This window comes from Pseudoalteromonas sp. TB41, from assembly GCF_000497975.1.
Classification (GTDB): domain Bacteria; phylum Pseudomonadota; class Gammaproteobacteria; order Enterobacterales; family Alteromonadaceae; genus Pseudoalteromonas; species Pseudoalteromonas tetraodonis.
Genome location: NZ_AUTH01000072.1, coordinates 1 through 57,671 on the forward strand (window position 1 = coordinate 1; position 57,671 = coordinate 57,671).

At 40.9% G+C, this 57,671-nt stretch carries 46 protein-coding genes and 5 tRNA genes (1 of these 51 running past the window's edge); 35 read left to right on the forward strand and 16 right to left on the reverse strand.

Annotated features, from left to right (window positions below):
• Positions 1-111 precede the first annotated feature (111 nt).
• The gene (locus L641_RS0109630) at positions 112-870 is read left to right on the forward strand and encodes a sulfite exporter TauE/SafE family protein (RefSeq protein ID WP_024601781.1); all 759 of its coding nucleotides are present in this window, start codon (positions 112-114) and stop codon (positions 868-870) included.
• Here L641_RS0109630 and L641_RS0109635 read toward each other — a convergent pair.
• The gene (locus tag L641_RS0109635; protein WP_024601782.1) at positions 863-1,498 is read right to left on the reverse strand and encodes an NAD(P)-binding oxidoreductase; all 636 of its coding nucleotides are present in this window, start codon (positions 1,496-1,498) and stop codon (positions 863-865) included. The genes L641_RS0109630 and L641_RS0109635 overlap by 8 nt on opposite strands.
• A gap of 291 nt (positions 1,499-1,789) precedes the next feature.
• Positions 1,790-3,799 carry a bifunctional tRNA (5-methylaminomethyl-2-thiouridine)(34)-methyltransferase MnmD/FAD-dependent 5-carboxymethylaminomethyl-2-thiouridine(34) oxidoreductase MnmC gene (gene mnmC / locus L641_RS0109645; RefSeq protein WP_024601783.1) on the reverse strand — a complete coding sequence of 670 codons (2,010 nt, stop codon included), beginning with the start codon at positions 3,797-3,799 and terminating at the stop codon, positions 1,790-1,792.
• 179 nt (positions 3,800-3,978) lie between these two features.
• Between mnmC and fabB the strand changes: the two genes are divergently transcribed.
• The 10 genes from fabB to purF all read left to right on the forward strand — a co-directional run bounded on the left by fabB (position 3,979) and on the right by purF (position 18,703).
• Positions 3,979-5,190, forward strand: coding sequence for a beta-ketoacyl-ACP synthase I (gene fabB, locus L641_RS0109650; RefSeq protein ID WP_013465470.1), 1,212 nt, complete (start codon positions 3,979-3,981; stop codon positions 5,188-5,190).
• 108 nt (positions 5,191-5,298) lie between these two features.
• Positions 5,299-6,420 (forward strand): 4-phosphoerythronate dehydrogenase, encoded by a 1,122-nt coding sequence (locus L641_RS0109655; RefSeq protein ID WP_024601784.1) that lies wholly within the window; start codon positions 5,299-5,301, stop codon positions 6,418-6,420.
• A gap of 45 nt (positions 6,421-6,465) precedes the next feature.
• Entirely contained in the window at positions 6,466-7,482 is a 1,017-nt protein-coding gene (locus L641_RS0109660) for an aspartate-semialdehyde dehydrogenase (protein WP_013465468.1), read from the forward strand.
• Positions 7,483-7,817: 335 nt separating this feature from the next.
• Positions 7,818-12,422, forward strand: a complete 4,605-nt coding sequence (locus tag L641_RS0109665; protein ID WP_024601785.1) for a FimV/HubP family polar landmark protein — start codon at positions 7,818-7,820, stop codon at positions 12,420-12,422.
• A gap of 166 nt (positions 12,423-12,588) precedes the next feature.
• Positions 12,589-13,383: a tRNA pseudouridine(38-40) synthase TruA gene (gene truA / locus L641_RS0109670; protein WP_016899264.1), complete on the forward strand. Its 795-nt coding sequence runs from the start codon at positions 12,589-12,591 to the stop codon at positions 13,381-13,383.
• A gap of 176 nt (positions 13,384-13,559) precedes the next feature.
• The gene (gene accD, locus L641_RS0109675; protein WP_013465465.1) at positions 13,560-14,435 is read left to right on the forward strand and encodes an acetyl-CoA carboxylase, carboxyltransferase subunit beta; all 876 of its coding nucleotides are present in this window, start codon (positions 13,560-13,562) and stop codon (positions 14,433-14,435) included.
• A gap of 25 nt (positions 14,436-14,460) precedes the next feature.
• Entirely contained in the window at positions 14,461-15,726 is a 1,266-nt protein-coding gene (gene folC, locus L641_RS0109680; RefSeq protein WP_016899265.1) for a bifunctional tetrahydrofolate synthase/dihydrofolate synthase, read from the forward strand.
• A gap of 11 nt (positions 15,727-15,737) precedes the next feature.
• Positions 15,738-16,361 (forward strand): SPOR domain-containing protein, encoded by a 624-nt coding sequence (locus L641_RS0109685; RefSeq protein WP_024601786.1) that lies wholly within the window; start codon positions 15,738-15,740, stop codon positions 16,359-16,361.
• A 302-nt stretch (positions 16,362-16,663) separates the two neighbouring features.
• Complete coding sequence (locus tag L641_RS0109690) at positions 16,664-17,158, forward strand: CvpA family protein (RefSeq protein ID WP_024601787.1); 495 nt, start codon at positions 16,664-16,666, stop codon at positions 17,156-17,158.
• A gap of 18 nt (positions 17,159-17,176) precedes the next feature.
• Positions 17,177-18,703, forward strand: a complete 1,527-nt coding sequence (purF, locus tag L641_RS0109695; protein WP_013465461.1) for an amidophosphoribosyltransferase — start codon at positions 17,177-17,179, stop codon at positions 18,701-18,703.
• Between the two features lie 87 nt (positions 18,704-18,790).
• Here purF and L641_RS0109700 read toward each other — a convergent pair whose 3' ends face one another.
• On the reverse strand, positions 18,791-19,390 hold the full coding sequence (locus L641_RS0109700; protein ID WP_008111059.1) for a Yip1 family protein: 600 nt from the start codon (positions 19,388-19,390) through the stop codon (positions 18,791-18,793).
• A gap of 199 nt (positions 19,391-19,589) precedes the next feature.
• On the opposite strand from L641_RS0109700, the gene miaE reads away from it, so the two are divergent.
• The 3 genes from miaE (at position 19,590) to L641_RS0109715 (ending at position 24,714) form a co-directional block, all read left to right on the forward strand.
• Positions 19,590-20,360 carry a tRNA isopentenyl-2-thiomethyl-A-37 hydroxylase MiaE gene (gene miaE / locus L641_RS0109705; protein ID WP_024601788.1) on the forward strand — a complete coding sequence of 257 codons (771 nt, stop codon included), beginning with the start codon at positions 19,590-19,592 and terminating at the stop codon, positions 20,358-20,360.
• A 195-nt stretch (positions 20,361-20,555) separates the two neighbouring features.
• Positions 20,556-22,784 carry an EAL domain-containing protein gene (locus L641_RS0109710; protein WP_024601789.1) on the forward strand — a complete coding sequence of 743 codons (2,229 nt, stop codon included), beginning with the start codon at positions 20,556-20,558 and terminating at the stop codon, positions 22,782-22,784.
• Positions 22,777-24,714, forward strand: coding sequence for a HAMP domain-containing sensor histidine kinase (locus tag L641_RS0109715; protein ID WP_024601790.1), 1,938 nt, complete (start codon positions 22,777-22,779; stop codon positions 24,712-24,714). The genes L641_RS0109710 and L641_RS0109715 overlap by 8 nt, the downstream gene beginning before the upstream one ends.
• 19 nt (positions 24,715-24,733) lie before the next feature.
• Here L641_RS0109715 and L641_RS0109720 read toward each other — a convergent pair whose 3' ends face one another.
• A complete protein-coding gene (locus L641_RS0109720) occupies positions 24,734-25,468 on the reverse strand; it encodes a UDP-2,3-diacylglucosamine diphosphatase (RefSeq protein ID WP_024601791.1) in 735 nt (244 codons plus the stop codon).
• 67 nt (positions 25,469-25,535) lie between these two features.
• Positions 25,536-26,027 carry a peptidylprolyl isomerase gene (locus tag L641_RS0109725; protein WP_013465455.1) on the reverse strand — a complete coding sequence of 164 codons (492 nt, stop codon included), beginning with the start codon at positions 26,025-26,027 and terminating at the stop codon, positions 25,536-25,538.
• A 144-nt stretch (positions 26,028-26,171) separates the two neighbouring features.
• Here L641_RS0109725 and cysS point away from each other — a divergent pair, with 144 nt between their 5' ends.
• Together cysS and L641_RS0109735 are read left to right on the forward strand one after the other, a co-directional pair.
• A complete protein-coding gene (gene cysS / locus L641_RS0109730; RefSeq protein WP_013465454.1) occupies positions 26,172-27,551 on the forward strand; it encodes a cysteine--tRNA ligase in 1,380 nt (459 codons plus the stop codon).
• Between the two features lie 188 nt (positions 27,552-27,739).
• A complete protein-coding gene (locus tag L641_RS0109735) occupies positions 27,740-28,636 on the forward strand; it encodes an EamA family transporter (RefSeq protein WP_024601792.1) in 897 nt (298 codons plus the stop codon).
• Positions 28,637-28,667: 31 nt separating this feature from the next.
• On the opposite strand, the gene folD is transcribed toward L641_RS0109735, so the two are convergent.
• Positions 28,668-29,522 (reverse strand): bifunctional methylenetetrahydrofolate dehydrogenase/methenyltetrahydrofolate cyclohydrolase FolD, encoded by an 855-nt coding sequence (gene folD, locus L641_RS0109740; protein WP_013465452.1) that lies wholly within the window; start codon positions 29,520-29,522, stop codon positions 28,668-28,670.
• Positions 29,523-29,869: 347 nt separating this feature from the next.
• Between folD and L641_RS0109750 the strand changes: the two genes are divergently transcribed.
• The 11 genes from L641_RS0109750 to ppiD all read left to right on the forward strand — a co-directional run bounded on the left by L641_RS0109750 (position 29,870) and on the right by ppiD (position 39,322).
• Positions 29,870-29,946, forward strand: a tRNA-Pro gene (locus L641_RS0109750).
• Positions 29,947-30,001: 55 nt separating this feature from the next.
• Positions 30,002-30,078, forward strand: a tRNA-Arg gene (locus L641_RS0109755).
• Between the two features lie 24 nt (positions 30,079-30,102).
• Positions 30,103-30,178, forward strand: a tRNA-His gene (locus L641_RS0109760).
• A gap of 17 nt (positions 30,179-30,195) precedes the next feature.
• Positions 30,196-30,272 (forward strand) — tRNA-Pro (locus tag L641_RS0109765).
• Between the two features lie 54 nt (positions 30,273-30,326).
• Positions 30,327-30,403, forward strand: a tRNA-Pro gene (locus L641_RS0109770).
• Between the two features lie 354 nt (positions 30,404-30,757).
• Positions 30,758-32,062, forward strand: a complete 1,305-nt coding sequence (gene tig, locus L641_RS0109775) for a trigger factor (RefSeq protein ID WP_024601794.1) — start codon at positions 30,758-30,760, stop codon at positions 32,060-32,062.
• Between the two features lie 159 nt (positions 32,063-32,221).
• Entirely contained in the window at positions 32,222-32,839 is a 618-nt protein-coding gene (clpP, locus tag L641_RS0109780) for an ATP-dependent Clp endopeptidase proteolytic subunit ClpP (protein WP_013465450.1), read from the forward strand.
• A 131-nt stretch (positions 32,840-32,970) separates the two neighbouring features.
• A complete protein-coding gene (clpX, locus tag L641_RS0109785; RefSeq protein WP_013465449.1) occupies positions 32,971-34,254 on the forward strand; it encodes an ATP-dependent protease ATP-binding subunit ClpX in 1,284 nt (427 codons plus the stop codon).
• A 149-nt stretch (positions 34,255-34,403) separates the two neighbouring features.
• Complete coding sequence (gene lon, locus L641_RS0109790) at positions 34,404-36,764, forward strand: endopeptidase La (protein WP_013465448.1); 2,361 nt, start codon at positions 34,404-34,406, stop codon at positions 36,762-36,764.
• Positions 36,765-36,890: 126 nt separating this feature from the next.
• Positions 36,891-37,247 carry an HU family DNA-binding protein gene (locus tag L641_RS0109795; RefSeq protein WP_255314649.1) on the forward strand — a complete coding sequence of 119 codons (357 nt, stop codon included), beginning with the start codon at positions 36,891-36,893 and terminating at the stop codon, positions 37,245-37,247.
• 173 nt (positions 37,248-37,420) lie between these two features.
• A complete protein-coding gene (gene ppiD / locus L641_RS0109800) occupies positions 37,421-39,322 on the forward strand; it encodes a peptidylprolyl isomerase (protein ID WP_024601795.1) in 1,902 nt (633 codons plus the stop codon).
• Positions 39,323-39,373: 51 nt separating this feature from the next.
• Here the strand turns inward: ppiD and L641_RS0109805 are convergent, their stop codons facing one another.
• Genes L641_RS0109805 through pspF form a run of 6 tightly spaced genes read right to left on the reverse strand, consistent with a single transcriptional unit; the run spans position 39,374 to position 45,725 of the window.
• The gene (locus L641_RS0109805) at positions 39,374-40,135 is read right to left on the reverse strand and encodes an ATP-binding cassette domain-containing protein (protein WP_024601796.1); all 762 of its coding nucleotides are present in this window, start codon (positions 40,133-40,135) and stop codon (positions 39,374-39,376) included.
• Positions 40,135-41,127 (reverse strand): oligopeptide/dipeptide ABC transporter ATP-binding protein, encoded by a 993-nt coding sequence (locus tag L641_RS0109810; RefSeq protein WP_024601797.1) that lies wholly within the window; start codon positions 41,125-41,127, stop codon positions 40,135-40,137. Before L641_RS0109810 ends, L641_RS0109805 begins: the two co-directional genes overlap by 1 nt.
• A complete protein-coding gene (locus L641_RS0109815) occupies positions 41,128-42,021 on the reverse strand; it encodes an ABC transporter permease subunit (RefSeq protein WP_013465445.1) in 894 nt (297 codons plus the stop codon). It abuts the gene before it with no gap.
• Positions 42,008-43,042: an ABC transporter permease subunit gene (locus tag L641_RS0109820; RefSeq protein WP_008111022.1), complete on the reverse strand. Its 1,035-nt coding sequence runs from the start codon at positions 43,040-43,042 to the stop codon at positions 42,008-42,010. Before L641_RS0109820 ends, L641_RS0109815 begins: the two co-directional genes overlap by 14 nt.
• Complete coding sequence (locus L641_RS0109825; protein WP_024601798.1) at positions 43,042-44,649, reverse strand: ABC transporter substrate-binding protein; 1,608 nt, start codon at positions 44,647-44,649, stop codon at positions 43,042-43,044. Before L641_RS0109825 ends, L641_RS0109820 begins: the two co-directional genes overlap by 1 nt.
• A 14-nt stretch (positions 44,650-44,663) precedes the next feature.
• A complete protein-coding gene (pspF, locus tag L641_RS0109830; protein WP_024601799.1) occupies positions 44,664-45,725 on the reverse strand; it encodes a phage shock protein operon transcriptional activator in 1,062 nt (353 codons plus the stop codon).
• Positions 45,726-45,911: 186 nt separating this feature from the next.
• Between pspF and pspA the strand changes: the two genes are divergently transcribed.
• From pspA to L641_RS0109870, 8 genes are all read left to right on the forward strand, one after another.
• Positions 45,912-46,571, forward strand: coding sequence for a phage shock protein PspA (pspA, locus tag L641_RS0109835; RefSeq protein WP_016899278.1), 660 nt, complete (start codon positions 45,912-45,914; stop codon positions 46,569-46,571).
• 66 nt (positions 46,572-46,637) lie between these two features.
• Entirely contained in the window at positions 46,638-46,871 is a 234-nt protein-coding gene (pspB, locus tag L641_RS0109840) for an envelope stress response membrane protein PspB (protein ID WP_008111014.1), read from the forward strand.
• Positions 46,868-47,266 carry an envelope stress response membrane protein PspC gene (pspC, locus tag L641_RS0109845; RefSeq protein WP_013465440.1) on the forward strand — a complete coding sequence of 133 codons (399 nt, stop codon included), beginning with the start codon at positions 46,868-46,870 and terminating at the stop codon, positions 47,264-47,266. Before pspB ends, pspC begins: the two co-directional genes overlap by 4 nt.
• 63 nt (positions 47,267-47,329) lie before the next feature.
• Complete coding sequence (locus L641_RS0109850) at positions 47,330-48,748, forward strand: YcjX family protein (RefSeq protein ID WP_024601800.1); 1,419 nt, start codon at positions 47,330-47,332, stop codon at positions 48,746-48,748.
• A complete protein-coding gene (locus L641_RS0109855; protein ID WP_024601801.1) occupies positions 48,745-49,773 on the forward strand; it encodes a TIGR01620 family protein in 1,029 nt (342 codons plus the stop codon). Before L641_RS0109850 ends, L641_RS0109855 begins: the two co-directional genes overlap by 4 nt.
• A gap of 135 nt (positions 49,774-49,908) precedes the next feature.
• Positions 49,909-51,090: a methionine gamma-lyase gene (gene megL, locus L641_RS0109860; protein ID WP_024601802.1), complete on the forward strand. Its 1,182-nt coding sequence runs from the start codon at positions 49,909-49,911 to the stop codon at positions 51,088-51,090.
• Positions 51,091-51,328: 238 nt separating this feature from the next.
• Positions 51,329-52,126: a phenylalanine 4-monooxygenase gene (gene phhA / locus L641_RS0109865; RefSeq protein ID WP_013465436.1), complete on the forward strand. Its 798-nt coding sequence runs from the start codon at positions 51,329-51,331 to the stop codon at positions 52,124-52,126.
• Between the two features lie 38 nt (positions 52,127-52,164).
• On the forward strand, positions 52,165-52,509 hold the full coding sequence (locus L641_RS0109870; RefSeq protein WP_013465435.1) for a 4a-hydroxytetrahydrobiopterin dehydratase: 345 nt from the start codon (positions 52,165-52,167) through the stop codon (positions 52,507-52,509).
• Positions 52,510-52,590: 81 nt separating this feature from the next.
• Here L641_RS0109870 and L641_RS0109875 read toward each other — a convergent pair whose 3' ends face one another.
• The 4 genes from L641_RS0109875 to glnD form a co-directional block, all read right to left on the reverse strand.
• On the reverse strand, positions 52,591-54,621 hold the full coding sequence (locus tag L641_RS0109875) for a BCCT family transporter (RefSeq protein ID WP_008467536.1): 2,031 nt from the start codon (positions 54,619-54,621) through the stop codon (positions 52,591-52,593).
• A gap of 230 nt (positions 54,622-54,851) precedes the next feature.
• Positions 54,852-55,868 carry a tetratricopeptide repeat protein gene (locus tag L641_RS0109880; RefSeq protein ID WP_024601803.1) on the reverse strand — a complete coding sequence of 339 codons (1,017 nt, stop codon included), beginning with the start codon at positions 55,866-55,868 and terminating at the stop codon, positions 54,852-54,854.
• A 275-nt stretch (positions 55,869-56,143) separates the two neighbouring features.
• Positions 56,144-56,971, reverse strand: a complete 828-nt coding sequence (gene dapD / locus L641_RS0109885; protein ID WP_008467531.1) for a 2,3,4,5-tetrahydropyridine-2,6-dicarboxylate N-succinyltransferase — start codon at positions 56,969-56,971, stop codon at positions 56,144-56,146.
• Positions 56,972-56,980: 9 nt separating this feature from the next.
• Positions 56,981-57,671: the final stretch of a [protein-PII] uridylyltransferase gene (gene glnD / locus L641_RS0109890; RefSeq protein WP_016899280.1), read on the reverse strand. 1,928 nt of this gene lie beyond the right edge of the window; the window shows 691 of its 2,619 coding nt (coding positions 1,929-2,619); its start codon lies beyond the right edge, outside the window; it ends in the stop codon at positions 56,981-56,983.

Sequence of the window (57,671 nt, forward strand, 5' to 3'; positions counted from 1 at the left end):
CCGCTGACCGCTGACCGCTGACCGCTGACCGCTGACCCTACAACTAATAGACTAGTCGCTTACTTACCTATTTTTTGTATCATGAGCCAATGATTAACTGCGAGCTTTGATATGGATATTTTTACAGCTGAACACATTTCCCCTTTAATTTCGCTTTTACTGGTTTTACTGGCGGGGGTTACTTCGTTTGTATCGGCGGCTTTTGGTGCGGGCGGCGGGTTAATGCTGTTGGTGGTAATGGCGTCGGTTATGCCTATGGCGGTGGTGGTGCCGGTTCATGGTTTAGTGCAGTTGGGCTCTAATGCCAATCGGTTGTTGTTAAGTATTGCCCATCTTGATAAGCCGATGTTGTTGTATTTTACTCTGGGTGGGTTAATTGGTGCTGGGCTATCAATCCAAGTAGTAAGCGATATTAACCTTGATAGCATGAAGCTGTTTGTGGCTTTATTTGTGATTTATTTACTGTGGGGAACAATCCCTGAATTTAATAAAGACTCACGATTAGGGCGTTTAATAGCGGGTGTAATTACGGCATTTATTTCTACTTTTGTGGGAGCAAGTGGGCCTCTGGTGGCGAGTTATTTACACATTAATCATTACGATAAGCTTAAATTTACCGCGACTTTTTCAAGTATTATGACCTTGCAGCATAGCTTAAAAGCCGTCGTTTATACGGGGCTTGGTTTTAGTTTTTGGCAATGGTTGCCGTTAACACTGGCGATGATTTTAAGCGGAGCCATTGGCACCTGGTTAGGGATTCGTTTACTTAAGCGGCTCTCTGTGGCGCGTTTTAGGGCTGTTTTTAAAGTGATTTTAACTCTGCTTGCCATGCAGCTTGCATGGCAAGGGGTGAGTGTAATGCTTACTTAATAGCGGCTTTTATTGGTTTATCGCCATCAAATAACTCAAAAATACGATTGCTATTAAATGAGTTTGTAGCAACGTGAAGCAATGCGTTGGCTACATTTTCGCGGCTAATTTTAGCCTTTGACTGATCGCTAGGGCGCTCTGTTGTTACTTCCAAAGAGGCACTTTCGTCAGTTAATGTTCCTGGGCGGACAATTGTATAATTGAGTCCACTGTGAATTAAATGCTCATCGGCCATATGTTTTGCTACAAGATAAGGCTTTAAGTCACTATCTATCGCATCAGGATCGTCTGCGCCAATAGAGCTGACCATAATAAAGTGTTTTACACCGTGCTCTTTAGAATAAGTTGCTGCTTTTGTCGCTGCCCACAAATCAATAAGTACGGTTTTATCTGTGCCTGTACTTCCACCTGAACCTGCTGCAAAGATAACTTGGTCGCAGCCATTAATGGCACTTGAAAAGTCACCTTCTAAATCCTGTTCAACAATACTTAAAAATGGGCTATCTAAATCACACAGTTTGCTTTTGTCTCTTACAAGTGCAACAACATTTTGCTCATTTTCTAAAAGTAGTTTGGTAGCCATTTTACCAATTTGACCACTTGCGCCAATAATTAAAGTCTTACTCATAATTAATTCCTTCTCAATATAGTGTAAAGATTGTTCGTACAAACAGACCTTGGGGTAGGAAATTATTTTTAAAGAGTAAATGGGATTTAAACGAGCTTATTTAAAAAAAACATATTAGTTAAAAGTTATTACTTAACTGAGTATTAAAATTAGCTATTTTTTAAGGCGTTTTTTAGAACTTTTTACTCGATCATTATACTTACTTCGGTTACAAAGCTACGGTGGTATAAGCCAATACGTACACTGCGTTCTTGGTAATTACGGTAAAGGGCTTTGTAGGTATTATTACCTTTAAATTTTATTGCGAATAAGGTCACGAACAATAAAGCGGCCTGGGTGAATAGCTTGGCTTACGCGTTCGCTTAGTGGGCGAGGTTCATTGTTTAAACTACTAATTAGGTGCTCGGCAGATAGCGGTGCACTGCATAATGCTCGCGCGCCAAAGCCGGTAAAAATATGCAGGCCCTGTTGTGGTTTTTTTAATGCTTGGTATTGATAGCGCTTACCCAAACGTAAATTAGCAAATGCATGTGTATAGTCAGTTTGCTCCACCCATTCACCGGCCATAGGTAAGTGATCAATAAAACTACAGCGAACAGCGGCTTTAGCAGAGCTAATATCGCCTAAGCTGGTGGCAAATTCAGTGTTGTTATAAAAGCTCAGCAGTTGCTCGCGGTTGGTTTGATTATCTTGCTCGGTCACTTCACGGCTTTTACTGTTTTTTTCAAAGGTGGCGCCCATACAATGGTGATCTAAATAAGCGGGGGTGAAATACCCCTTGTGACACAACACGGTTTTTAGCTTACGTGATTGCGTGCTTGCTTGAACATGTGACACCTGTCCGCGTACGCCAACAATAGGGAGCGTTTTAGTTTGCGCAAATGCATCGCTGTGTTCACCGGCGCAAATAATCACATCGCTAAAGGGGCCAAATGTTTGTTTTTGCGTGGTTAAGTACCAGCCATCGGGTTGTTTGTTAAGTTGCTCAATGTGGCAATTAAATAGGCTCTCAAACTCATTTAATTGCTGTGCGGCATCTAACATAGCACTGACTAACTGGGGGGGATTAACCCAGCCGCCTTGTTCAAAAAACACCCCTGAGTAACCTGTTTTAACCCCAGCAATAGCATCACCCTCATCAGCAGTCACATTTCGCATAAGCTGCTCTGGCCACAGTTGTTTATCAGCGAGATTTTGATGACGCTCTGCCAATGGTTTTTTTACTGCATGTTGCAGCACACCACACCACTGGTGATCAAATAAAAAGCCATTGTTGAGTAATTGATTGTAAAGCCGCTTTGCGTATAAAAAACTATGGGCAAATAGTTCACTGTGTGGCGAATTTTTTGCTTGTAAATGCGGATATATCGCCCCTTGTACATTGTGAGATGCCCCCATGGCCGGTTGTTTATCTTGGCAAAATAAGTGGCTTGGTATACCGCGTTTCGCGAGGCTATAAAGAATACAACTGCTGGCTATACCACCGCCAATAACAGCCACATTGGTAAGGGGAGAGAAGTGATGCTCAAAATAGGCGGGGGCTGATTGTTTTAAATTAGCCTGAACGAGTGTGCCAACTAGCATCTCTCGTTTTCGGCCAAAGCCTTTAGCTTTTTGCATGCTAAAGCCCGCTTCAATTAAACCACGACGAACAAAGCCCGCAGCGGTAAACGTGGCTAATGTCGCGTTGCATCTGGAAATATCAACCATGGCGTTAAATACACTTTGCTGCCACATATCAGGATTTTTACTCGGTGCAAAACCATCTAAAAACCATGCGTCAACAAGTCCACTTTGTGGGTAGCTCATGCTATTAATACATTCCAGCACATCACCAAAGTAGAGGTCGAGCACCACAAGGCCATTGGCAAATTCAAGGCGATGACAACCGGTTAAATTAATCGGGTAGTGGGAGACGAGTTGGGCGCTTAAATGACTTAAACTAGGCCAAGCTTGCAAGGCTTGTTTTAAATCATTTACGCTAAGTGGATATTTTTCAAAAGAAATAAAATGCAGTCGTTGCACGTTATTAGACTGTTGACTTTGAACTTGTGGGCATTGCAGGTGGTCATAAAACTGCTGCCATGCATTTAAAAAATTAAGCCCTGTACCAAAACCGGTTTCGGCTATAACAAAGTGCTCACGGTCATGATTTTGTAACCGTGACTCTATATTGTTTTGTTGATAAAACACATAATGCGATTCAGCGAGGCCGTCGTCATTAGAAAAATAAACATCATCAAAGTCATTAGCAACCGGTGTCCCTAAATCATTAAAGTGTATGTGGGCGTTTTTTATCATGACCAATTCAATTTTATAGATAATTTTTTAATTATTTTACGTGTTTTCTTTGAAATAGTCTGGCGTTATTTATAAGCTGTAGGTTCAGAGTACAAGTGTACGCTAGAAAGCTGACCACTTAGGTGATTAAATTCGCGTAAAATAGAACACAATTAAGTATTAAGCTAAGGGAATTACCCATGAGAAGAGCCGTAATAACAGGCATCGGTGTTGTATCAAGCATCGGCAATAATAAAGAAGAAGTATTAGAGTCACTAAGAGCGGGTAAAAGCGGTATTGCTTTTAACCAAGAATTTGCTGATTACAAATTGCGCAGCAATGTATCAGGTAAAATTGATATTGATGTTAAAGAGCATGTTGACCGCAAAGCAATGCGCTTTATGGGTGATGCAGCGGCTTATTCTTATATCTCAATGGCACAAGCGATTGAAGATGCGGGCCTTAGCGACGAACAAGTATCAAACGAGCGCACTGGTTTATTAGTGGGTTCTGGCGGCGGTTCATCAAAATGGCAAGTAGAAGCGGCCGATATCCTTCGCGAAAAAGGCGTTAAGCGCGTTGGCCCTTACATGGTGCCACGTACTATGGCGAGCACCACCTCGGCTTGTTTAGCAACGCCATTTAAAATTAAAGGCGTTAACTATTCAATTAGCTCTGCGTGTGCAACCTCTGCGCATTGTATTGGCCATGCCGTTGAGCAGATTCAACTAGGCAAGCAAGACGTTATTTTTGCAGGTGGGGGTGAAGAACTTCACTGGACGCTAGCGATGGAATTTGACGCTATGGGCGCGCTTTCGACTAAATATAACGACACACCTGAAAAAGCATCACGTACATACGATGCTAACCGTGATGGTTTTGTGATTTCAGCCGGTGGCGGTATTGTGGTTGTTGAAGAGCTAGAACACGCACTTGCACGTGGCGCGCACATTTATGCTGAAATTACCGGTTACGGCGCAACCTCAGATGGTTACGATATGGTTGCACCATCAGGTGAGGGCGCAGTACGTTGTATGCGCCAAGCAATGCAAAACGTTGATAGCATTGATTACTTGAATACCCATGGTACGTCAACACCCGTAGGCGATGTGAAAGAGCTGGGCGCTATTCAAGAAGTATTTGGTGGTAACTCGCCAATGATCAGCGCAACTAAAGCAATGACAGGCCATGCACTGGGTGCGGCAGGTGTACACGAAGCCATCTTTTCATTGCTAATGCTTGAGCATGGTTTTGTTGCGCCATCTATCAATATTGATGAGCTTGATGAGCAAGCTGCGGGCTTGAACATTGTAACTGAAGCCAAAGACGTTGAACTAAATACGGTTATGTCTAACAGTTTTGGTTTTGGCGGCACCAATGCCACATTAGTAATGAGCAAATACAAAGGCTAAGTAAACCTTTAACTATTTTAAAGCCGAGCAAAATGCTCGGCTTTTTCGTTTGTGCAAATAGGCGGTTGTTCGTTACAATAGGGTCTCATTTTGCCAAACGGATTCACAATGAAAATTCTTGCCGATCAAAATATGCCTTTAGTTGAGCAATTCTTTAAAGATATGGGTGAGGTTGAACGATTTGATGGCAGGCAATTAACTCCAGAAAAACTCATTGATGTTGATGTATTACTCACTCGTTCAGTCACGCAGGTCAATAGTGAATTATTAGCACAGGCTAATAAGCTAAGCTTTGTAGGTACAGCCACTATTGGTGTGGATCATATTGATACCGATTTGCTCAACGCAAAAAATATTGCTTTTACCAGTGCACCTGGCTGCAATGCGATTGCGGTTGCTGAATATGTGATCAGTAGTTTATTTGCATTAAGTCAAGAAAATGCCAGCCCGTTAAGCGGTAAAACAATCGGTATTGTGGGTGTAGGTAATATTGGCAGTTGCCTCGCGCAAAAATTAAAAGCGCTTAACGTTAATTTACTATTGTGCGACCCAATAAAGTATGAGCAAGGGCTATTAACCGAGCACGTTGAGTTTGATGAGCTATTAACGCAGTCAGATATAGTCACGTTTCATGTGCCGTTAGTAAAAACAGGTACGCATAAAACACTGCATATGCTTGATAAAAAGCGCTTAACTACGCTTAAACCTGGGCTTACTTTAATTAACGCCAGCCGAGGTGATGTGATTGATAATCAAGCATTACTTGAGGTGATGGAAGCCGGCGCTGAGCTCGATTTAGTGTTGGATGTGTGGGAAAACGAACCTAACATTTTAACCGAGTTACTTGAGCATGTTCGCTATGCCAGTGTGCACATTGCCGGACATACTCTTGAGGGTAAAGCTCGGGGTACACAAATGTTGTATCAAAGCTTGTGTGAGCTAAAAGAGGTTAACGCAATAAAATCGCTTGATGATTTTTTACCGCCTCCTGCAATTAAAAAAGTCGCCCTAGGAAGTAGTTTTAGCGAAACAGATATAGCCCGTTTAGTGCACTTAGTTTATGACGTACGCCGTGATGATGGCATTTTACTGCGTCACTTGGCCGATGAAGGCTTTGACAGTTTACGAAAAAATTATCCAACCCGACGTGAATTTAGCACCGTGGTGGTTGAAGGTGATAGCACCGAGCTTGCTGCACTTGCTCAGCTTGGTTTTACTACAGCAAACTAATTTAATTAGCACGGTTGTTTTAATCGTGCTTACAGAGGATGAAATATGTCGCAAAAATATAACGTTGCCGTACTCGGCGCTACAGGCCTTGTCGGTCGTCAAATCATTGAAACTTTGGAAGATCGTAAATTTCCGGTCGATCAGCTGTTTTTATTAGCAAGCAGCCGCAGTGCTGGCGAAGATATAAAGTTTCGTGGTGAGACCATAGAAGTACGTGATGTTGAAGGCTTTGACTTTAGCCAAGCGCATATCGGTTTATTTTCTGCTGGTGGCAGTGTATCTGAAAAATATGCCCCTATCGCCGCAGACGCTGGCTGTATCGTTATTGATAACACATCGCACTTTAGAAATGACTTTGAAGTGCCGCTTATTGTGCCAGAAGTAAATGCATCGAGCTTAGCCGATTTTAGAAATCGTAATATTATTGCCAACCCTAATTGTTCAACCATTCAAATGATGCTTGCGCTTAAACCTATTTATGATGCATACGGCATTGATCGTATTAACGTTTCAACTTACCAAGCGGTGTCGGGAGCGGGTAAAGAGGCAGTTGATGAACTGGCTAAACAAACTGCAAATTTAATGAATGCACGCCCAATGGAAAACGAAATATTTCCTAAGCAAATTGCGTTTAATGTAATACCGCAAATCGATAGCTTTGAAGATAACGGCTATACGCGCGAAGAAATGAAAATGGTAAACGAAACGCATAAAATTTTAGGCGATACAACCATTGCGGTAAACCCGACTTGTGTTCGCGTCCCTGTATTTTTTGGTCATTCTGAGTCAATTAATATTGAAACGCGTATGCCTTATGACTTTGAGCATGTAAAGCAACTATTGAGTGATGCGCCAGGTGTTGAGCTAATTGATGATGCTGGCGACTACCCAACGGCTGTGTCGGATGCCAGTGGTAATGATACTGTTTATATCGGCCGTTTACGTGCTGATATTTCACACCCACATGGATTAAATATGTGGGTAGTAAGTGATAATACCCGTAAAGGGGCTGCAACCAATAGTGTACAAATAGCTGAAGAACTGATTGCTAATTATATGTAATTAGCCTGAAAATAGTGATAATTTCAATAAACGGCAAACCACAGTGGTTTGCCGTTTTTTTATGCTTTAACCGCCATTTTTTTGCCACTTATTAACTGAGAGAGTGTAAACATCTTGATAAACAACATAAAAACATTTTTATCATGATGTTTAAGGTATTTATTTTCAATGCGTTGCGATGGATATTATGGCTTAACTGGTTTATAGTTTGTAACTGGAATAGAGCTTGCAATAAAAATGTGCGTTGGCCACGTGGCTAACAACGGCAAGAATAATCAATGTTTAAGCGCCAATTTTAAAGCGCTGCGTTAACATTTAAACATTAAAGGATCAGCATGCGCGGTTTCGTTTCACTTATTATATTAGCGTCTGCACTGATGGTAACGACTGTTTACTCTCAAGACAGTACCCAATTAAGAGGGCCTAAAGGCGCAGATTACGGCGCGCAGGGTCGCTCTATTGGGCCAATAAAACCAACCGATACACTTTGGCGTATTGCCGTTAAAGTTCGCCCAGATAACTCAGTCAGCATTTATCAAGTTATGCAGGCCTTGTATAACAAAAACCCCAACTCATTTTTAGAACAAAACTTAAATCACATGCAAAGTGGTTCGTATTTAAAAATACCTACTTTGGCAGAAATTAGACGAGTAAACCCGCAATTAGCTAAGCAACGTTCTGAGCAAGACGATGAACTGTGGGAAAAAAAGAAAAATGGCACACTCACTCAAGCAGAGATCAATTCAGCACAAACACAAGTAACCCAAGCCCGCAAAGCAGACGTTGATGAAGCCAAAAAAGAATTACAACAAGAATTAAAAGCGATTAAAACAGATCAAGGTAATAAATTAGTTGAGCTTCAGCAGCAGTTTAAAAGTTCGGTTAGTAACGTAGAAGAGATTTTAGTTGAAAACAACAACCTTAAAAAACAGCTGACAGGTATTTCAAACGAGTTAGAAAACGTTCGTTTACAACTAGGCCAAGATAGTGAAATTCAACAACAGTTAAAAGAATTAATCGTTAAGCAAAACGAGATCATTGCACAGCAAAAATTAAAAGATGCAGAGCAAGAGAATGAATTTAGCTTTGCTGCATTACTCTCGAATCCTTTGGTACTCATTTTATTAATGACCATTCCAGCGTTGTTGATTATTTTTGCTGTAGTTATGTGGCTGCGTAAGCGTGGTAATAACCAAGAGCCTGAGAGTAACGATGATGAATTTATACCACAAGCGCCTGCTTATACTGACCCTCTAGATGAAATGCCAGACCCCACGCTTGACGAAGCGCCTGCTCCCGATCCACTTGATGATTTAAGTGTGCAGTTAGATGAGAACATGGATGACGTATTACTTGATGATGATGTGGAGTTTAATGATGATCTCGATGATGACAGTTTATTAGATCAAGATGAGTTAGAAAGCTTACTTAATGATGATGTTGTTTTTGAAGATGAAAATACTGAGGGTGATGAACTTGATGTTTTCATGCAACAAGATTTTGATAGCCCTGATGAAGATGACACGGGCGATACAATTAATCTTGACGAATCGGATGATATTTTAAGTGCGGATGATTTAGATAGCCTGTTTGATGAAGAAGATGACGATTCATTACCAGATGAACCCCAAGGTGAATCGAATGATGATATGGCTGCACTCAGTGAAGAACTCGCCGAAGAGGGCGAAGACTTCGACATTGATGATTTACTCGATGAAAATAATGAGCAGGCAACTGACACATCAGCAGACGATGACGAATTTGATATTGACGATTTACTCGATGCAGAGCAACCCGCTACTGCACAGAGTGAAGAAACCGATATTGACAGCTTAGTTGATGAAGATGACGAATTTGATATTGACGATTTACTCGATGCAGAGCAACCCGCTGCTGCACAGAGTGAAGAAACTGATATTGACAGTTTAGTTGAAGAAGATGACGAATTTGACATTGATGACTTGCTTGATGCAGAGCAACCCGCTGCTGCAGAGATTGAAGAAACTGATATTGACAGCTTAGTTGATGAAGATGACAAGATTGACATTGATGACTTGCTTGATGCAGAGCAACCCGCTGCTGCAGAGAGTGAAGAAACTGATATTGACAGCTTAGTAGATGAAGATGACGAAGTTAATATTGACGATTTACTTGATGCAGAACAATCGGCTACTGAGGCTCAAAGTGAAGAGCCAGACATCGACAGCTTAGTAGATGAAGATGACGAAGTTAATATTGACGATTTACTTGATGCAGAACAATCGGCTACTGAAGCTCAAAGTGAAGAGCCAGACATCGACAGCCTAGTTGATGAAGACGAAGTAGATATTGACGATGTACTGGATGCGGAGCAACCTGAAAGTGATGTTCATGATTCTGAAATAGATCATGCATTGGCGGACTCAATTGAAGATTTAGCTGACGCGCAAGAAGAGTTAAATAGTGAAGATGTAGAATCTATCGCTTCATCTTTTGCTGAGCCAGAAGTAGAGCCAGAGCCAGGCGTTGAAGCTGAGCCGGAGCTTGAAGAAGAACCTGAACTTGAAGTAGAACCAGAGCTTGAAGCTGAACCTGAACCTGAACTTGAAGTAGAGCCAGAACTTGAAGTAGAACCTGAACTTGAAGTAGAACCAGAGCTTGAAGTAGAGCCTGAGCTTGAAGTAGAACCAGAACTTGAAGCTGAGCCAGAAGTTGCAGCTGAGCCAGAGCTTGAAGAAGAGCCTGAACTTGATGTAGAACCAGAACTTGAAGCTGAGCCAGAAGTTGCAGCTGAGCCGGAGCTTGAAGAAGAACCTGAACTTGAAGTAGAACCAGAACTTGAAGTAGAACCAGAACTTGAAGTAGAACCAGAGCTTGAAGCTGAGCCGGAGCTTCAAGCAGAACTTGAACCTGAGCCTGAGTTTGACGTTGGATCTGAAGGTGATTTCACCGATACATCTTCTACATTACTCGATCAAGAGGATGCCTTAGATGAATTTAACGATGAAAACCTTGAGAGTATTGATGATCTGTTAAGTGAGTTAGAACAACCTACCGACGACTATGTAGAAACACCAGATTGGTCAGTTGATGGTGTAGATGATGAACTTAAAGCAGAATCTGAACTTGAAGTAGAAGCTGAGCCAGAAATTGAAGCTGAGCCAGAAATTGAAGCTGAGACAGAACTTGAAGCAGAGCCAGAACTTGAAGCAGAGCCTGAACTTGAAGTTGAGCCTGAACTTGAAGTAGAACCTGAGCTTGAAGCTGAGACAGAACTTGAAGCAGAGCCTGAACTTGAAGCAGAGCCTGAACTTGAAGCAGAGCCTGAACTTAAAGCAGAGCCTGAGCTTGAAGCAGAGCCTGAGCTTGAAGTAGAACCTGAACTTGAAGCAGAGCCTGAACTTGAAGCAGACCCTGAGCTTGAAGTTGAGCCTGAACTTGAAGCAGAACCAGAGCTTGAAGCAGAACCAGAGCTTGAAGTTGAGCCTGAGCTTGAAGAAGAGCCTGAACTTGAAGTAGAGCCTGAACTTGAAGCAGAGCCTGAGCTTGAAGCAGAGCCTGAGCTTGAAGTAGAGCCTGAACTTGAAGTAGAACCAGAGCTTGAAGCAGAACCAGAGCCTGAGCTTGAAGCAGAGCCTGAGCTTGAAGTAGAACCAGAGCTTGAACAAGATCCTGAGTTTGACGTTGAATCAGAAGATGACTTTACCGATACGTCTTCAACCTTACTCGACCCAGAAGATGCGCTTGACGAGTACGACGGTGAAAACTTTAAAAGCGTTGATGATCTTTTAAGTGAACTTGAGCAAACAAGCGATGCAGATGAACACGTTCCTGATTGGTCACTCGACGATTTAAACGATGAGCTTGATGAAGATGAAATTGATTTAGGTGATGATCCGCTTGCTGGTGATATCCAAAACAATGATTTATCGACAGATGACGATGAGCTATACGAGCCAGAAATAGTTACACCGAGTGAAGAGCTTGAAGAATATCCTGAGTTAGAGCTTGATGATGAGTTGCCTTTATCTGATGAAGAGCATCAATCACTAACACCAGAAGAGCTACAAGGTGATAATTTAGACGGTGATGCAACGGGTATGTCACCAAGTCAAGCAGAGCAAGATCTCGCTAATGCACTATCCGCAGGTAATGATCTCGATAGCTTAGAAGACGATTTTGATGATGAATTATTACTAGACAATGAGTTTTCAGAGTCAAACACTGCGCAAGGTCTAGATAATGAAGTTTCAGAGCCTGAAAAGCTGACTGAACAAATTACAGATGAGCAAAGCGTTAGCACAGACGATGAGTTTGATGATGAACAACTTGATGCTTTAGCTGAATCATCAGAGTTTACTGACGAGCAAACGAACGCTGACCGTGAAGCTGATTTAACGCAAAGCCCAGTATCGCCAGAATCAGACATGATTTCAGATGATGAGCTTGACGATGAGTTCATGGCTGATTTAACACAAACTGATTTTGATGCCTTGCTTAATGAACTAGCAGAGCCTGAAAATGTTGATTTAAGTGACAGCAGTGAGTTTGATGTTGATTTTAATAGCTTACTAAGTGAAGACTTAGCTGACGAAAGCGCATCCTCGTTGCAAGAGCCTATTGAGCAACCTGAGGTTACTGAGCCATTAGCGCAGGATGACTTTGTTGATATTGATGCATTGTTAGAGCAAAGCGATGAAGCTGATTTAGATCACGAACCTTACACAGACGTCGATATGGATGTTGGTTTAGGTGAGTATGATTCACTTCTGGCTGGTGATAACCCTATGGATGTTGATACCCAAAGCGGGGGTTACTCAGCTAAGCTTGATCTTGCACATGCCTATATTGAGATTGATGATGCAGATTCAGCAGTTAAAATCCTGGATGAGATCATTAATAATGGCCCGGATGATGTGCAAGAAGAAGCGCAAAGCTTAAAGGCTAAACTTAAAAATTAATAACCAAGCTCCTGTAAGGTATGGTTGATATGAAAACCCGTTATTAGTGATGCTAATAGCGGGTTTTTTGTATTGCATAGTTAGGAACCTTAGTTCGCTGCTTTTATTGGGACGCCATATAGCATAAAATGCAGCGTCGATTAGCACAGTAGGTAAAGCAGTAATTATGCGAGTAGCACTTGGAGTAGAATACAATGGCGCACGTTACAGTGGTTGGCAGCGTCAATCACACGTAAATAGTGTACAACAAGAAGTAGAAAAAGCGTTGTCGCGCATTTGTAATCATCCAGTTGAAATTGTATGTGCAGGGCGTACCGATGCCGGTGTACATGGCACTGGACAAGTAGTGCATTTTGATACACATGCTGAGCGTGAAATGGTGGCCTTTACATTAGGTATGAACACCTTATTACCCAAAGATATTGCTATTCGTTTTGCACAACCTGTGGCGGAAGACTTTCATGCCCGCTTTAGTGCAACTGCTCGTCGTTATCGTTATGTTATTTACAATTATGCGTTTCGTGGTGCGGTATTAAATGAAGGTGTTACACATTTTCATCACCCACTAGATGAAGTGAAAATGCAGCAGGCGTGTCAATATTTACTAGGTGAGCATGACTTTACCTCGTTTAGAGCGCTGCACTGCCAAGCTAATACGGCAACGCGAACGATTCATCATTTATCGGTACAGCGCCAAGGTGCTTATGTCATTATTGATATTAAAGCCAATGCGTTTTTACACCATATGGTACGTAATATTACGGGTTGTTTAATGGATATTGGCTTACACAAACATGAACCAATTTGGTTAAAAGAGCTGCTAGATGTTAAAGAGCGAGCTAAAGCGAGCGCTACAGCAAAAGCAGCAGGTTTATATTTAGTGGATGTTGATTATCCAGATCATTTTAATATCCCTAGAACGCCGCTAGGACCATTGTTTTTAGCCGACAGTGATATTTGATAAGTAACGAGATGTGTATATTTTGAGGCTAAATTTATACGCTGTTATTCGTATTGCTAACTACTAAGACCAGTTTTTTATACCGTGACAGCGTAATTCATGTTTTAATTGGAAAAATTTGTTTGCATGGTTAACATGTAGACTCGCGACACAGAACAGCATTAAGAGAGTTGCAAATGAGTTGGCTAGAAAAAATCTTACCAAAAACGACTAAATCTTCAGGTCGTAAAGAAATTCCAGAAGGTGTATGGGCTAAATGTACGTCATGTGATTCAATTTTATATAAAGCAGAATTAGAAAAATCACTGAACGTATGCCCTAAATGCGATCATCATATGCGTGTTAGTGGTCGTAAACGTCTTGAACAGTTTTTAGATGAAGGCGATCGTCACGAGTTAGGTGCCCAACATGAACCTAAAGATGTGCTTAAATTTAGAGACTCAAAAAAATACTCAGATCGTATCAATGCAGCTCAAAAGTCAAGCGGTGAAAAAGACGCGCTTGTCGCAATGAAAGGGAACCTAAAAGGCATTCCGGTTGCTGCTGTTGCATTTGAATTCTCATTTATGGGTGGCTCAATGGCGTCGGTAGTGGGTGCTCGTTTTGTTGACGCGGTTGACCAATGTTTAGAGCATAATATGCCGCTGATTTGTTTTTCTGCATCGGGCGGTGCTCGTATGCAAGAAGCCCTTATGTCACTTATGCAAATGGCTAAAACCAGTGCGGCACTGGCTAAAATGACTGAAAAAGGCCTACCGTTTATTTCTGTAATGACAGATCCAACAATGGGTGGTGTATCAGCATCATTGGCAATGCTTGGTGATATTAATGTTGCAGAGCCTAAAGCTTTGATTGGTTTTGCCGGTCCGCGTGTTATTGAACAAACTGTTCGCGAAACGCTACCAGAGGGTTTCCAACGCAGTGAATTCTTGTTAGAACATGGCGCAATCGACATGATTATAGACCGTCGAGAAATGCGCGATACGCTAGCACGTATCTTAGCAAAATTTATGAACTTGCCTTCTACGGAACAAGAGCATAGAGTAGCGTAAATTTCAGCTTTACTGATTACATGCTATGACAAAAACAATTCCTAGCCAATCATCAAGCCTTGATGATTGGCTTTGTTATTTAGAGAGTGTTCATCCTGCTAATATAGAAATGGGTTTAGAACGCGTTGCTCGTGTTGCTAACAACATTGGGCTTTTAACCTCCTCAAGTAAAATCATTCTTATTGCAGGCACCAATGGCAAAGGCACAACAGCACGTTGTTTAGAGTCACTGTTATTAGCCCAAGGTTATCGTGTTGGTACGTATGCTTCTCCGCATTTAATTCGTTACAATGAGCGCGTACGCGTTGATGGCGCAGAGCTTGACGATCAATACCATGTCGATGCGTTTAATTTATTAGAACAAGGTCGTGGTGACACCCCACTGACATATTTTGAATATGGCACCTTAGGCGCGTTAGCAATATTCAAGCGTTTAGAGGTTGATTACGTGCTGTTAGAGGTAGGTTTAGGCGGGCGTTTTGACGCGACCAATATTGTTACCCCCTATGCCAGCATCATCACCACCATCGACTTAGATCATAAAGAATACTTAGGTGACACGCGTGAATTAGTTGCTTATGATAAAGCGGGTATTTTTCGAGAGAGTACTCCTGCAATTATTGGGGACTTAAATATTCCACATACAATGACCGATTATGGTAAAGAAATTAACGCTAATATGGTGTTATCTGGCAGCGACTTTATTTTTAAAGAGCACGCGCAGAGTTTTAGTTGGCAATTTAAAGAGCATAATCTTGAGTTACCTAAACCAGCAATTCCATGCCAAAATGTAGCCACGGCATTAACCGCTCTATCGGTATTAAACTTATTACCGAGCGATGAGGTGATTACTCAGTGTTTAGCGAACTTAGTCGTTGAGGGACGTTTTCAACAACTAAGTGCAGAGCCATTAGTGTATACCGATGTAGCACATAACCCTGAATCAGCTCGCTATTTAGCGACTAAATTAGCAAGCTATAAAGATAAAGGCTTTAAAATTCATGCATTAGCCGCTATGCTTGCTGATAAAGATAAGGTTGGTGTGCTTAAAGAAGTTAGTGATGTAGTAGATGAGTGGTCGTTTGCGAGCTTAGAGGGCCCACGCGGCGATAGCGCTGCTAATTTACATCAGGCACTTTTAAGCATTCCTAATAGTTATTTTAAACAGGGTTATAATAGCGTAGAGGCAGCATTGGATGCTATCTTGCCAAACCAGCCAACTAACACACTATTAATTGTATTTGGTTCATTTTTTACCGTGGCTGGCGCTATTCATTACTTTAAAAAATAGAGAGGATGTCGGTGAACTCAGGTTTTATTAATCGCTTAGTCGGAACAAGTATTGTGGTGATCGCAGCAATTGTGTTTATTCCCAATATACTCGATGGTGAAAAAGTGCACTATAAAGAAGGCTTTAAAGCGATTCCAGAACGCTCTGAGTTCAAGACCATTGATTTGCAAGAATCAATCGATCAAAAAGTGGCAAATGCACAGCCTTTAAAAGAGGATGAAGTTGAAGATATTCAGCCTGATGATGCCGCATTTGAACAGCAAAACAGTGCTGCTCAAACAGACATTACCGACCAGCCTGCAATGGTTGAAGCGGTAATACCTGATACAAACCAAAGCAGTACGGCTGCAATTCAAGAACCTACGCGCCCAGCTAACGAAAACTTAACTAGCATGGCGTATGTTATTCAGTTAGGTAGTTTTTCACATGCAGCCAATGTAAAAGCGCTGCAAGCTAAGCTCAAGGCTAAAGGGTTTAAAACTTTTACTAAACCAGTTAAAACGCCAAATGGGACGTTAACGAAAGTTTTTGTCGGACCATCACTGAATAAACAAGAACTGCAATCTCAACTTCCTGCACTTAAAGAGTTAACCAAACTCAACGGTAAAGTCTCCCAATTTGAAGTGACCAAATAAATTCAATAAAAGGAAGTGTGTTTATCGCGAGATATTACACACTTACCTCGTCTTATTTTATACGTTTAAATAGACCTTTATCGCATTTTTAGCTTCGCTCCTTTACTTATCAATGCCCACACAAAAATAGCAAAATAGATGCGCTATAAACAAAATGTTTGTTGTTTTTATAACGGTGAGACTGCGCTATTTTTAATCTAATAATGGTGTGTGTTTACTCACCTGTAATCTCACGCTTAAACTTGCATCACAAGGAGGTTTAGGTATAGAATGCGCCCAAAATTAGCGACTAATTGGTTCTTATGATCTGGGTTGATTACGCCATTCTTGGCATTATTGCACTCTCTACCATCATCGGTTTAATACGCGGCTTTGTTAAAGAAGCTATGTCATTAGCGGTATGGGCAGGGGCTTTCATCATCTCCAGCTTATTTTATCAATATTTAGCTTCCTTCCTAACATCCATTTCTGAACCCCTTTTAAGAAATGCGGCGGCCATTGCCATATTATTCTTTGCGACGCTATTGTTAGGCGGTTTACTAAACTATATTTTAGGTGAGCTTGTACAGCGAACCGGATTATCCGGCACAGACCGTGTTTTTGGTGTGGTGTTTGGTGCTCTTCGAGGCGTGTTGGTCGTGAGCGCGTTACTCTTCTTTCTTGATGCTTTTACTGGTGCGCCAAGTACGCATTGGTGGGGCAACTCTATTTTGATTCCAGAATTTGGCTTTGTAGTTGAATGGTTCTTTTCGTACCTAGAAAACAACTCGAGCTTTTTAAATTCAGTAAACCGTTAATCGGCGAGGATAAATTACATGTGTGGTATCGTTGGAATAGTCGGAACATCGCCAGTTAATCAGGCGATTTATGATGGCTTAACCGTTTTGCAACACCGTGGCCAAGATGCTGCGGGTATCATAACTATTGAGAACAATACATTTAGCTTGCGCAAAGCAAATGGCCTAGTGAAAGATGTATTTCACACTCGTCATATGAAACGTTTGCAAGGCAATATTGGCATTGGCCATGTGCGTTACCCAACAGCGGGTTCTTCAAGTTCGTCAGAGGCTCAGCCGTTTTATGTAAACTCTCCATTTGGTATAGCGCTTGCGCATAATGGTAACTTAACCAATGCCGAGTCGTTAAAAGAGCAGTTATTTTCAGAGGCACGTCGCCATGTTAATACGACCTCTGATTCTGAAATTTTACTTAACATCATGGCGCATGAGCTAAGTAAATCAGACAAACTAAAATTAGACCCTGAAGATATTTTCACCGCGGTTACTGAAGTTAACAATAAAGTAAGTGGCGGTTATGCCACTATCGCCATGATTATCGGTCATGGTATTGTGGCGTTTCGCGATCCAAACGGTATTCGTCCATTGGTGTTTGGTAAACGTGAATCAGCAAACGGCACTGAATACATGTTTGCCTCAGAAAGCGTAGCATTAAAGCCTGACGGTTTTGAATTTGTTCGTGACGTTGCCCCAGGCGAAGCTATTTATGTCACTGAAAATGGAGAGTTTCACTCTTTAAGCTGTGCAGATAAAGTGTCTTACTCACCGTGTATTTTTGAATTTGTTTATTTTGCGCGACCGGATTCAACCATTGACCGCATGTCAGTGTATGCAGCGCGTGTAAATATGGGGACTAAGTTAGGTGAAAAAGTAGCGCGTGAATGGGCAGACAAAGACATTGATGTGGTTATTCCTATTCCTGAAACCTCGTGTGATATTGCATTAGAAATGGCACGCGTGCTTGACTTACCGTATCGCCAAGGCTTTGTTAAAAATCGTTATATTGGTCGTACGTTTATTATGCCTGGCCAAGAGCTTCGTAAAAAATCAGTTCGCCAAAAACTCAATGCGATTGACCGTGAGTTTAAAGGTAAAAATGTCCTACTTGTTGATGACTCAATTGTACGTGGTACCACCTCAGCACAAATTGTAGAGATGGCACGCGAGTCAGGCGCTAAAAATGTTTACTTTGCATCAGCAGCACCTGAAATACGCTTTCCAAATGTATACGGTATAGATATGCCATCTGCGGCAGAACTTATTGCACACGGCCGTGAAGTAGAAGATATTAACCAAAGCATTAGCTCTGATGGTTTAATCTTTCAATCGTTAAGCGATTTAATTGCTGCCGTTAGCCAAGAAAACCCAGAGATCACTAAGTTTGAAACATCAGTGTTTGACGGACAATACATTACTGGCGACATTGATCAAGATTACTTAAACCGTATAGATAAGCTGCGCAACGATTCAGCTAAAAGCATCCGTGAAAACGCAATGTCATCTGGTTTAGAAATACATAATCAAGATGAAAACGAATCTGATTAATAATGTAATGTTAGCCTGATAGTATTTTAAGGCTAATAAAAAAAGGAGCTTAACAGCTCCTTTTTTGCGTCTATAGAAAAGGAATATTTAAGTAAACATGGGGCTGATAATACCGTTGGTCCATAGCATAGCGGTAAGTGCTAATATAATAACCAGTAAAATTAATCCACAGGTAACAACAGAGCTTGCATAAATAAAGCCGCGCTCTTGCGGAATGTGCATCAAAATTGGCACGCCGGTGTACAGTAAATAAACTGAGTAGGCGAGTGCAACTAATCCAACACACACCACAAACCACAGCTCAGGCCAAAAAGCTGCCAATGCCGACATAAACACCGGTGTAGCGGTATAAGCTGCCAGCTCAATTGTTTGGGTAAAAGTCGGTTTAGCACCAAAAGTAACCGCCATCCAATGGGCTAAATAGGCCAGTGCAAATACACCGCCAATTAAAGCGACATACATGGCTGCGCCAATCATCAGTGCGCTTTCATGGGTCAAAAATACTGGATTACCTGTACCTATACTCCAGCCTAAGTAAACCGATGAGTAGTACCCCATTGCAGAGGGAAATAAAGCGATAAGCAAAATGTGCGATAAGCTATAGGTTAAGCTTTCGTGACGGTTATCAATTGTTTGCCATTCTTCGAGTGGATGGGCGTATAAACCCCATAGGTGATTTAGTATCATTGCGTGCTCTCCATAAAAGGATATATTACTGTTTGGTTATAATTGGTTTGTTTTTATACAGTCCATTTAGTTATGGTTCAGTAAGTATACAAAGTCAAGTTATCCACATGCTTGCAATAAGGGCGAGTGTTTATTTTATTCAGAGTAATATTTCATGTTAAAATGCCATAATCGCAATTTTTAGCAATGAGTAGTCAGCGTGCCACATAGCCAGCTTTTAGAGCCAATTAACAATTTTTTATTATGCAGTACTCCCGATGAGTGGGTTGAACAAGCAATCAAAAAAGAAAACTTACCCATCATATTAATTGATCACTTAATATGTGAATTAAAAGCGGCGCAAAGTGCCATGTTTTTAATTCGTAAGTATGCGGTAGATAAAGACAGCAGTGATGCACTGCTTGAATGGCTTAAACCGTTTGAAACGCTTATTTATAAACGTGAGGGAAATTGGCGTGATTTAGCGGCTAAAAATAAACTCACTAAATCCATTATCCCTAAATCTGACTCGCCTTATGGCCAAGATTTAATTGATAAAATGGTAATGCTGATAAAAGAAGAGCTGCATCATTTCTATCAAGTGCTCGAAATTATGGATGAATACGGTGTTGAATATAAAAGTATAACGCCATGTCGTTATGCCAAAGGCATGCTACGCAATGTTAAAACGTTTGAGCCTGATGCCTTAGTTGATAAGCTTATTGTAGGTGCTTACATAGAAGCTCGCTCGTGTGAACGCTTTGCCAAGCTTGCACCCCATGTAGATAAACGCTTAGGGGATTTTTATATTTCATTGCTGCGCTCTGAGGCACGTCATTACCAAGATTATTTAACCCTTGCTCAAGACATTGCTGATTTTGATATTACCGAGCGGGTAAAAGAATTTGCTGAAATAGAAGCACAGTTAATTTTATCTGATGACGAAGACTTTAAGTTTCACAGTGGAACACCGTTAAGTAAAAGTGCTTAGTATACTTGAGTGCTACAAATGGGTTATGTTGTTGTAGCACATACTTTAGTATCAAAATTATTTTTAAATTAGACACTTCCAAAACTCTCTCCTAATATTTAAGCAAGTCGAATTTTGAGTTATCAACGGTCTATATTGCTTTGTAATTCATTTTAATAAAAGGGCCATACCTTATTTATTATTGGGTGAGAATGTATGCAAGATAAAGAGGGATTATTTGTATTTGCAGCTGAAGAAGAACCAGCAGATACAGATCTGAAAACTTGGAAAATATTAACCGTTGAGGATGATCTTGATTATCAAAACGCGTTAGTTAACAGCTTAAAAGAGCTAAAAGCCAAAGATGGTTATAAATACGAGTTGTTAACAGCAAATTCGGTACCAGAGGCGGCTTTGGCGTTGAGCATGCACCCTGATATTGCACTTATTTTTATAGATGTGGTGATGGAGGAGGATGACTCAGGTCTGCGTTTAGTGAATACTATTCGAGAGGTCATCGGTAACGCAGAAATGCGTATTGTGCTCTTAACAGGGCAACCTGGTTTTGCGCCAGAGAGCGATATCATGAAAATGCTCGATATCGATGAATACTGGAATAAATCAGACCTATCTGCCGAGAAGCTGCAATCAATTGTTAATAGCAACATGCGCACTTGGGAGTATATCTCACAAATTAGGTCAGCCAAGCAAGGTTTACAGTTGGTGCTTGATGCATCTAGAAGTATTAACGGTAAGCACGATATGGCCTCTTTCTCTTATGCTGTGCTTAAAGAAATTAGCAACATTTTAAAAATAACCGAAGGTGGTGGTATTTTTTGTTCGAGTAATTCAGACCCTAGCTCTGAATGTTTAATACTCTCAACCCATGGTTGCTTTAGTGGCATTAAAGGGCAACCTGTGGGACCTAATCTGCCTGCAGAAATGCTGAAAGACTTTAAACAAGCGATTAGAGAGCGTCGTCATATTTTTTCAAAGCACCACAGTGTGTTTTTTTTCGAAACGCCAGATCAGCAGGGCGCTGATTACATAACTATCGTCAAATCAGACAACCCAATTAGTGAGCAAAACGAATATTTACTTAAAGTATTTAGTGAAAATGTGAGCACAGGATTTGCTAATATTTCGTTATTAAATCGCTTAACCGAGCTTGCTTATACCGATGTGTCACTTAACTTGCAAAACCGTAACTGGCTAACCCGTGAAATAAAGAACATGAATGCGCAGGAGCGGCTAAAAACGCGATTGGTCATTTTTGATATTTATCAGTTTGACGAAAAAGCATTCACCTTTGGTCATGAATTTTGTAATAAATTAATGAAGTTAGTTTACCAGAGTATTGTTGATAGCTTTACTAGGTATGACCCCCGCATAGCATTGATTAGTAACAAAGCGTTTGGCATGTTAGTGAGCGTTGACTTTGATATCTCAGATGCAGTTAGTTACTTTCAAAATAAACAAAAATTCGAAATTGAACAAGTTAAGCAATACATTGATGTCCGTATTTTAGAATTAAAATTAAATGTAGCTTTAAACTTAACACCTGAAAAAGTAATCAGCCTTGCAGAGTCGAGCCTGAACTCTTCGCAGCTAAACCAAACTAAGTATATTCAGCATACCGAGGAAAAAACAGATCAAATTACTCGTCGTTATGAGCTGATGGCTGAGCTCAGAACGGCTATAGGTAATAAAAGTTTACAGGTGGCGTTACAACCAAAAATCAGCTTATCAACCTTGAAACCAGCAGGTTTTGAAGCGCTCGCTAGGTGGCAAAGAGCTGATGGCAGCTTTGTACGCCCTGATGAATTTATAGAGTTAGCTGAAACAGCCGGATTAATTAATGAACTAGACCATGTGATTTTCGAAAAAATACTAGAGACTATTAATCAACTTAAAGAGCAAGGCTGCAACTTACCCGTTGCATTTAATGCATCCTCTTATGATTTAGTTGAACCTAGTTACTTTGAGCAAATAAAAACTAAAATTGAAGAGTACAACATTCTGCCTTCCATGCTTGAGCTAGAGGTGACAGAAACGCAAGCCATAAGTAACTATAACTTAATTAAAGAAGCACTTGAACGGTTTATCGCCTTAGGTATGAAAGTCAGCATTGATGACTTTGGCACTGGTTACTCGTCGTTAGCTCACATTAATGAAATACCGTCTACGTCGATAAAAATAGATCGCTACTTTGTTAGTGATCTTGAATTTAATGACAACAATCAGTACATGATTAAGATGATATTATCTTTAGCGAATCAGTTTAACTTCTCGGTAATTGCTGAAGGTGTTGAGAATGAATTTGAGGCTCAGTGGTTACATCAGCAGGGGTGCGAAACTGCTCAAGGATACTACTTTTCTAAACCATTATTTTTAAAAGATTTAATTGTGTGGCTAAAACAGTTTGAAGTGAGTAAGAATGAATAGCCTTAACAGCTTGCCGGTCGGCTCAAAAAAAAGTGTGTTATTAAAGTCTTCGTTCAGTTTATTTATCACTTTATTTATTGGCTGGCTTATATACGAACAAACATATCAAGAAAAAATAAACACCATAAAAGCTAAGCAAGATGAAAAGTTAGTCCTTATCAGTGGAGATTTTTCTAAAGAGCTCAGTAGTATTAAAAAGCTTACGCGTATCCTGGCCCAAGGGCCGATTTTAAAAAGCGACACACCAAACAAGCCTTTACAATCAAAGCAAAGAAGAGATGAAATAAATAACTATTTTTTAAATTTTGCTGCTATCTCTACTAATATCGCGCAAATTCGCTGGCTAGATACACAAGGCCAAGAGCAATACCGCATTAACGCAGCCAATGGTATTGGCGAAATTGTATCGCCTGATGAGTTGCAAAATAAGCAAACTCGTTACTACTTTCAAAAAGGGATGCAGGTCAGTGCGCCTGACATTTTTGCCACAGAAATAGATTTAAATATCGAACGCAACCAAATTGTAATTCCTCATCAACCAACAATCCGTGTAACCTATCGTACGGATAAAGAAAATTACCTATTAGATGGTTTGCTAGTGGTAAACTTTAACTTAGATTATTTGTTTGATCAGATTAAAAGTTACAACCAAGAGAGCACTTTAATTAACATTTTAAACCACGATGGCTTTTGGTTATTAAATACTGATGCTGAATTAGAGTGGGGGTTTATGTATGGTAAAAATGAGCAAACACTCGCTTTAAAAAAACCAGAGCTTTGGCAGCAAATTATTGATGGCAATGTAGAATATGGTTCGCACTTTTTTAACCATAGTCTTTATACCTACCGCCGTTTTTCTATTTTTTCGTTGCGCGAGAACAAAGGTAGAATTAGCAATGCTGACAAAGAATTAATTATTCTTATAAGTAGCCCCAATGAATTGTTAATAACTGTACGAAATGCGGCCTTACGGTTAGCGTTAATTTGCAGTGGATTACTATGTTTAATTAGCTTTGGTTTTATTTATCGTGAGTATAAGTTTCAAAATCAGCTATTAGCCCTGACACATAAATTACATATTGAAAAGATAGAACTAGATATCGTTAACCGTGAGCTTGATGCCACAATTAAGCAGCAGCAGCAACTGCAAGAAGGGTTAATTGAAGCGCAAAAACTATCCTCATTAGGGTTGCTCGTGGCAGGTGTTGCTCATGAAATGAATACGCCTATCGGTGGAGCCGTTATTTCTGTTTCAAATGCAGATATGGCATTGAATAAATTAAATGAAGCGATGAAACAGGGGCTGACTAAATCAACGTTAGAAAGTACTACAACAAGTATTGGAGAGAACCTAGCGCTGGCTAAAATTAATTTAAATAAAACCGCCGTATTAGTAAAAAGTTTTAAAAAAATGGCGATTGATCGCCATAATGATGAATTTATAGCATGTGATATTGAAAAAATTATTGAAGAGCTATTATTGTCATTAAACTCCAGGTTAAAAAACTCGCCAATAAAAGTGAAAACTATTTTTTTACTTAATAAACAGGTAATTAGCTTGCCAGGTATTATTTCTCAGGTGGTCGAAAACTTAGTGGTTAATGCGCTAAACCATGCTTTTGATGAAAAGCAGGAGGGGGTAATAGAAATAAAAGTCGAACAAGCGACTAATAATAGGGTGAGGCTGAGCGTGTCAGATAATGGCAAAGGTGTTGATGGTGAGATAAAGGCAGATATATTTGAACCCTTTTATACTTCAGCTAGAGGTAAAGGTAACACGGGTTTAGGTTTATATATGGTTTATCAATGGGTAACCCAGATTTTAAAAGGGGACATCAAACTTCATTCAGAACCACAAAGCGATACCTATTTTAAAACGCAATTTATTATTACTTTACCTGACTTAAAAGCAAAGTCTCATTACGATTAGTCAATAAAGGCTAAAAACCCTACAAGGGGGTTGAAACTAACTCTTGAGAATCAGGGGTAATCACTAAATACGAACCTTGAGTATACCAATCGCCCAATACTGTGCGAGTAAGCGTTTGGTTATTAACTTCATAGGTATGTACATCAGGGCGGTGAGTATGGCCGTGGATCATATTAGCCACGTTATGTTTGGCGAAGGTTTCGAGTACTGCGCTTTGCACCACATCCAGTATTTCTATAGGTTTGTCTGCTTGGCTAAGTTTACTTTTTTCACGTGCATCACGCGCTATTTTTTTACGATACCACAATGGCATAGCAAGCATAAGTTTAGGCCACCACCAACCACGGCTCTTTCGACGAAACTTTTGGTACTCAACATCCTGGGTACACATTTCATCACCGTGCAAAATGACAGTAGGAGTGCCGTAGAGGTCGATCACTGTTTGCTCATTCAGTAAGGTCATTCCTGCCATATCGGCGTACTGTTCTCGCATGATAAAGTCGCGATTACCGTGTACAAAATAAATAGGAATACCTAAGTTATTAACCGCTTTTAGCTGTTCTGCCACTGCCGCTGAGAGTTCGCTAACATAATCGTCACCAACCCACACTTCAAAAAAATCACCTAAAATATATAGGGCGTCTACTTTTTGAGGAGTAATATGGGCGTGTAAAAATTTAAAAAATGCCGCTGTAATATCAGGGCGATTTTCACTCAAATGTAAATCGGCGATAAAGTAGGTTTGGCGAGTCATGGTGATTCCATTTAGATAAAAGCGGGTGAATACCCGCTTTATGTATTCTTTGAAGAATAATGCGGTCTTAGCTGACAGTTACACTTTCAATTACCACATCTTCAAGTGGTACATCTTGGTGGAAGCCATTGCTACCTGTAGCAACACCTTTGATTTTATTTACTACGTCCATGCCTTCTACTACTTCAGCAAACACACAGTAACCCCAGCCCTGTGATGTTTCACTGCTGTGGTTTAAAAAGTCGTTGTTATTTACGTTAATGAAAAATTGCGCTGTAGCTGAGTGTGGATCAGGCGTGCGTGCCATTGCTAATGTACCTACTTTGTTAGATAGGCCGTTGTTCGCTTCATTTTCAATTGGGTCGTTTACTTCTTTTTGTTCCATACCCGGTGCAAAACCACCGCCTTGAACCATAAAACCATCAATTACACGATGAAAAATAGTGCCGTTATAAAAACCTGAGTTTGCATACTCTAAAAAGTTTTTTACTGTATTTGGAGCTTCGCTTTCGTGCATTTTAATGGTGATATCACCAAAATTTGTGTGTAGAACAACCATGAGATTTCCTATAGCTGGTTTTAATATTGACGCTATTTTATCGTAGTTGACCCAGATTAACAAAGAGCTTTGATAAACCGCTAGAGCCCATGCTTAGCAAGTGGTAACATAGCTTTTCTGTTAATCGTGAAGGAAAGCAACTAAATGGTACAAATATACAACACACTGACACGCCAAAAAGAAGAGTTTAAACCTATGGTCGATGGAAAAATCGACATGTATGTGTGTGGTATCACCATTTATGATTACTGTCACATTGGCCATGCACGCACATTTGTGGGTTTTGATGTAATTGTTCGCTACCTTCGCCACTTAGGTTACGATTTAAAGTATGTACGTAATATTACCGATGTTGATGATAAAATTATCAAGCGCGCAAATGAAAACGGTGAGGCGATTAACGACTTAACCGTGCGTATGACTAAAGCCATGCATGAAGACTTTGACAGTTTAAATATGCTACGTCCTGATATAGAGCCAACCGTAACCGGCCACATGGATGAAATTATTGCTATGGTTGAGCGTTTGATTGCCAAAGGCCACGCTTATGTTGCAGCCGATGGCGACGTTTTATTTGATGTTTCTACCTTTGAGCAATACGGAGCTCTTTCGCAACAAGATTTAACCATGTTGCAATCAGGTTCGCGTGTTGAAGTAGCTCAAGATAAAGACGATCCTCTTGATTTTGTTTTATGGAAAAAAGCCAAAGCAGGGGAGCCGTCGTGGTCATCACCTTGGGGTGAGGGTCGCCCTGGTTGGCACATAGAATGTTCAGCAATGAGCTCTAAGCATTTAGGTGAGCATTTTGATATTCATGGTGGTGGTTCAGACCTACAGTTCCCGCACCACGAAAACGAAATCGCGCAATCATGTTGTGCAAATAATGGCCAGTATGTAAATACTTGGATCCACACCGGTATGGTACAAGTGAACAAAGAGAAGATGTCTAAATCGTTAGATAACTTTTTTACCGTTCGTGAGGTATTAAAGCAATATGACGCAGAGTCGGTTCGTTACTTTTTAATATCAGGTCATTACCGCAGTCAACTCAATTACTCGCAAGAAAACTTAGACCAAGCACGTTCGTCTCTTGAGCGTATTTACACCGCATTACGTGGCGTTGAGCCAGTTGAATGTGAGCTTGAGGGTAATGAGTATGTGGCTAAGTTTAGAAAAGCCATGAATGATGACTTTAATTCGCCAGAAGCATTACCGGTTGTGTTTGAAGTTGCTAAAGAGCTAAATCGTGTAAAAGACAGTGATAGCGAAAAAGCAGGACATTTAGCCTTTATTCTACGTAGCTTAGGTGAAATACTTGGTATTGCTCAACAAGCACCAGAGGCATTTTTACAAGGCGGTCAAAACGACGATGAAGTGGCTGAAATTGAGGCACTGATTGTAAAACGTAATGACGCACGTGCCAGTAAAAATTGGGCTGCAGCAGATGAAGCTCGCGATGCTCTAAATGCGTTAGGTGTAGTACTTGAAGATTCAGCGGGAAAAACAACGTGGCGTAAAGCTTAGGGTTTGTTGAGCTTTGCGGATTTAGCCATAACGCGCTGAACACAAAAAAAGGGTTGCCATAGGGTAACCCTTTTTTGGTTATATCAATTGCATTAGATTGATTATGCTTTTAATAAAATTGATATTGTTGACCTCAATTATAGTTGAGGTTTTAAACTCGCATTCATCAATTTAAAAATGGAAAATTAATGAATATTTTACTTGCCATGATCCCAGCTTTTTTATGGGGAACGACTTATGCGGTAACTAAATACGCAACCCCAGAGTGGCCGCCAATTTTGCTAGGAGCCATACGTGCACTCCCTGCTGGTTTATTATTGTTGTTATTTAAACCTTCTTGGCCAACGGCTAAACAGTGGCCAGGCATTTTTCTAATAGGCGCAATCAATATTGCGTTGTTTTTTAGTTTTATTTTTGTAATGGCGATTAATTTACCTGCTGCGATTGCAGGTGTCGGTATGGTGTCTGTACCGGTAGTGGCATTATTGTATGCCTGGCTTGTTAAACGGCAACAGCCAGCGTTAGTGCAAGGATTTTGTTCCCTTGCTTTAGTGGTTTTAGCATGGCGCTTATTTGACCCACAACATATTGCACTTAATTTATTGGGAGTAGTGGCACTGATAGGGGCGCTATTGACTATTGTTATAGGCAGTACGCTGGTAAAAAAAGTGACCGCTAAAGTACACTGGTGGACAGTATTAACGTGGCAATTAATCATTGGTGGCAGTTTGCTAGCGATTGCTGCTGCAATACAGGCTTTTTATTTTGCTCCCCAGCAGTATCAATTTTTAACTGCATCAATAAATATCACCCAATGGCTGGCGTTATTTTGGCTAGTGGTGCCTAACACTGCTTTAGCCTATATTTTGTATGTTTGGTTATTAGGGCGAATGACAGTAGTTGAATTTACTTTTGGCACTATAGCTAACCCAATTGCCGGCATTTTATGTGCAGGGTTATTGATTAACGAACAATATGAAAGTTGGCAGTACGCGATTATGTTATTAATGATCGTATTTTCGGTATTGCCACAAGGCTTGGCATTAATAAAACGAAGAATGATGATACAAAAAGCCCGCAATTAAGCGGGCTCTTCATTACTTTATTTTTTGTTTATTAGCTGTGATATTTTTCACACGCTTCTAGCGTATTTTCAATTAAGCTGGCAACCGTCATTGGGCCCACACCGCCTGGTACAGGGGTAATAAAGTCAGCTTTTTGCTCTGCAACTGCGTACTCTACATCACCCACTAATTTACCGTTGTCTAAACGGTTAATACCTACATCAATAACAATGGCGCCGTCTTTTATCCAATCACCAGGAATAAATTCAGGTTTACCCACTGCTACAACCAGTAAGTCAGCACGACGTACATGCGTTTCTAAATCTTGGGTAAACTTATGGCAAACAGTGGTGGTACATCCGGCGAGTAACAGCTCAAGTGACATAGGTCGACCCACAATATTAGAGGCACCAACAACCACAGCATGCATGCCTTTGTAACGTACGCCGGTTGAATCTAGTAAAGTAATAATACCCTTAGGTGTACATGGACGAAGAGCAGGCATACGCTGTGCTAATCGGCCAATATTATAAGGGTGAAAACCATCAACGTCTTTGTGTGGAGTAATACGCTCAAGAATTTTTTCTGCATCTAAGCCCTCTGGTAAAGGGAGCTGCACTAAAATACCATCAATTTCACCATCAACATTCAACTCATCAATTAATGCTAATAGCGCTTGCTCTGTGGTGTCTGCTGGTAAGTCGAATGACTTAGAAATAAAACCAACCTCTTCACAGGCTTTACGTTTTGAACCAACGTAAACTTGGCTTGCTGGATCTTGTCCAACAAGTACCACAGCTAATCCTGGGGCTCTAAGGTTTTGTGCAACACGTTCTGAAACTCGTTCAGCCACTGCGCTACGTACTTGTTTTGCTACTGCTTTACCATCAATGATGTTTGCCGTCATGGGTGACCTTTAATTAGGTTAATTAACTTGATACCGATACATTTAAAAAACGAATGCATATATAGGGGTTAAAATGCCGATAAAGAAAACACCTTTATCTTACTCATTTTTTAATATGGCGACTATTTTCGCAGAAAAGCGGTTAAGCGCCAAGTTGCTTTTAAAGTATAAGCGCTCGAATTATAAAAAAGAGTTTAAATTTTATCCCTGTATCGTAATATTTGACCATTATGAACTAAAAATGAGCAATTGATTTGTTTTCTTAAAAAAACGTTTGACCTAACCCAGTCAAATCACTATTATGCACCCCGTTGTCAACGAGGTCACTCGCAGACAATAGTAAGTATCGGCGATTAGCGCAGTTTGGTAGCGCACTTGGTTTGGGTCCAAGGGGTCGCAGGTTCAAATCCTGCATCGCCGACCATTTTTATGTTTACTCATAACAATTTAACTTACTAGTGAACTATGAAGTTTTCGATGCGCCCATAGCTCAGCTGGATAGAGCAACGCCCTTCTAAGGCGTCGGTCGAAGGTTCGAATCCTTCTGGGTGCGCCATTTTGAAAACACTGTAATGCCGTGGTGATTGTAGCTCAGTTGGTAGAGCCCCGGATTGTGATTCCGGTTGTCGTGGGTTCGAGCCCCATCAGTCACCCCAATTTACAAAAAGAATATCGGCGATTAGCGCAGTTTGGTAGCGCACTTGGTTTGGGTCCAAGGGGTCGCAGGTTCAAATCCTGCATCGCCGACCACTTTCTTATAAGTGGTCTTAAATCCAACATTTAAGTATTCAAAAAAAGTTATATCGGCGATTAGCGCAGTTTGGTAGCGCACTTGGTTTGGGTCCAAGGGGTCGCAGGTTCAAATCCTGCATCGCCGACCATTTTCCCCTAAGTAAAACACATCTAAATTCTACTTTTATTACACAACATCCTTAATTTTTTCTTTATTAATCCTATTTTCACTTAATTAGTCTGTTTTTTATTCGCTTAGTCGTTATCTACCCTGATCTACCCCAAATAATTGCCCCCTACACTCGACTATCATAAATATTAGGTTATAATGCCGCGTCTATTTGTTTAATAATATAGTGCCCTAAGGGCAGAGCAGCAATGGTATCTCCTGGTAGCGACGGATTTTTTTAAGCCCCAAAGCTTGAATTTTATCAAGACGCCTATAGATTACTTTGTTTGTAAGGAAGGCGAACAGTCGCCAAAATTGAATATTGAGGTAAATCATGCAAGTTTCTGTTGAGACGACTCAAGGCCTTGAGCGCCGTCTGACCATCACCGTTCCTGCAGAGAACGTTGAGACCGAAGTAAAAAAACGCTTACAACAACTGTCAAAAACGCAGCGTATCGACGGTTTCCGTGCTGGTAAAGTTCCAGTATCAGTAATCAACAAGCGTTTTGGACCAGCTGTTCGTCAAGAAGTAGCTGGCGAAGTAATGCAACGTAATTACATTGAAGCAATTGTTGCTGAAAAAATTAATCCTGCAGGCGCACCTACATTTGCTCCTAAAGCACTTGAAGCAGGTAAAGATTTAGAATTCTCAGCAACATTTGAAGTTTACCCTGAAGTTGAAGTTCAAGGTTTAGAGAAAATTGCTGTTGAAAAACCAGCGGTAGAAGTTACTGACGAAGATTTAGCAAACATGCTAGAAACACTTCGTAAGCAACACGCTTCTTGGGCTGATGTTGATGCAGCGGCTGGCGCAAACGACCGTGTAACGGTTGATTTCGTTGGTACTATCGACGGCGAAGAGTTTGAAGGCGGCAAAGCTGAAGACTTCCCATTAGAACTTGGCCAAGGTCGTATGATCCCAGGTTTTGAAGATAACATCGTTGGTAAAAAAGCAGGCGAAGAAGTGGTTGCTGATGTAAACTTCCCTGAAGACTACCATGCTGAAAACTTAAAAGGTAAAGCGGCTCAATTCACTATCACAGTGAAAAAAGTTGAAGCGCAAGAATTACCTGAATTAAGCGATGAGTTTGCAACTAAATTCGGTGTTACCGAAGGCGGCGTAGACGCGCTTAAAGAAGAAGTTAAAAAGAACATGACGCGTGAGCTAGACCAAGCGGTTAAAGCTAACGTTAAAGACCAAGCAATCAAAGGTCTTTTAGAGCAAAACGAAGTTGAAGTGCCTAAAGCATTAATCGACCAAGAAGTTGACGCACTACGTCAGCAAGCTGCTCAACGTTTTGGTGGCAATGGTCAAAACATGCCAGAGCTTCCAGCTGAATTGTTCCACGAGCAAGCAGTAACACGTGTTAAAACTGGCCTATTATTAGGTGAAGTTATTAAAGCGAATGACATCAAAGTTGATGACGCTAAAGTTGAAGCATTGATTGCTACTGTAGCTTCTGCATACGAAGATCCAACTGAAGTAGTAGAATACTACAAAGCGAATGATCAACTAATGCAGCAAATGCGTAATGTAGCAATGGAAGAGCAAGCTGTTGAAGCTATTTTAGCTAAAGCAACTGTGACTGATGTTGAAAAAGCATTTGATGACATCATGAATCCACAGCAAGGTGCATAATAAGTCATTGACTTAAGCGCTCGCTAACGATTAAATGGCTCGTGTTACTCTGTTTATGCAGTGTGCCCGGGCCATTTTAGTTTGTGGTTCTTAATTAGCTAAAAATGATCATTATGCTTTTCTTAGAATAAGTATAAGCGCATAAGGAATTAAATAAGTATGAACACTGGTATGACAGATCCCCTAAACGCATTAGTCCCTATGGTTGTTGAGCAAACAGCTAAAGGCGAGCGCTCGTTTGATATTTATTCGAGACTATTAAAAGAGCGTATTATCTTTTTAACGGGCCAAGTTGAAGACAACATGGCAAACCTGATCTTAGCGCAAATGCTTTTCTTAGAATCAGAGAACCCAGAGAAAGATATTTTCTTATATATCAATTCACCGGGTGGCTCGGTCACTGCGGGAATGGCTATTTACGATACAATGAACTTCATTAAACCAGACGTAAGCACAATCTGTGTAGGCCAAGCGGCTAGCATGGGCGCATTTTTACTGTCTGGTGGCGCGAAGGGTAAACGTTTTTGTTTACCAAATTCACGCGTGATGATTCACCAACCGTTAGGTGGATTCCAAGGTCAAGCGTCTGACTTTGAAATACACGCAAAAGAAATCCTGTCTATCAAAGACAAGTTAAATCGCTTAATGGCTGAGCATACTGGCCAACCGCTTGACGTTGTTTCACGCGATACAGACCGTGACAATTTTATGAGTGCAAGCCAAGCTGTAGATTACGGTATTGTTGACTCAGTATTTACTAATCGCGGTAGCAAGTAAGTATGCCTGCAAGCAGTGATGCTTGCTAATGAGAGTTACTATGCGAAAAACACTAAATTTTGGTATAGTTAAAGCGTATTAAAATAGCCACCAAGACTTTGGTGGCCAACGTAATAAAATGAGGTAGCTGAATGTCTGACACTCCTACAGACGGCGACAAAAGTAATAAATTGTTATACTGCTCTTTTTGTGGCAAAAGCCAGCATGAAGTTCGAAAATTAATTGCAGGACCTTCAGTATACGTTTGTGATGAATGTGTAGAGCTGTGTAATGATATTATCAGGGAAGAAATTAAAGACATCGCGCCTAAGCATGATGCCGCTGACAAATTACCTGTGCCAAAAGAAATTCGTAACCACTTAGACGACTACGTTATTGGTCAAGACCATGCGAAGAAAGTATTGTCTGTAGCGGTTTACAATCACTACAAGCGTTTACGCAATCAATCAACTAAACAAGACGTTGAACTAGGTAAAAGTAATATTTTATTAATTGGCCCAACCGGGAGTGGTAAAACATTATTAGCTGAAACGTTAGCTCGTTTACTTGATGTGCCGTTTACTATGGCCGATGCCACCACACTAACCGAAGCCGGTTATGTAGGTGAAGATGTTGAAAACATTATTCAAAAGCTTTTACAAAAATGTGACTACGACGTAGAAAAAGCACAACGTGGTATTGTTTACATTGATGAAATTGACAAAATTTCTCGTAAATCAGATAACCCATCAATCACACGTGATGTATCAGGTGAAGGTGTACAACAAGCCTTACTTAAACTGATTGAAGGTACAGTGGCTTCTGTTCCGCCACAAGGTGGACGTAAACATCCACAGCAAGAGTTCCTGCAAGTAGACACCTCTAAAATACTGTTTATTTGTGGTGGTGCATTTGCTGGTCTTGATAAAGTTATTGAGCAGCGTAGCCACAAAAACACCGGTATTGGTTTTGGTGTTGACGTTAAAGAGTCGGCGGCGAGCCGTTCTTTGAGTGAAACATTTAAAGATGTTGAGCCAGAAGATTTAGTAAAATATGGTTTAATTCCAGAGTTTATTGGACGTTTACCTGTGGTTGCAACACTGACAGAACTTGATGAAGCCGCGCTGGTACAAATTCTAAGTGAGCCTAAAAACGCCATTACTAAACAGTTTTCAGTATTGTTTGGTATGGAAGATGTTGAGCTTGAGTTTCGTGATGATGCACTGCGTGCTATTGCTCATAAAGCAATGGAACGTAAAACCGGTGCGCGTGGCTTACGTTCAATCGTAGAAGGTGTATTGCTTGATACTATGTATGAGCTGCCTTCAATTGATAACGTTAGCAAAGTGGTTGTTGATGAAACCGTTATTAAAGGCGAGTCTGATCCTATCTTAATTTATGACAGCAGTAATCAAGAACATGCTGCGGCAGATTAAATTCTGAGCGAATCATAAAAAAAGGGAGCCAATGGCTCCTTTTTTTATAATTAATTTAATCGAGTTAACAAAAATTGTTGAACTTTAATTAGGTTATCCCCATATACTTGAGTAATCTTTAAATAAATGAAGTGCAAAGAGAAAATACAATGACGCTTGAGAGAAACGATCGAGTCGAAATCCCTGTGCTAGCACTGCGCGATGTGGTGGTGTATCCACACATGGTGATCCCGCTTTTTGTAGGCCGTGAAAAATCAATAAAATGCCTTGAAGCGGCAATGGATAAAGACAAACAAATTTTCTTAGTTGCACAAAAAGATGCAACTGTAGATGAGCCTGAGAAAGACGATATTTATCGTGTTGGGACAATTGCGACTGTACTTCAATTATTAAAGCTACCCGATGGTACAGTAAAAGTATTAGTTGAAGGCACACAACGTGCGAATATCGAAGAGTTTGTTGATAACGAAGACTTTTTCGTTGCCAATGCACAGTTTATTGAATCGGATTCAGTGAACGAACAAGAACAAGATATCTTTATTCGCAGTGCATTAAGCCAGTTTGAAGGCTATGTAAAATTAAATAAAAAAATTCCACCTGAAGTGATGACCTCGGTATCCGGTATTGATGAGCCTGCGCGTCTTGCTGACACCATGGCAGCACATATGCCATTGAAAGTGCCTGAAAAACAAAAAGTACTTGAAATATCTAGCGTTACAGAACGTTTAGAGTACTTAATGGCACTGATGGAAGGTGAAATAGACTTATTGCAAGTTGAGAAGAAAATTCGCACCCGCGTTAAAAAGCAAATGGAAAAATCGCAGCGTGAGTATTACCTCAATGAGCAAATGAAAGCGATTCAAAAAGAGTTGGGTGAAATTGATGACGTACCGGATGAATTTGAAGCGTTGAAAAAGCGCATTGAAGAGTCTGGCATGCCATCAGAAGCGAAAGAAAAAGCCACAGCTGAATTAAATAAGCTTAAGATGATGTCGCCAATGTCGGCAGAAGCCAGTGTTGTTCGCTCATACATAGATACGTTAATTAACGTACCGTGGAAAAAACGCTCTAAGGTGAAAAAAGACTTAGCCGGTGCGCAAAAAATATTAGATAGCGATCACCACGGCCTTGATAAAGTCAAAGAGCGCATTATTGAGTACCTCGCAGTACAACAGCGCACAAATAAACTTAAAGGGCCAATCTTATGTTTAGTTGGACCGCCAGGGGTAGGTAAAACATCACTTGGACAGTCTATTGCGCGTTCAACGGGTCGTAAATACGTTCGTATGGCACTGGGTGGCGTACGCGATGAGGCTGAGATTCGTGGGCATCGTCGTACTTACATTGGCTCTATGCCTGGTAAGTTAATTCAAAACATGACTAAAGTGGGCGTTAAAAACCCATTATTCTTGTTAGATGAAATTGACAAAATGTCAGCGGATATGCGCGGTGACCCTGCATCAGCATTATTAGAAGTACTGGATCCTGAACAAAACAGTCACTTTGCGGACCATTACTTAGAAGTTGATTACGACTTATCTGATGTCATGTTTGTGGCAACCTCAAACAGCTTTAATATTCCAGGTCCTTTATTAGACCGCATGGAAGTGATTCGATTATCGGGTTACACCGAGGACGAAAAGCTAAATATTGCTAAAGAGCACTTAATTCCTAAGCAAATTAAGCGTAACGGTTTAAAAGCTAAAGAAGTTGAAATTGCCGACAGTGCCATCATTGGTATTATCCGTTATTACACCCGTGAAGCGGGCGTGCGTAATTTAGAGCGTGAAGTATCTAAGCTATGCCGTAAAGCGGTTAAAAATATCTTAATCGAAAAAGACACCAAAACAGTGACAATTGATGCAGATAACCTTGAAGAGTACTTAGGTGTGCAACGCTTTGATTACGGTAAAGCAGAAGACGGCGACCGTATTGGTCAAGTTACAGGTCTTGCATGGACAGAAGTAGGCGGTGACTTACTCACGATTGAATGTGCTGCAGTACCAGGTAAAGGCAAATTGACTTACACCGGCTCGTTAGGCGATGTAATGCAAGAGTCGATTCAAGCGGCAATGACCGTTGTGCGTAATCGTGCTGATGAGCTGCGTATTAATAGCGACTTTTATGAAAAACGCGATATTCACGTACACGTACCTGAGGGCGCAACACCTAAAGATGGTCCAAGTGCCGGTATTGCAATGGTAACGTGTTTGGTTTCAAGCTTAACCGGTAATGCGGTGCGCTCTGATGTAGCTATGACAGGTGAAATTACCTTACGTGGTGAAGTATTGCCTATTGGTGGTTTAAAAGAGAAATTATTAGCGGCTCACCGTGGTGGGATTAAAACGGTCATCATTCCAAAAATTAACGAACGTGACTTAAAAGAGATACCTGACAATGTATTGGCGGGTCTTGATATTCACCCAGTTACATGGATTGATGAGGTATTAAAGCTTGCTTTAGTGCATCCAGTTGATAGTTTTTCAGTCGAAACACCGAAAAAGCAGTAAAAAAGCCAAAAAAAGTGCTTTTAGGGGCTTTTCAAATCTAAACGGTATGATAAGTTAAGCACTGGTTTTCAAGCCTAGCCCTTGCAGGGCCTAGGCTTAAGAAAAATATAATCATATGAGCTTTAAATAAATGCTCAAAAATTTCAAAACAGTGATGTTAGTTTAAAAAAACAATCGCTCTTGATAACAACAATGAAAGAGGATGATATTGTGAATAAATCTCAATTAATCGATCAAATCGCAGCTGATGCTGACATTTCTAAAGCGGCTGCAGGTCGTGCACTAGATTCATTCATCGAATCTGTATCTGGCGCGCTAAAAGATGGCGACTCAGTTGCACTTGTTGGTTTTGGTACTTTCTCTGTACGTGAGCGTGCTGCTCGTGCAGGTCGTAACCCACAAACTGGTGAAACGATTCAAATTGCTGCTGCTAACATCCCAGCTTTTAAAGCCGGTAAAGCGCTTAAAGACGCAGTAAACTAATCATTGTGTAAACAATTTAGTTATGGCGAGTAAAGATACGCTTAATTATTGCAATCGATAAATTAAGTTACTTCACCGTCAGTTACTTCAAGTGAAAAAGCGTATCTGGTAAGATACGCTTTTTTTACATATGACAAGGTAGAAAATACCTTGCTCAGAAAAGAGATAAACAAATGCTTGAGAAAATCAGAGAAGGTTCGCAAGGGCCGGTAGCCAAAGTCATTTTAGGCGCGGTGATTTTATCTTTTGCCTTAGCTGGGATCGGTAGTTACTTAGGTCAAACCACAGAACAACCCGTTGCTGAAGTAAATGGAATTAAAATTAGCCAAACAGAATTTAGCCGTGCGTTTCAAAATGAACGTAGCCGCTTAGAACAACAATTTGGTGAATATTTTACCCAAATAGCAGCCGATCCAACTTATATGGCTCAAATACGTCAAGGCGTGATTGACCGTTTAGTACAACAAGAATTACAAAGCCAGTTAGCGACTGAGCTGGGTTTGCGCGTAAGTGATGAAAGCGTTCGTAAAACAATTTTAGAGCTACCTTATTTTAAAATTGGCGACAAGTTTAATAACGACCGTTATTTACAAGTTATTCGTCAAATGAATTTTCAACCTGATTCATTTCGAGAGTACCTTCGTGATGATATGACGCGCAGCCAATTAGTATCTGCCGTTGCGGGTACTGATTTTGCGCTGCCAAATGAGCTTAAATCAGCCATTGCGTTGCAACAGCAAACACGAAGCATTGATTATTTAGTCATTGATAAACAAGCAATGCAAGCTGATGTTGAAGTTACAGAGCAAGAAGTTGCGGATTACTATGAATTAAATGCAGGGCAATTTTTATCGCCAGAGCTTATTTCAGTTAATTACATTGAGTTAGATGCAGATGATATCGATGTTGCATCGGTAAGCGAAGACGACGTAAAAACATATTATGAGCAGAGTAAAGCGCAATATGTTGAGCCTGAAAAACGTCGTGTATCACATATCTTAATTGATAACAGTGAAGATGACGATGCGGCAAAAGCGAAAGCTGAGTCGTTACTTGCCCAGCTTAACGCTGGTGCTGATTTTGCTGAGCTAGCAGAGACATCGTCAGATGACATTGTTAGTGCAGAAATGGGTGGTGACCTAGAATGGATTGAACGTGATGTCATGGAGCCTGCATTTGAAGATGCTGCTTTTGCACTGCAAAACAAAGGTGATTACTCTGATGTAGTAGCCTCTGAATTTGGTTATCACATCATTAAACTTACAGACATTCAATCGCAGCAAGTTAAACCTTACGATGCCGTGAAAGCCGATTTACGTGCTGAACTTGAACAAGCTGAAAAAGTGGATGCGTTTTACGAGAAGCAAACAGAAATGGGTGCGTTAGCATTTGAGATTTCTGACCGCTTAGACGATGCTGCTGAAGTGGCGGGTGTTGAAGTACAATCTACACCGCTATTAGCACTGAGTGCGCTTCCTGAGCCGCTTAATAATCCTGCGGTTGTGACTGCCTTATCATCAGTTGAATTACTAGAAGATAAAGTAAACTCAGAAGTAATCGAACTAGGTAATGAGCACGTGATTGTGGTGCGTGTAAATGAGCACCAACCTGCGGCAACGAAAGCATTAAGCGAAGTAAGCGAGCAAATTAAAACACGCTTAGTAAACGAAAAAGCGTCGGATCTTGCTAAAGAAAAAGCACGTACCTTATTTGCACAAATCAAAGACGGTAAGAGCTTAAACGATGTTGCTGCTGAGCAGTCACTAAGCGTTCGTCAAGAGTCGCAACTTACTCGTGAAAGCTTTGCTGTTTCGCCTGCTATTGTTACCCAAGTATTTAAAATGGCGCACCCACGAGATGGCGCAGTTTATGATGTAGTTAACTTAAACAATGGTGATGCAGCGATTGTTGCGCTTAAAGCGGTAAATGATGCACCAGTGAGTGACAACATTGAGCCACAAATGAAGCAAAACATTACTATGGCGCAAGCGCAGAAAAACTATACGGTATTCATTGAATCGCTTAAGCAACAAGCAGAGCTTAATGTACCAAAAGCAGCGCAACCTGCGGAATAAATAATAGCTAAACTATAAAAGGCGCCAATTGGCGCCTTTTTTGTTTTTGTATTAACAGCTTAATAAGCGTTGAGTAACCTTTGACTGTGGGCTTTGAAAAATAGCTTCAGTGGGACCGTATTCAACAATTTCACCTTTATTGAGAACGACTAATTGGTCGCTAATATGGCGCACTAAACTTAAGTGATGGGTGATCAAAATATAGGTTAAACCGGTTTCGAGCTGTAATTTAAGTAATAAGTTAACTATTTGCGCTCTTACAGAAGGGTCAAGCGACGAAAGTGCCTCATCGAGTACAACGACCTTAGGATCTAATATAAGCGCGCGAGCGAGCGCTACACGCTGTAATTGCCCCACACTAAACATATGCGGATAGTATTGCTGATGATCGACCAGTAGACCCACTTTAAGCAGCGTACTGCCAATTTTTTCACTACGTTGAGTTTTATCAAAATCAGTATTGAATTTTAGGCAATCATCGAGCATTTCAGCAATGGTCACTGCTGGGTTCAATGAGGTGGCGGAGTCTTGAAAAATCATTCGGATATAACGACACTGCGCATCACGATTACCATTGTTTTCTATGGTGTTATTCTCTAATAATATCTGCCCGCTATCGGCACTGTATGCACCCACTAATAATTTAGCCAGGGTACTTTTTCCTGAGCCTGTTTCACCAATAATGGCAATTGTTTCACCTTTACCAATGCAAAATGAGATGTTTTTTAAAACATCAAACTTTTTACGGCTAAATAGACCCGCTCGCATGTTAAAGGTTTTTGATAAGGCTTGAACTTTTAACAGTGGCTGCATTATTTTATTTCCTTGATCAGCGGGAAGTGACAGGCGTAGCTATGACCATGATGCTTTGAAAGTTTAGGGGCAACCACACATTCTTTTTGTGCTTGTGGGCAACGTGGACCGAGTCGACAACCAATCGGTAAATGTTGTAATGTTGGAATAGTGCCTTTAAGCGCATAAAAGGGTTCTTTATGGGCTAAACCATGCTCATAATCGGGCAGGCTTTTTAGTAAAGCTTGCGTATACGGATGACGAGGTTGGCTAAAAATCCGGTGTGTTGGGCCTGCTTCAACCATTTGTCCGCAATACAAAACATGAATACCATGTGACCAATTTACTATTTCTTCTAGCTCATGGGAAATCATCAAAATAGACATGTTCTTTAGCTGATTTAAACTTTTTAATAACCTAAACACCTGTGCACGGGTGGTGCTTTCTAGTGCGGTTGTAGGCTCATCAGCAATGAGCAATTTAGGTGTACGCGCAATGGCCATGGCTATCATGACTTTTTGACAAACGCCTTCAGAGAGTTCATGAGGGTAGCTATCAAGCACGGCTTCATGATTTTTAATGCCCACTTTGTGTATCAGTGCTTTTACACGATCTTTACGCTCTCGGTTGCGTTTTAAGAAAAACCCTTTGGCGGCCACTTCAGGCAGTGTTTCAGCGATTTGGTTAAATATTTTTGCAGTAGGGTCAAGGCAGCGACTTGGATCTTGGTAAATCATTGCAATGTCTTGGCTGACGGTTTTACGGCGCTGCTCTGGTGTGAGGCGCATTAAATCGACACCGCGCCAATGCATTCTATCGGCGGTTATAACCCAGCGTTCGTTAAGTACGCCTACAATGGCTTTTGCAATTAAGCTTTTTCCTGAGCCGGATTCTCCCACTAAGGCGTGTACTTCACCTTCTTTTAAACTAAAACTTACTCGGTCAACAGCGCGAATAGCAGTTTCAGACGTTTGCAGCTCTATGGTTAAATTTCGAATATCTAGTAAATGCATTTAATCTGCCTTACGCGCTTGTAAAACTTTGCGAAGTCCATCGCCCACCAAGTTTGTTGAAAGAACGGCTAAAAATAGCAGTACACCCGGAAGAGCCACCGTCCATGGCGCTAAATAAATAAGCCCTAAGTTTTCGGCCAAAATAGCACCCCATTCAGTGGTCGGCGGCTGTGCACCCAGTTTTAAAAACCCTAGCGCAGCAATGTCTAAAATAGCAGTAGAAAGTGCCATAGTAAAAATAACCACAATATATTCATACACATTAGGAAAAATACCACGCGATAAAATATGCCACTTAGAGGCGCCATCTAAGCGGTAGGCTGTGACATAATCTTTACCCAGCTCATCAACGATTAGGTTTCTAATTGAATGAATAAACTGTGGTAACAGCGCTAAAATAATTGCCCATACGGTATTCATTAATCCAGGACCGAGTATGGCAATAATAATAATGGCCAATAATAATGAGGGGATAGACAAGGTTACATCAAGTAAATGGTTCAAAAAGCTAGAGCGTATGCCTTTGCTAATACCAGCAAATGTCCCGACTAACACGCCAATTATGGTGGTAATTAGTGCAGCCACGACCGACAAACCAAAAGTATAAGTCGCACCATTCATTAAGCGTGAAAGCACATCTCGGCCTAAGTCATCGGTGCCTAAAATAAACCGCACATCGCCCATTTCATTCCATGAAGGTGGTAGCAGTAGTGCATTACTGTGCTGTTGGTTTACTCCATAGGGCGCAAGAAACGGCGCTGTTGCAGCTAATATACTAAAGGCAATAAACACCCATAAACCCACCAAAGCAGGATGGTTATTTTTAAATTTTCTCCATAGTCTCGCTAATGGCGATTTATTTGAATCTTCTGAAAATAAATTAAACTTTGCCATGCGCTTGGTTCCGAGACAGGGGATCGAGTAGGGTGTATGTTAGTTCGGCTATAATTGTCGCAATAATAATGAAAAAAGAAACGGCCATTAACCCCCCTTGTATGGCAGGGTAGTCACGTTGATAAATACTGTCTATTAACCAACGGCCAATCCCCGGCCATGAAAAAATAACCTCGGTGATCATAGCAAGGGTGATCAAGGTGCTAAATTGCAAACCAATTTGCTTTATGACTGGCAGTAATGCATTTCTTAGAGCGTGATGAATAATAAGCTGCCCACGGTTAAGGCCTTTAGCGCGAGCTGTTTTGATAAAGTTTTGATCCATTACTTTTAACATTGACTCGCGAGTAAAGCGTACCAATACAGTGGTCGGATACATAGCCAGTACAATGGTAGGTAACGTTAGGTGATGCAGTGCATCAAGCATTGCCATGCCATTGTAGGGAAAATCAGCAAGTAAAATATCCAGTAAGATAAACCCCGTACTGGCAGGTATTTCATACAATAAGCTCACTCGCCCCGACATAGGAAACCAACCAAGTTTGAGCGAAAAAACCATAATTAGTAATAACGCGAGCCAAAAAATAGGCATAGAATAGCCAACCATAGCTGTTGAGCTAATTAATTTATCAGGCCATTGTTTATGATAAGCCGATGCTAAAATCCCGACAGGCACGCCAACTACAACCGAGATGACTAACGCATAAATACTCAGCTCTAAGGTCGCTGGAATTAAATCAACCACGTGAGCAAAAACACTATCTCCTGAGGCAAACGACACGCCCCAATCACCTTGTACTATTCGCCCTACAAAGGCAATGTACTGCATAAAGTAGTTACTGTTAAACAGGTACTTTTCTTCTAGCTGTGCATTTTGAGTAAAGTTAGTGTCTGGTATGCCGCTTAAGTTACTCAGTGGATCGCCAGGGAATAAGTAGCTCAGCGAAAAAGTAAAAATACTCAGTAATAACACCATGAAAAATAACAATCCGAGGCGGCGTAAAATATAATCGAATAACATTACTTCTTCCTCGCGTTAGCCAATGAAATAGCGCCAAATGGCCCGAGTGTGATCCCCTCAACATCAGCACTACTTGCCTGAAAACGCATGCCGTGGGCTATTGGGTATAAGGGTAATTGTTCGATGATCATACTTTGTGCAGCGTCGTAATATTGTTTACGTAAATTTAAATCGGTCGTATCGAGAGCTTTAGTTAATAGTAAATCAAATTCAGGATTACACCAGTTCGCTGGGTTTTTGCCACTGAAGGTCGCGGTGCAGCTAAGTAACGGGCTAAAAAAGTTATCAGGATCAGGCGTATCTGCTGCCCAACCTAATAATACACTGTCGTGACGGTGCTCGCCTATGCGTTGAATAAAGGTGTTCCACTCATACTCGACAATATTAACGTTAACGCCAATTTTGCGTAAATCACTTTGCATCAGCTCTGCCATTTTTCGTGCATTGGGGTTATAAATACGGCTGACAGGCATAGCCCAAATGCTCATATCAAACCCTTTTTCATAACCGGCTTCAGTTAATAGTTTTTTTGCCAGTTGTGGGTCGAAAATTGGCATGTTCTTTTGTGGTTCAAACGCCCACGACGTGGGTGGTAATATTGACCGCGCACGAAGTCCATTACCGTAGTAAACTGCCTGCATTATTTTTTCTATATCAATGGCATGCACTAAGGCTTGGCGTACTTTTAAGTTATCAAACGGAGGGCGTTCGGTATTAAATGCCCAATAACCTATGTTTAAGTTGGTTTCCCTTTCAACGTTAATATCATCTCGCTGAGCTAAAATACTTAACTGTGCACTGCTAGGATGCGCAGTTACGTCACACTCTTTGGTAAGAATTTTAGCGATACGGGTGGTGCCATTAGGGGTAATGTCGTACACCAACTGCTCAAGTGCCACCTCGTGATTCCAATAGTCAGCGTTTTTATAAAAGCGTACTAAATGGTCTCGTCGGTATTCTTTGTAAATATAAGGACCGGTGCCGACTGGATATTGATCAAATAGGTTTTCTTGGTTGTTGGCTTTGAGCGCCATGGCATATTCTTTAGAGAGCACCACGGCGAAATCGGTCGCCATATTCGCTAAAAAACTGCTTTCTGCGTTAAATAATTCAAACCGAACTTGGTGATCAGACACCCTGACAATTTTACGAATAAGTTGGTCAATACCCACACTTTGAAAGTAGGGGTAATTCGCATCACCGACAAAGTGATAGGGGTTGTATACATCAAATAAACGACTGAAAGTGAAAATGACATCATCAGCGTTAAATTCGCGTGTTGGAGTAAAATACGCGGTGGTATGAAATTTAACCCCTTTGCGCAGAGTAAAAGTGACAGACTTACCGTCTTTGCTAATTTTCCAGTCGGTGGCTAGTTCGCTTTTAAATTCAGCAGTCTCAGGGTCAATACTAATTAACCGGTCGTACAACTGGTTAGCAATAATATCGATGGTTGATCCTGTGGTTGTGACTTGTGGATTGAACGACACAGGATTTGCCTCAGCGCAATAAACGAGGCCTTGGTTTTTTTCTTCTAAGATTTCTTCTTTACTATCAATGCAACCTACTAAACTCAATGATAATAAAGCAAGTAATAATTTATGCACCCGCACAACCTCTACTATTCCAGCAAATTGTATTTTTTCAAATAACCACGTAATTGATGATACGTTAAACCAAGTACTTCTGCAGTCTTCTTTTGATTAAATTGGCTATGTTCTAATGCTTTTTTTATTAATGTGATCTCAAATTCATTAGAGAGTGTTTTTAAGTCACAAGGAAACTCAGGTTCTGCGTTACTCAAACTCGGTGTTACAGGCGCTTCTATGGGCTTGGTGTTAACAACTTCATTTTGCACAGCAACAGGGGCTTGTGTATGTTTAATACGTGCTTTAGGTCTAAAGCGGCTTTCGAATGGGTCTAGAATAATTTTATGCACAGGGATGTGTTCATTACCGTGGCGATACAGACTTCGCTCCACCACATTTTTAAGCTCACGCACATTACCCGGCCACTCATAACTAAGTAAACTTTCTTGTGCATTGCGAGTAAAGCCACTAAATAACTCCCACTCTAAGTCGCGTGCCATATTCATTGCAAATTGCTCAGCCAGTAACATAATATCGTCTTGGCGTTCGCGCAGTGGCGGTAGAGTGATCACATCAAATGCGAGCCTATCGAGTAAATCGCTTCTAAATTCACCTTGCTGCGCTAAATGCGGTAAGTCTTCATTGGTCGCACAGACTAAGCGCGTATCTACTTTAACCGTTTGTTTGCCGCCAACACGCTCAAACTCACCATACTCTATTACCCTTAATAGCTTTTCTTGCACTAGGGCAGAAGTATTTGCCAACTCATCTAAAAATAAGGTGCCGCTATTAGCCCGCTCAAATCGGCCTTCATGGCGTTTACTTGCGCCGGTAAATGCACCACTTTCATGGCCAAATAATTCACTTTCGAGTAGGTTTTCGTTTAATGCCGCACAGTTGAGTTTGACGTAACTTTGATCCCAGCGCTTGGATAAAAAGTGTAAACGTGCTGCAATAAGCTCTTTACCGGTACCGCGTTCACCAATAATAAGTACGGGTTTATCTAGGTTTGCTAGCTGTGATACCTGATCAAGAACCGATAAAAAGCTGTCTGATTGGCCGAGCAAATTATCCTGTTGGCGATATTGACTCATATTTCCTAACTCTTAGTCATTTTTACTAACAGTTAGTGTATTTCATTATGATTGATAACAAAAGCAATTTGTAATTTACATTTAACTATTTGAAATTTATTGCTATTTTAAAATTAAAAAAGTTGGCAAGCATATTGATACTAATAAAAGCAGACACATTTAGATTAAATAATAGAGGTATATGTTATGGGAATTTTTTCACGTTTTGCAGACATTGTTAATTCTAATATCAATGCCATTTTAGATAAAGCAGAAGACCCTGAAAAAATGGTTCGTCTTATTATCCAAGAGATGGAAGATACACTGGTAGAGGTACGCTCTACATCAGCAAAAACACTCGCTGAGAAAAAAGAATTAGTACGTCGCGTAGACACACTAAAAGCCCAAGTAAACGATTGGCAAGATAAAGCCGAATTGGCACTGAGCAAAGATCGTGACGATTTAGCACGCTCAGCATTACTTGAAAAGCAAAAATCAGCCGACGCAGTTGCTGCGGTAGAAAGTGAACTTGACCATGTAGAGTCTCATATTGAGAAGCTACAACAAGAGGTAACTACGCTACAAGAAAAGCTAGCAGATGCTAAGGCACGTCAAAAAGCGATTATTTTACGTCAACGCTCGGCTGAGTCGCGCCTTGAAGTTAAAAAAGCGCTTGATAGTTCTAAAGTAGAGGATGCACTTAATCGCTTTGAACGTTACGAAACCAAAATTGATGGGCTAGAATCTCAAATAGAGTCTTATGATTTAGGTAAACAAACGTTAGCTGATGAAATTGCAGACTTACAAAAGAATGAAAAGATTGATGACGAGTTAGCTGAACTTAAAAAGAAACTCGCAAATAAATAAAACGATAATATCAGGGGCCACGTGCCCCTGACATCAACATAGAATACGGATTATCAGGAGAGGATTATGTTTGATCCAGAGATACTAGTTGCCCCCTTTATCTTATTTATGATTTTTGTTGCGCCACTGTGGTTAATTTTACACTACCGTAGCAAAAAGCAAGTAAGCCAAGGGTTGAGTGAGCATGAGCATCGCCAATTATTGGAGCTTGCACAAAAAGCTGAAAAAATGGCTGATAGAGTAGAAACATTAGAAGCGTTGCTTGATCAAGAGTCACCTCAGTGGAGACAAAAAGTATGAACACTAAACGCGAATTATTCAGAGACCCACAACGCGGCAAAATAGCTGGCGTATGTGCCGGTTTAAGTGACTACTTTAATATGGAGTTATGGTTAGTTCGCATTATATTTGTTAGTGCGGTACTACTAACCGGTGGCCCATTATTTGTGGTAGCGTACATTGCAGCATGGTTTATTTTAGATAAAAAACCTGCTGCAACACATAAAACGCATTCAACTTACAGTGATGACCCACTAGAAGTTAAGTTTAAAGTATGGCAAAAGGGCGAGCCACCTCGTCGTGCATTACAAGACTTAAAAGAGCGTTTAACACGTGTTGATGTTCGCTTACAAGAGATGGAACGTTACGTTACCTCAAGCGAATTTACAGTCAGTCGTGAAATTAATAAACTTTAAAGGATTGATAAGCACCTTGTTTGTAACGTGAACAATTACGGCAGATAGGGTGCAAAACACTTTATGAGCCAATCATTTGCAAAAAAGACCTTTAAAACTTTTAAAGGCAAAGCACAAAAAGCCCTGCACCGTAGTTTAGACCAACATGTTAAGCTTGCTGTAACTGGGTTGAGCGGCAGTGGTAAAACCGCGTTTATAAGTGCGTTAGTTAAGCACTTAACCTCTCAGGCGAATGACAACAACTTACCTTTTTTTGATGTGATGCGCGAGCATCGTCATATTGCCACTAAAATTGTGCCGCAAGAGGCATTAAACGTGCCCACCTTTGATTATAACCGTGCAATGAGTGCCTTACTGCCAATGGAAGGTAACCCTGCCTGGCCGGCGTCTACAGAGCGAATAAATACTCTGCGCTTGGCGATTAAATACCAAAGTAATGCGGGTCTGCGAGGTCATTTTTCACCGCAATCAACGTTATACCTTGATATTATTGACTATCCAGGCGAATGGCTGCTCGATTTACCTATGCTTGAACAAAGCTATACTGCGTGGTGTGAACAGCAATACCCATTATTAAATCAGTCTCCTCGCAGCGCTACCTCAGGCGATTTTTTACACGCCGTAGAGCAACTTGATTTACATGCCCCTGTGGATGAAAGTGAGCTTGCTAACATTGCACAACGTTATCAACGCATGCTGGTAGGGCTAAAAAAAGACACCAAACTTGCGATGCTACAACCCGGGCGAATGTTAATGCCGGGCGACTTGCAAGGTGCGCCGTTATTGTTATTTTTTCCAATAAACCCTGAAATGATGAAAGACGATGTGGTGGCGGGTTCTAATTTAGCGCATTTAATTAAACGTTTTAATGCTTACGTGAAAGAAGTCGTTAAGCCATTTTATAATGAGCATTTTCGTCACTTTGACCGCCAAATTGTGTTGGTTGATGTACTCAGTGCATTAAATGAAGGCCATGAAACTTTGCATGAGCAAAGCCGTGTTATTAATCAATTGTTGGCACATTTTAGTTATGGGGAGTCTGGCTTTTTTAAACGTTTATTCAAACCGAATATTGATAAAATATTGTTTGCTGCTAATAAGTCAGATCACATCAGTGCTAAGCATCATAAAGCGTTAGCCTTGTTACTAGACTCGCTGGTCAAAGAGCAAAGTAATCATTTAAAGTTTGACGGTGTACAAATTGAAACTATGGCTATGTCATCAATTACCGCAACCCAACCTCGCCAAGTGGTTGATAAAGGTCAAACTCTTGATTGCGTTTACGGTAAACCTTTAAATGAGCATGAGTGGCTGACTTATTTACCACCAGAGCCGCCAAGTCGAATGCTTAATAAAAGTGAGTGGCCAGCGCAAGGGTTTGAATTTTTGTCATTTTCGCCGATGCCAAGCCCCGACAAACAACTTAAACATATTCGATTAGATCATGTGATGCAGTACCTGCTAGGAGACAAATTAACATGAGTGAGTCAACGCAACAGTTTCAAGCAGGGCGTCGTATTAATGCACAAAATATTGAGCAAAACGAGCCTGCGTTAACACCCGCTAAAATTATTGAACACGGACAAAGTGATTACACCTCTGAGCTTGAGGATGATGCGCTTGAGCCTGAAGTTGATTTAGAGCCGGTGTATAAAAAGTCAAAATGGCAAACGCTCAAAGGCTTGTTTGCGCTCAGCTTTATTATTTTAGTACTGCTAGAGTTTGGGTTTTCTATTGTGCTTGCTTATCAGCAATCGCTTATTTTGGGCAGTGTTTATTTAACCGCTGTGGTAAGCGGTGTGTTATTAATAACAAGATTGTTATGGCGAGAGTATCGGATGTTGCGCAGTTTAAAGCGTAATCAGCTGCATCGCCATGAAGCCGATAGGTTATTAAACAGTGAGCAAGTGGGTGGTGCACTCCCTTGGCTTGAAAAATTGAACAAGCACCAGCAGTTAGACAATTTTGAAAACTTTAAAAACCAAGTTGCTACGCACCATAGTGATAAAGAAATAATGACACTTTACGCTAATAGCCTACTGGTAACGCAAGACACCCAAGCTAAAAAGCTTATAAACCGCTTTGCAACAGAGTCAGCCTTATTAGTCGCATTAAGCCCTCTTGCGCTGGTGGATATGATGGCGGTGTTATGGCGCGGTACAAAATTAATTGAACAAATAGGTAAAATTTATGGCATTGGTTTTGGTTACGCCAGTCGCATTAAACTCTATCGAATGCTGTTAAAACAAGTCATGTTTGTAGGCAGTGCAGAGCTTGTATCTGATTTAGCGGCCACGGCACTTAGTGCTGAGCTATTAGGCAAACTTTCAGGGCGAGCCGCGCAAGGCGTCAGTGCGGGTATATTTACAGCACGTATAGGCTATAAAGCCATGGAATTAAGCCGACCCTTACCGCGTCTTGAAAATAAACGCAGCTTGTTAAAAGGCACTGTTCAAGGGGTTGCGAGTAAAATTATGAGTCGCACTAAGAGAGCCGAGAGTAAATAGTTGGCAATATTTGTGTACAGCTTTTTGAGTAAAGTTTGCACAAATAGCCATCTGAGCATCCGGCATGCTTGTGATTTAAAGTGCGGTGCGTTTTATTTATGTAATTGACACACATAATAAAAACGAGAGCACATAATGAGCAAGCATCATCCACACACCCAATGTATCCATGGTCCACAAAAAGCCAATGATCCCCATGGCGCATTAACCTCGCCATTATACCAAACATCGACATTTCATTTTGAAAATGCCGCCCAAGGTGCTGCACGGTTTGCTGGCGATGAGCCCGGTTATATTTATACGCGTTTGGGTAACCCTACCACCACTGAACTTGAACAAAAAGTGGCGCAATTAGAGGGCTGTGAGGCTGCAGCGGCAACGGCTACAGGTATGGGAGCGGTATCGGCTTCAGTACTGAGCTTTTTATCACAAGGCGATCACTTAGTTGCATCAAGTGCGCTTTATGGTTGCACCTTTGCTTTTTTTGCGCATATGTTGCCGCGTTGGGGCATTGAAGTCACCTTTGTGGATATGACCAATGAAGATGAGTTACGTGCTGCAATAAAGCCAAACTCAAAAATGATATTTGCAGAAACCCCGATAAACCCAACGATGGCCGTTATTGATTTAGCACTTATTGGTGATGTAGCAAAACGGCATAATTTAATAAGTGTGGTCGACAATACCTTTTTAACGCCGCTGCTACAGTCACCTAAACAATACGGCATCGATATTATTATGCACAGTGCTACCAAGTATTTAAATGGTCACGGCGATGTAGTCGCAGGTATTGTGTGTGGATCCCTTGAGCACATTACACATATTAAAATGACGGTGTTAAAAGATATAGGCGCGACGATTAGCCCACACGATGCATGGTTAATTAACCGAGGTTTAAAAACATTAGCTATACGGGTAGAGCGTCATTGCCAGAGTGCGCAAACGATTGCTGAATATTTAGAGGCTCACCCTCAAGTGAGTAAAGTGTACTATCCTGGACTGAAGTCGCACCCAGGTCATCGGTTTATTGGTAAGCAAATGAAAGCTGCTGGCGGTGTTATTGCTTTTGAAATTAAAGGGAGTTTAACCGACGGTGAGCAGTTTATTGATAGCATGAAGCTATGTACTTTAGCGGTTAGCTTAGGCGATGCCGAAACACTTATTCAACACCCTGCATCGATGACCCATTCGCCTTACACACCCGAAGAAAGATTAGCAGCCGGAATTAGTGATGGTTTAATTCGCTTATCTGTTGGGCTTGAAGATGTTAATGATATTATTAACGATCTCAACCAAGCATTTACTAAAATATCGTAACGTGTAATTTATTGTTTACAGTGATTTCGATCTGTAAGTGCTGTTAAATGTGGGGTGTGTTTTTATCTTTGCTCTGGTGTAATTATAATTTTACGATCTGTGCAATATGCGAAAGTATTGATCTGAGTCAAGCTATTAAACTTTTGTTCACTTTTGCATAGTATGTCTACATCGAATAGCCGAGCACGTGGCTATTATTTTGACACCGATTTAGGGTTTAAACCCAAAGAAGGTATTTATGGCTAAAGCAAGTAATTACACCTCTAAAACACCAGATGAAAATGGCGTTATACATTGGAGCGATGAAGAAAATAAAATTTGGTCTGAGCTTGTAGCACGCCAACTTGCGTGCATTGAAGGCAAAGCCTGTGACGAGTACATGGAAGGGTTAAAAAAAATTAATCTACCGCATGATCGTATTCCACAGCTAAGTGAGCTAAACGAAGTGCTATTGGCAACAACAGGTTGGCAAGTAGCACCTGTACCTGCACTTATCGACTTTGATGAGTTTTTTAGACTACTGGCCAACAAGCAGTTTCCTGTTGCTACGTTTATTCGTAGCCGTGAAGAATTTGATTATTTACAAGAGCCCGATATTTTTCATGAAATATTCGGCCACTGTGCCATGCTAACAAATCCTGACTTTGCTGAATTTACGCATAAGTACGGGCAACTAGGTTACGCGGCAGAGAAAAAAGACCGCGTTTATTTAGCGCGCATGTATTGGTTTACGGTCGAATTTGGTTTGATGCAAACTGAAAAAGGATTGCGTATATACGGGGGCGGTATTTTATCAAGCCCAGGAGAAACCCAATACGTGTACTCTGATACACCAGAAATTAATCCAATGAATGTGCTAGATGTGCTGCGCACGCCATACCGTATTGATATTATGCAGCCGCTGTACTACACCATTAATTCGATTCATGATCTGTTTGAAATATCGCAAATGGATATAATGACTTTAGTTGAGCAAGCTAAGGCGCTTGGTTTACACGAGCCGAAATTTCCCCCAAAAGAAAAATTAGCTAGTTAGTTTTTTAATAAAAGTAACACTAGAATTAAGGATTTAAAATGTCTTCATTAAGTGAACAAAAATGTGAAGCCTGTCATGCAGATGCTCCAAAAGTATCAGATGCAGAATTGGCTGAATTAATTAAAAAAATCCCTGATTGGGTGCCGGAAGTACGCGACGGTATTATGCAATTAGAGCGCGTTTATAAGTTTAAAAACTTTAAGCAGGCCATTGCATTTACTAATAAAGTTGGCGATATGGCTGAAGACGAAGGCCATCACCCTGGTCTATTAACCGAATGGGGTAAAGTAACTGTTACTTGGTGGAGCCATTCAATTAAAGGTTTGCATAAAAACGATTTTATTTGTGCTGCTAAAACAGACGATGTATTTAACGCGCTGTAATTATATTTGAGTAAATAAAAAGGCACTTTACAGTGCCTTTTTTATTTTTAATTACCGTTTTACCAATACTGGCTGTATCCGTTAAGCTTTATCGGTATTTAACATGTCATCATGTTCGGCCATATCCCAAGGAAGTTCGCCTGGGCTATTACCTAGAAAGTGTAAGTAGTTCTCAAACTGATCAAGAATATCTTTCACAATATCATCTTCAGTGTAGCCATAAACATCGTATGACAGACCACCACGACGTAAAAACACGTCGGCCTTATAATACTTTTCAGCATCGTTGTTATCAGGTTTTAGCTCTGAGTAAGCAAAGCTTGGCATAGGATGCTCGGTAAGGCGAATATCATAAACAAAATCCACATGTTCATGGCGCAGTACCGTTAAATGAGCGCGACCTAAATCAGTATCAAATTCCACCACTGCATGCCATTGTCTAGATTTCAATTCTGCTTGTACGGCTTTCATTGCCTCAACTACCACGCTACCAATAAAAGTATGTACTTTTTCTTTATTAGGGTAATTGACCATAGCCGCTAAACGACGCTTCCAGTGAGACAAGTTAATGTTGCGGCTATTAAGTGTATGTGCTTGCAAGCTGGTGTCTCGATGGCCTTCAATTTTTAGAGCTCGCCAAAGCCCCGCCGTGGCAATTAGCATAATAATAGCAAAGGGTAAGGCACTGGCTATGGTCATGGTTTGCAGCGCACTTAGTCCGCCTGCCACTAATAAAACAGCCGCCACAGCACCTTCAAGTACCGCCCAAAACACGCGTTGCCAAGCCGGCGTATTAATGCTTCCTCCAGAGGCGAGTGAATCAATGACTAAAGAGCCTGAATCAGATGATGTAACAAAAAAAGTTATGATCAAAATGACAGTGAGTAGTGAAATGAAAAATGACAGTGGTAACACTTCAAATAATTGAAATAATGCGACGGCATGATTTGCTTGTACATCGCCAATAAGCGTATCAAACCCCTCATTCATAATTAAGTTAAGTGCCGTATCACCAAAGACTGAAAACCATAAAAAGGTAAAAATAGTGGGAACTAACATTACCCCAACAACAAATTGTCGGATGGTTCTACCACGGCTAATTTTAGCGATGAACATACCCACAAACGGTGCCCACGCAATCGTCCAGCCAAATATAAATAAAGTCCAGTTACCAATCCAATCACTGCGACTATAAGCTTGTAAATTAAAAGTACGCTCAACAATACCGCTTAGGTAGCTGCCGGTATTTTGTAAAAATGATTCTAAGATGTGAATAGTTGGGCCAATGAAAAACACAAAAGCCATTAGTGAAACCGCTAAGGTCATATTCACAATTGATAATCGCTTGACCCCTTTATCCATACCGGCCACCACTGAGAGTGTTGCTGCCGCAGTAATAACGGCAATGGCCGTAATTTGCACTGTGGTATTAATAGGGATGTTTGGCCATAAGTAATGTAGGCCAGCATTTATTTGAGTCACCGAAAGCCCTAGTGTAGTGGCAATACCAAATAAAGTACCTAATATGGCAAATACATCCACAGTATGGCCGATTGGGCCATAAATTTTATCGCCAATAAGTGGATACAACGCAGAGCGAATAGACAGTGGTAAGCCATGGCGAAATGCAAAGTAAGCAAGCACTAAACCAACAATTCCATAGATAGCCCAAATATGAAATCCCCAATGGAAAAAGGCAATTTGCATTGCCTGCTTGGCGGCATCAACGGTTTCAGCCGCCCCCGATGGCGGGGATGCGTAATGCAGAACGGGTTCAGCAACACCAAAATAAAGCAGTGCCACGCCATAACCGGCAGAAAAGAGCATGGCAAACCATTCACCAAAGCTGTATTGTGGCTGTGCATGATCGGGCCCTAATTTTATATTCCCCCAGCTAGAAGCCGCGACTGAGACAATAAATACCAAGAAAATAGCGACAGACAACATATAAAACCAGCCAAAGGTTTCTGTTATCCACGTAAGGGCAACACTAAATGCCTGACCTGCGAGTTCAGGGTTACTACTTGTACCAATCACCAAAAGTAGAATAATAAATACGGCGGGCAAAAATACAGGTAGCAAAATGGTTGAGCGTAAAGCAGTTTTTGTCATATTAATCCTTAATATTAATTGCTAACTTTCAAGTATGCCTGACTACCTTATTATAAATTCACTAGGGTTGGCTAATTTTGCAGCTTAAAAATGTCACTTTTTTAAATTAAAGTTAATATTTACAGCAGCTTGGTTTTAAAAAAGAAAGTAAGAGAAAGTTGATGTGAGAGTATTAAAGTATTTATTTTAGAGGGGGATAGCCTTTTATAGGCTAAGGACTAAATCGAGTCTTAGCGTTTCCAATCACATTGCTTTACCAGCTCAAACCAAGGGCTGGTAAAGTCCTTAGCGACAATAGGGGCGGGTAAGGTTACAGCTACATCTAGCTTGTTGGCTAAATAGCGCGCGACCAGTTGTTTCATTTTATCGCTTTCTAATTGCTCATACGCTGTTTGTAACTGTTGTTTGTCTTTTTGGCTTATAAAACCCCCAGTCAAATTTTTGTAGCCTATTTCAAGCCAAAAAAGTAATGCTTGTTTCGCTTCATTGGGAAAGGCATGGGTTAATGTGGCCGTTGGGCTATAGAGTCGCTCAAAATTAATTTGCTGCTCTTGAATCAAAAAAACCATTAATAAATTAAGCCCGGTTGAGATTTGCCCCGCGCGTTTATCAATGTTTTGGTTATTTCTTAATGCACTTCTAAAATAGCGCTCAGCTTCGGGTATATTGCCCTCATCCAGGGCTAAATAACCTAAGTTACTTTCTATCAGTGCGGTTACATTGGGAAGCTGTAATTGTGTGGTGATCTTATGACTGTCGAGGTATAAAGCACGCGCTTTTGCAAAGTCATCTTGCGAGCGAGCAACCAATGCCATACTGTTGGTGAGTGTTAAGCGTTGACGATCGTTTTGCGCATATTTGTAAGCACATTTAAATGAGTACTGGGCATCGTCTAAATATTCTGCATGGCGAAGCCATATTCCCAAGGCACTCATAATGGTGGTCAGTTTTTGTTTGAAATAATCAGTTTGATGATGCTGAAATATTGCGTCAATCGATGTATAAAGCTCGTCATAGTGACTTGTAGGTACTGCTGTACGGGCATAGATAAGGTGCCAGCGGATAAATAATTCTGGCGGCATGAGTTGTAACCCTGTGAGGTTTTCTAAAATAGTAATAGATTGAGCTGGATTAACAGTAAGATAATCTTCGGCTTCGTCTAATTTTTTTTCAAAGGTATTGAAGTCATTAGCAAAGACGTGTTTTGAACATAATAATATCAACCAACTTATTACAAAAAGCCGCAACAACTTAACCTCGACAATCGAACTATGCGTTAATTCACTATAGTTGTAGGCATCTAACAAAGCAACGCAATTAAAGGGGACAGGTTTGTGAGAAAGTATTTTAAAATCACTAAAAAAGCCCTAAAGCTATACAAGCTTAGGGCTTTTTCTGTATGTAATTAAATTTTAGCGAATACACATTAACTTAATGTGTCGTTGGGTTTCGTTTTATTCAACCCAACCTACGTTTAACATCAACCTGCTTAGCGCTAACAGCTAAAAACTTACAGCTGCTTTTAATCATCAATCGAGCGCAGTAGGGCATTAATGCCCACTTTTTCGCGAGTTTGTTTATCTACTTTTTTCACAATAATAGCCGCATACAAGCTATGGCTGCCATCTTTTGAAGGCAGTGCACCTGGAACCACAACCGCGCCGGCAGGCACACGGCCATAGTGAATTTCACCGGTTTCACGGTCGTAAATACGGGTACTTTGGCTAATGTAAACTCCCATTGAAATAACGGCGCCTTCTTCAACAATTACGCCTTCAACAATTTCTGAACGTGCGCCAATAAAACAGTTGTCTTCAATGATGGTAGGATTCGCTTGTAACGGCTCTAAAACGCCGCCTATGCCTACGCCGCCAGATAAGTGTACGTTCTTGCCAATTTGAGCACATGAGCCCACTGTCGCCCATGTATCAACCATGGTGCCATCGTCAACAAATGCACCTATGTTTACGTACGATGGCATTAATACGACATTTTTACCTACAAAGCTGCCTTTACGAGCAACGGCGTTGGGTACGACACGCATGCCGCCTTGCTGAAATTGCTCCGGCGTGTAGTCGCTAAATTTAAGCGGTACTTTGTCGTAAAATTGGTTTACGCCGTCGTTCATTGGCTGATTTTCACGAATTCTAAATGAAAGTAGTACTGCTTTTTTAAGCCACTGGTGAACAACCCATTCGCCTGAAATTTTCTCTGCAACGCGAGCAGCGCCGCTATCTAATAGCTCAAGCGCATCTATAATTGCTTGTTTAACATCGCTTGATACTGTAGCAGGGCTAATGCTGTCGCGGTTATCCCACGCATTTTCAATCATGGTTTTTAAATCTGACATAGTGTCCTCTTATTCAATTTCGGCGTTGAGTTTTTTACGTAATGCCTGATGAATTTTTGCTTGCTCTTCATCAGTCAGCGCTTGATATTCGTTATTTGATACCACAAAGAAATCTTCTGCACGTTCGCCTACCGTGGTAATACGTGCGGCATGTATGTGGAGTAAGTAAGCTTGAAAAACCTCGGCTATTTTAGTTAATAGTCCAGGTATATCAACCGCTTGAATTTCTATTAAGCTACGATCCTTACGAGGGTGCGGGCGCAGTACAATTTTAGGTTTAATATTAAAGTCTTTAAAACGCTGTGATCGGCTCTTTTTAAAGCGTATTTTTTTACGTGGATCATGAAGCGCTTGCTCTAATCCGCGTTTAATCGATTGTGCGCGGCTACTGGCAATCGGATCGCCGTTAACTTCTAAAATAACAAAGTTGAACAGTACGTAGCCATCTTTGGTGGTCAGTACTTGGGCGTGCTGAATTTGCGCTTTTTTAGAGCCAATAACACTTACCAGTCGAGCAAAGAGGGCACCTGAATAGGGGCTATAAGCAAACACTTGGGTACCGCCATGCATCGCTTTATTAGAAACGATAACACTGGGCTGGCTTAAATCAGTGCACTTGAGTAAGTGCTCAGTATGCCAAGAAATTTGTTGCTCACTAAAAGCGGTAAAGTAATTTGCTTTAAAACGGCTCCAAATTAAG

What these genes read in the sequence shown, in the direction of transcription:
- clpP (WP_013465450.1), top strand. Translation starts at nt 32,222, where the DNA reads ATGAACACTGGTATGACAGATCCCCTAAACGCATTAGTCCCTATGGTT.
- truA (WP_016899264.1), top strand. Translation starts at nt 12,589, where the DNA reads ATGCGAGTAGCACTTGGAGTAGAATACAATGGCGCACGTTACAGTGGT.
- L641_RS0109710 (WP_024601789.1), top strand. Translation starts at nt 20,556, where the DNA reads ATGCAAGATAAAGAGGGATTATTTGTATTTGCAGCTGAAGAAGAACCA.
- fabB (WP_013465470.1), top strand. Translation starts at nt 3,979, where the DNA reads ATGAGAAGAGCCGTAATAACAGGCATCGGTGTTGTATCAAGCATCGGC.
- clpX (WP_013465449.1), top strand. Translation starts at nt 32,971, where the DNA reads ATGTCTGACACTCCTACAGACGGCGACAAAAGTAATAAATTGTTATAC.
- megL (WP_024601802.1), top strand. Translation starts at nt 49,909, where the DNA reads ATGAGCAAGCATCATCCACACACCCAATGTATCCATGGTCCACAAAAA.
- L641_RS0109870 (WP_013465435.1), top strand. Translation starts at nt 52,165, where the DNA reads ATGTCTTCATTAAGTGAACAAAAATGTGAAGCCTGTCATGCAGATGCT.
- lon (WP_013465448.1), top strand. Translation starts at nt 34,404, where the DNA reads ATGACGCTTGAGAGAAACGATCGAGTCGAAATCCCTGTGCTAGCACTG.
- L641_RS0109630 (WP_024601781.1), top strand. Translation starts at nt 112, where the DNA reads ATGGATATTTTTACAGCTGAACACATTTCCCCTTTAATTTCGCTTTTA.
- L641_RS0109720 (WP_024601791.1), bottom strand. Translation starts at nt 25,468, where the DNA reads ATGACTCGCCAAACCTACTTTATCGCCGATTTACATTTGAGTGAAAAT.
- mnmC (WP_024601783.1), bottom strand. Translation starts at nt 3,799, where the DNA reads ATGATAAAAAACGCCCACATACACTTTAATGATTTAGGGACACCGGTT.
- L641_RS0109820 (WP_008111022.1), bottom strand. Translation starts at nt 43,042, where the DNA reads ATGTTATTCGATTATATTTTACGCCGCCTCGGATTGTTATTTTTCATG.
- phhA (WP_013465436.1), top strand. Translation starts at nt 51,329, where the DNA reads ATGGCTAAAGCAAGTAATTACACCTCTAAAACACCAGATGAAAATGGC.
- folD (WP_013465452.1), bottom strand. Translation starts at nt 29,522, where the DNA reads ATGACGGCAAACATCATTGATGGTAAAGCAGTAGCAAAACAAGTACGT.
- pspA (WP_016899278.1), top strand. Translation starts at nt 45,912, where the DNA reads ATGGGAATTTTTTCACGTTTTGCAGACATTGTTAATTCTAATATCAAT.
- pspF (WP_024601799.1), bottom strand. Translation starts at nt 45,725, where the DNA reads ATGAGTCAATATCGCCAACAGGATAATTTGCTCGGCCAATCAGACAGC.
- cysS (WP_013465454.1), top strand. Translation starts at nt 26,172, where the DNA reads ATGGTACAAATATACAACACACTGACACGCCAAAAAGAAGAGTTTAAA.
- L641_RS0109815 (WP_013465445.1), bottom strand. Translation starts at nt 42,021, where the DNA reads ATGGCAAAGTTTAATTTATTTTCAGAAGATTCAAATAAATCGCCATTA.
- L641_RS0109635 (WP_024601782.1), bottom strand. Translation starts at nt 1,498, where the DNA reads ATGAGTAAGACTTTAATTATTGGCGCAAGTGGTCAAATTGGTAAAATG.
- dapD (WP_008467531.1), bottom strand. Translation starts at nt 56,971, where the DNA reads ATGTCAGATTTAAAAACCATGATTGAAAATGCGTGGGATAACCGCGAC.
- L641_RS0109875 (WP_008467536.1), bottom strand. Translation starts at nt 54,621, where the DNA reads ATGACAAAAACTGCTTTACGCTCAACCATTTTGCTACCTGTATTTTTG.
- L641_RS0109660 (WP_013465468.1), top strand. Translation starts at nt 6,466, where the DNA reads ATGTCGCAAAAATATAACGTTGCCGTACTCGGCGCTACAGGCCTTGTC.
- L641_RS0109810 (WP_024601797.1), bottom strand. Translation starts at nt 41,127, where the DNA reads ATGCATTTACTAGATATTCGAAATTTAACCATAGAGCTGCAAACGTCT.
- ppiD (WP_024601795.1), top strand. Translation starts at nt 37,421, where the DNA reads ATGCTTGAGAAAATCAGAGAAGGTTCGCAAGGGCCGGTAGCCAAAGTC.
- L641_RS0109715 (WP_024601790.1), top strand. Translation starts at nt 22,777, where the DNA reads ATGAATAGCCTTAACAGCTTGCCGGTCGGCTCAAAAAAAAGTGTGTTA.
- L641_RS0109655 (WP_024601784.1), top strand. Translation starts at nt 5,299, where the DNA reads ATGAAAATTCTTGCCGATCAAAATATGCCTTTAGTTGAGCAATTCTTT.
- L641_RS0109735 (WP_024601792.1), top strand. Translation starts at nt 27,740, where the DNA reads ATGAATATTTTACTTGCCATGATCCCAGCTTTTTTATGGGGAACGACT.
- folC (WP_016899265.1), top strand. Translation starts at nt 14,461, where the DNA reads ATGACAAAAACAATTCCTAGCCAATCATCAAGCCTTGATGATTGGCTT.
- pspC (WP_013465440.1), top strand. Translation starts at nt 46,868, where the DNA reads ATGAACACTAAACGCGAATTATTCAGAGACCCACAACGCGGCAAAATA.
- purF (WP_013465461.1), top strand. Translation starts at nt 17,177, where the DNA reads ATGTGTGGTATCGTTGGAATAGTCGGAACATCGCCAGTTAATCAGGCG.
- pspB (WP_008111014.1), top strand. Translation starts at nt 46,638, where the DNA reads ATGTTTGATCCAGAGATACTAGTTGCCCCCTTTATCTTATTTATGATT.
- L641_RS0109725 (WP_013465455.1), bottom strand. Translation starts at nt 26,027, where the DNA reads ATGGTTGTTCTACACACAAATTTTGGTGATATCACCATTAAAATGCAC.
- L641_RS0109805 (WP_024601796.1), bottom strand. Translation starts at nt 40,135, where the DNA reads ATGCAGCCACTGTTAAAAGTTCAAGCCTTATCAAAAACCTTTAACATG.
- tig (WP_024601794.1), top strand. Translation starts at nt 30,758, where the DNA reads ATGCAAGTTTCTGTTGAGACGACTCAAGGCCTTGAGCGCCGTCTGACC.
- accD (WP_013465465.1), top strand. Translation starts at nt 13,560, where the DNA reads ATGAGTTGGCTAGAAAAAATCTTACCAAAAACGACTAAATCTTCAGGT.
- L641_RS0109690 (WP_024601787.1), top strand. Translation starts at nt 16,664, where the DNA reads ATGATCTGGGTTGATTACGCCATTCTTGGCATTATTGCACTCTCTACC.
- L641_RS0109700 (WP_008111059.1), bottom strand. Translation starts at nt 19,390, where the DNA reads ATGATACTAAATCACCTATGGGGTTTATACGCCCATCCACTCGAAGAA.
- L641_RS0109850 (WP_024601800.1), top strand. Translation starts at nt 47,330, where the DNA reads ATGAGCCAATCATTTGCAAAAAAGACCTTTAAAACTTTTAAAGGCAAA.
- L641_RS0109855 (WP_024601801.1), top strand. Translation starts at nt 48,745, where the DNA reads ATGAGTGAGTCAACGCAACAGTTTCAAGCAGGGCGTCGTATTAATGCA.
- L641_RS0109665 (WP_024601785.1), top strand. Translation starts at nt 7,818, where the DNA reads ATGCGCGGTTTCGTTTCACTTATTATATTAGCGTCTGCACTGATGGTA.